Genomic DNA, 44,048 nt, shown 5'->3' with positions numbered 1-44,048 from the left:
GTTTCACCCGTAGGGGCGCACAGCGTGCGCCCGCCCTCGGGCCCACCCCCAACCCTCCGGGCGCACGCTGTGCGCCCCTACGCGCCCAGACGCCGGGGTTCGCTCCCCAGCGGGTCCACCCTCACGATCCGGAAGAGAGCCAGACGAGGGGGGGCAGCGCCCGCATAGGCGCCCTCCTGTGCTCTACGACGGGACCGGTGTTTCGGGATGCTCGGACCCGGGGCGGAAGAGGAGGACCGTGCGGCCGAGCACCTGGGCGACGGCCGCGCGGGTGCCGGCGGCGAGCGCCGCCGCCACTTCGCGGCGGTCGGCACCGCAGCCCTGGGCGATGCGGACCTTCACGAGCTCGTGGGCGGCGAGGTTGGCCTCCAGGGAGTCTACAACGCCGCCGGTGACCCCTTCCTTGCCCACGGTCACCAGGGGTTCGAGGCCGTGGCCGCGGGCCCGCAGGGCCCGGGCCTGTCTGCCCGTGAGGACCGGGAGCCGGGATGGGGCCGCTTCGTCCACGGGGAACCCTTTCAGCCCTGCTGGGGCATGATGCGGATTTCCACCCGGCGGTTGAGCTGGCGCCCCTCGGGGGTGGCGTTGTCGGCCACGGGCTGGGACGGGCCGTAGCCCACGGTGGCAATGCGCCCCGGGGCGACCCCGTGCCCCACCAGGGCGTTCTTCACGGACTCCGCCCGCCGCTCGGAGAGCTTCTGGTTGTAGTCCTCGGCTCCGGTGCTGTCGGTGTGCCCTGCCACGAGCAGGGTCGTCTGGGGGTACTGGTTGAGGACCCCCGCCACCCGGGCCACCTCGGTCTGGGCCCCGGGCTTGAGGGCGGCGGAGTTCAGGTCGAAGCTCACGTCGCCCTTGAAGGTCACCGACAGCACGTCCATCTCGCGGCGGATGCTCGCGGCCTCGGACTGGGCCAGGGCTTCGCGCAGGGCCTTCTCCTGCCGGTCCATGTAGTTGCCCACCGCGGCGCCCGTGAGGCCCCCGGCCGCGGCCCCGATGGCGGCGCCGATCAGGGTGGACTTGGTGTCCTTGCCGATGGCCTGCCCCAGCCCGGCCCCCACGGCGGCCCCGGCGGCGGTGCCCACCACCGCTCCCTGGCCGGTCTTGGTCTCCATGGTGGCGCATCCCGCCATCGTGAACACGAGTGTCACCGCTGCTCCTGTGCCGATCCACCTGTTCATCTCGTTCCTCCCTGACTGAGGCCTCCCCGAAGATCTGCCATCGTAAACCTTGTCGCCCCGCTGCGCCCTATCGGTATCGGTATCGACATCGAACCCGAACCCGATACCGATACCGATTTCGGTCGGGGGTGAGCGAAAGGGGCCCATCTTGCGCCGGCGCGCCGAGGCGACGTCTCGTTTCCCACCGTCCCCGTCAGGGAAGCACCTTGCCCGGGTTCAGGATTCCCCTCGGATCGAGGCTGTGCTTGACCAGGCGCATCAGGTCGAGGCCGGCGCCGTGCTCCCGGGCCAGGAACTTGCGCTTGCCCACGCCGACCCCGTGCTCCCCGGTAGCGGTGCCGCCCAGGGCGAGGGCGGCCTCCACGATCTCGGCGTTGGCCTCGTGCACGGCATCCCGGGCGGCACCCGGCTCCCGGGGTTCCAGGATGAGACAGTGGAGGTTTCCGTCTCCTGCGTGGCCGAAAATGTACCCCGTCAGGCCCCGGCGGTCCACGGCTTCCCGGGCTCGCGCGGCAAGCTCCGGGTACCGGCTGCGGGGCACGGCCGCGTCCACGATGAGGATCGCCCGGCCGGGATGTGCCTCCCGGATGGTGTGGTAGGCCCGGTGGCGCGCGTCCCACAGGCGCGCCCGCTCGTCGGGGCCCACGCCCGCGTCGAAGGTGAGCGCCCCCTCGGCCCGGCACGCCTCCTCCACCAGGCTCACGTCGGCGGCGAGGCCGCTCGAGCTGGAGCCGTGGAACTCGAGAAAGAGGAGGGGGTGGGGCGCAAGCCCCAGCCGGCCTGCCGCCTCTACCGTGCCCACGGTCACCTCGTCGAGGAACTCGCAGGCCGCCGGCCCGAGCCCCGAAGCCATCACCGCGGTGACCGCCCGGGTGGCGGAGCCGGCGTCGGGAAAGGCGGCCAGCGCGGTCATCACCTCGGGGGGCAGGGGGGCGAGCTCCAGGGTGATGCGGGTGAAGACCCCCAGGGTGCCCTCGCTGCCCACGAAGAGCCCCGTCACGTCGTAGCCGGAAGAAGACTTGTGGGCCAGGGTGCCCACCTCGGCCCGCCGCCCGTCGGCCAGGGCCACTTCCAGGCGCTTCACGTACCGGTGGGTCGAGCCGTAGCGCACCGTGCGGATGCCCGAGGCGTTGGTGGCCACCATGCCCCCGAGGCTCGCCGAGGCCCCGGGGTCCGGCGGGAAGAAGAGCCCGGTGTGCAGGCGCTGGAGCTCGGTGTTCAGGTCGGTGTAGAGGACCCCGGGCTCGGCCACCACCAGGAAGTCCTCGGGCCGGATGTCGAGCACCCGGTTCATCCGGGCGAAGTCGAGCACGAGCCCGCCGGCCATGGGGATGGCGCCCCCTTCGACTCCCGTTCCCGCACCCCGGGCCGTCACGGGGATCTCGCGCTCGTAGGCCCACTCCAGGGCGCGGCTCACCTCGCCCGCGTCCACGGGCCAGGCCACGGCCTCGGGCCGTCGGGGCTCGTGAAAGGATTCGTCGCGGCTGTGGAGATCCAGCACGGACGCCCCCCGGGAAAGGCGCTCCCGCGGAAACACCAGCCCCAGGACGCGGAAGTCGGCATCCTTGAGGGGGCGCGACGCCGGCGCTTCGCTTCCGGTCATCCGGGTGCCCGCCGTTTGGGAGACAAGGCCAGGCATGCAAAGAAGAGCGCCGTGGCGGTGAGCACGATGGTGGCGCCCGAGGGCACGTCGAGGGCGTAGGAGAGCACGAGCCCCAGAAAGCACGACAGGTTGCCGAAGAAGACCGAGAGTACGAACAAGGCCCGGTAGTCGTAGGTGAGCTGGTAGGCGGCCGACGCCGGGGTGACGATGAGGGCGAATACCAGCATCACCCCCACGGCATTGAGGGACAGGACGATGGTCAGGCTGATCAGGAGCAGCATCACGAAGGAGAGCTTGGCGGCGGGCAGCCCCAGGGCCTCGGCCATCTCGGCGTCGAAGGACAGGAGCTGGAACTCCTTGAAGAAAAGGGCCACGGTGGCCGCCACCGCCACCGTGAGCGCGGCGATGATGAAGAGATCGGTGCGGGTGACCGAGAGGATGTTCCCGAAGAGGTAGCCATAGAGCCGCGCGTCGTAGCGCTTCATGAGCCCCACGAACAGGATGCCCAGCGCCATGGTGAGGGCGTAGAAGATGCCGATGGAGGCGTCCATCCGGATCTTTCCCGCGTGGCTCGTGGCGTGGATCGCCCCCGAGGTCCCCAGACAAAATCCCACGGCGGTGAGCAGCGGGTTCCACCCCAGGAGGAACCCCAGGGCCACCCCGCCGAAGGCGGCGTGGGAGATGCCCGCCCCGATGAAGGCAAGGCCCCGGAGCACGACGTATACCCCCACCAGGGAGCACGAGGTTCCCACCAGGAGGCTCGCCAGGAGCGCCCGCCGCACGAAGGCGAAGTCGAACATCTCAAGCACGGTGCACGTCTCCCGGGATGACGAAGGGCCGGCCGTGGGCCTCGTGCACGTGGACCGTGACGCCGTACATCTCGTCGAGCACCTCCTTGACCAGTGCTTCCCCCGGGGGGCCGTAGGCGAAGACCCGGCGGTTGACCGCGAGCACGAGGTCCAGGAAGGGGTAGACGAGGTTCACGTCGTGGGTCACCAGGAGCGTGGTGAGCCGCCGCTCCCGATGGGTGCGGTGGATGAGCTCCATTACCGAGGCCTGGCTGCGCACGTCGAGGCCCGTGGAGGGCTCGTCGAGCAGCAGGATCCGGGGATCCCGCACCAGGGCCCGGGCGATGAAGACCCGCTGGAGCTGGCCCCCCGAGAGGTGGCCGATCGGGCGGCGGGCCAGGTCGGCGACCCCCACCGACGCCAGGGCCTCCAGGGACTTCTCCCGTTCCGCCCGGCCGGGCCGGCGCAGGAGGCCCAGCCGGGGGTAGAGCCCCATGAGGACCACGTCGAGAACCTTCGCGGGGAAGAAGCGGTCCACCCGCCCCCCCTGGGGCACGTACCCGATGTCGAGGCGCACCTTGCGCAGCTGGTGGCAGCACAGGTCTCCCACGTGGATGCGGCCCCGGCTGGGGGCGAGGATGCCCAGCACGCCCTTGAGCAGCGACGTCTTGCCCGACCCGTTGGGGCCGATGACCCCCAGGAAGGCGCCCTCGGGCACGTCGAGGGAGACGTCGGCCAGGGCGGGCGTCGCCCCGTAGGAGAGGGTCACCCCTTCGAACCGGATGGCGGTGGGCGCCCCGAAGGGCAGGGGCTTCACCGGGAGGACTCCTGGAGCGCCTGGATCAGGGTGCGGGCGTTGGTCTCGAAGAGCCCCAGGTAGTCCGGCGCCGGGCCCGTGCCCAGGAGGGTCGAGAGGGTTACGACCCGGATTCCGGTCTCCTGGGCCAGGAGGTCCGGGATCTTGGAGGAGAGCTGGGGCTCGGTGACCAGTACCCGGATCTGCTCCTCCCGAATGCGCGAGATCAGGGAGGCCAGGGCCTTGGCCGAGGGCTCCTGGCCGGGCACCCGGGTAACCGCCCCTACCTCCTCGAGGCCGAGACTGCGGGCAAAGTAGGGCCAGGAGGCGTGGTACGAGAGAAAGCGGCGGTCCTCCAGGGTCTGCACTTCCTCCCGGAAGCCCGCCAGCGCAGCCTCAAGGCGCAGCAGGTACGCGCTGAGCCCCTTCTGGTACGCGTCCTGGGCGACGGGGTCGGCCACTTCCAGGGCCCGGGCGATATTGCGGCACATGAGGGCGGCGTTGGCCGGATCGAGCCACACGTGGGGGTTGCCTTGGGGATGCCCGTGGTCGTGCCCACGGCGGTGCCCGTGGTCCTTTTCGTCTTCGTGCCCGGCCTCCTCGTCCCCCAGGACCTTCACCCCCCGGGAGGCTTCCACCACCAGGAGCTCGCTGTTTCGGGCGTTCTCCAGGAGCCCGTCGAGCCACTCCTCGAGGCCGAGCCCCACCTTTACCAACACCCGGGCGCCTGCCAGGGCCTTCACGTCGCCCACCCGGGGCTCGTAGGTGTGGGGGTCTTCGAACCCCTGGAGGAGGCTTCGCACGTCCACCTGGGAGCCTCCAATCTGTCGCACCCAGTCCGCCAGGTCGGGCAGGGTGGTGACGACCCGTACCGCGTTGGATGCCAACGCCGAAGCCGGGACCAGGAGACACCACAGGAAGATGAGCGCGCGCCACATGGCAACCCCCTCGCTTTGCCCGAAATCACAAGGTTTCACGGATTCTAGGGGAGCCCCGCGGGAGCGTCAAGGCGGGGGGCTCCCCACGATCCACCGCCAAATCTTGGGGGCGGGGTCCGGGAGTCCTGGAGCGCAGCCCCATGCCGCCTCGACCGATCCGCGGCAGCGAGGCCGAAACCGGTGAGGCTCGGCGCGCTGGATCCCTCGGCTACGCGGCCTCCGAACATCGCGGATTACGGGGCGGAGCGCAAGGGCTCCCGGGCCCCGCCGGGAGCCCGGCCGAGAACGGCCCACGATCAATTGCGCAGCCCCTGGAGGGGGGCCGGGATGCGGCCGCCGCGGCGGATGAAGGCGGCGCAGGGGGTGGGATTGACGGGCATGACCGGCGCCTCCCCCAGCAGGCCCCCGAAGTGCACCCGGTCCCCGGCGCGCTTGCCCGGCGCGGGGATGATTCGCACCGCGGTGGTCTTTGCGTTGGCGACCCCGATGGCCATTTCGTCGGCGAGGATGGCGGCCAGGGTCTCGGGCGGGGTGTCGCCCGGCACCGCCACCATGTCGAGGCCCACGGAGCACACGCTGGTGAGGGCTTCGAGCTTCTCCAGGGTCAGGGCCCCCTCGGCGGCGGCCCGGATCATGGAAGCATCCTCGCTCACCGGGATGAAGGCCCCCGAGAGGCCGCCCACCGAGGAGGAGGCGAACGCCCCGCCCTTCTTCACCGCGTCGTTGAGGAGCATGAGGGCCGCGGTGGAGCCCGGCGCCCCGGGCCGGGCCAGCCCCATGGCCTCCAGGATCTGGCCCACGCTGTCCCCCTCGGCCGGCGTGGGCGCCAGCGAAAGATCCAGGATGCCGAACTCCACCCCCAGCCGGCGGGCCATCTGGCGCCCCACGAGCTCGCCCATGCGGGTGATCTTGAAGGCGGTCTTCTTGATGGCCTCGGCCACCTGGCCGAGGTCCGCGTCACCCGGCAGCGCCTCCAGCGCCCGGCGCACCGCCCCGGGGCCGCTCACCCCCACGAGGATCGCCGACTCGGGCTCTCCCGGCCCGTAGAACGCCCCGGCCATGAAGGGGTTGTCCTCCACGGCGTTGGCGAAGACCACGAGCTTGGCGCACCCGATGCCGTCACGGTCGGCCGTGCGGGCTGCGGTTTCCTTCAGGATCTCCCCCAGCTTCCGGCAGGCGTCCAGATTGATGCCCGCCCGGGTGGAAGCCACGACCACGGAGGCGCACAGGCGCTCGGTTGTCGAGAGGGCCTGGGGAATGGCCGCCAGCAGCGCCCGGTCCACCGCCGTCGCCCCCTTGGGCACCAGGGCCGTGAAGCCCCCGACGAAGTTCACCCCCACCTCGGCCGCCGCCGCGTCCACCTGCCGGGCCGCCTCCAAGAACGCCTCCTTCTCGGCAGAGGGCACCACCAGGGCCAGGGGCGTCAGGCTCACCCGGGTGTTCACGATAGGGATGCCGTAGGTGCTCTCGATCTCCCGGGCCACCGGGGCGAGCCTCTCCGCCCGGCGCAGGATCTTCTCCCGGATCTTGCGCCCGCAGGCCCTCGAGTCCGGGTCGGAGCAGTCCCACAGGGAGACCCCCAGGGTGACGGTACGGATGTCGAGGTTGTCGTCGGCGATCATCCCGACGGTTTCGAGGATCTCTTCGCTGGTAAACTTCATGGGGCTCCTGTGCGCGGGGAACCAGGCAGACGGGAGAGGCGGTTTGCCACCATGGCGTGCATGTCCCAGCTCCCGCCGACGCGGTCACAAACCCAGAGAAGTTCTCGGCCTTTCTTTGCGCTCCTTGTGTTCTTTCGCGGCCTCAGAGGTTGTGGTCTTGATCTCCCTTCGTGGCCATCCGGAGACGTTGCCCTCGTTTCGTCCTACTGCGCCGGCAGGGGCCACAGGCCCCGCTGCTCCAGAACCCGGCGCAGGGCCTTGAGGCCCTGGTTCATGGCGGGAACGCCTCCGTAGACCGCGGTCTGGAAGACGACCTCGGCCAGCTCCCGGGGCTTCACCCCCACGTTGAGGGCCGCCTGGAGGTGGAGCTCGAGCTCCTCGGTGCGTTCGAGCACGGTCAGCGCCGCGACCGTGACCATCTGGCGCACGGGATGGGGGATGACCTCCCGAGCGTACATCTGCCCCGTGATGAAGACGGAGAGGTCCCGGGCGAGTCCCTTGTCGAAGGAGCGCCACAGCTCGTAGGGGCGCTCGCCCGTTACCCCTTCGAAGTAGAGCCTGGCGGTGTCGGCCGTCTTTTTCGTCAGCTCGTCGGACATGGAAGATCCTTTGCGGGTTGCTGGTTGCACTTTGCAAGTTGCGGGTTGCGTGTTGGGGCTGTCGACCGATCCGACGGATTCGACCGATCGGTCCGATCCGGCTCGTCACCCGTCACGCACCCGTCCCTCGGCTCCCAGCGGTAGCGAGACGGTGAAGCGGGTGCCTTCGCCGGGCTGGCTGGCAACGGCGACCCGGCCGCCGCACAGATCCGCGAGGCGCCTCACGATGTGGAGGCCCAGGCCGGAGCCGGGGGACCCGCGGCTAGCCGAGCCTCGGAAGAAGCGCTCGAAGACGCGCCCGAGCTCCGCCTCGGGGATGCCGGGTCCCGTGTCTTCCACTTCGAGGCGCAGCTCCCCGGGGTCGTGGAGGGCCCGCACCGTGACGCGGCCACCCGGCGGGGTGAACTTGAGGGCGTTGGAGAGGAGGTTCTCGAGGATGTGCCGTACCGCGGTACCGTCGGCCACGTGCAGACCCCGCGCTTCGCCTGCGTTCACCTCCACGCGGACGTTCCGGGCCGCGGCTTCGGCTTGGAAGGCGCAGACCGCCGCATCCAGGGAGGCCCCGACGGTGCCGAGCTCCGCAGACCAGGCTCCCTCGGCGTCGAGCCGTTCGGCCAGGAGGAACTGATCCATGAGGTGGCGAACCCGGCGGCTCGCTTCCACGATGCGCCCCAGGGCCTCCGCCTGCTCGGCGCTGGGTTCTCCGTAGGCACCCGAGGCCATGGCGGTGGCGAACCCCTGGATCACGGTCAGGGGGTTCTTCACGTCGTGGCTGACCATGTGGAGGAACTCGCTGCGCAGCGCCTCGAGGCGCTTGCGGGCGGTGACGTCGCGAATCGAGGCCTGGAACGTGTCCTGCACTGTGGAATGGCGCGAGACGTGGACCTCGGCCCAGCGCTCTTCCCCCGTGGCGTGGAGGTAGCGCACTTCATACTCGGTGGGGGCCTCGCGCCCCGCGAGCCGGTCTTCGAAGTACCGCTTGAGCCGCCCCACCTCCTCCGGGGCGATCACCTCCGAGAAGTGCAGGCTCTCCACCAGGTCGCGGCTGTACCCCGACATCTCCTCCGCCTGGCGGTTGAGCACCCGGATGCGGCCCTCCCGGTCGATGCCGAAGAGGGCGTCGGTAGCCTTGTCGTAGAGCTCGGCGTAGCGGCGCTCCAGGGCCACCAGGCTCGTCACGTCGCGCACCATCCCGAGCACCCCGAGGGGCGCGCCGTCCTCCCCCTCGAGCCGGTGCACGGCGTACTGAAAGAAGAAGGTCTCGCCGCCGATGGCGGTGGGCCGCTCTTCCAGGAAGGGCTCGCCGGTGGCCACCACCCGGCGGATCACCTCCAGGTGCTCGGCCGCGTGCTCCGCAGGGAAGATCTCGGCCACCGACCGGCCCAGGATGTGTTCGGCGGGCCGGCCCAGGTAGCGGGCTGCGGCGCGGTTGATGTCGAGAAACGTACCGGCGGGATCGAGCACGAAGACCGGGTCCGAAGCCTGGTCGAAGAGGTGTGCTCCCAGGGCGTTTCGCAGTTTGTGCGGCATCTCGATGCTCCTCCCCAGCTCTCGAAGGTCCTAGAACCCCGGAACCTGCTCCCCCTCCGGATAGCTTACGGCGTAGCCGAAGAGGATACGGACTTTCTCGTCCGGCGGGTAGGTGCGGCGCCACACCACCACGCCCCGCAGCCCCTCGGGGTCGCGCTCGGTGGGTGGGGTGGAGTCGGGGAGGAGCTCCACCTGGATGCGCTCGTCCTGGGGGACCGGGAGCTGATCCCACACGGCCACGTCCAGGGGGCGGCCGTGGTGGTTGGTCACCTCGATGCGGTAGCGCCGCTCCTCCCTGCGGCGCTTCTCGAAGATCCCCTTGCGCGACCGCTCCCCCGTGTCGAAGGCGTAGGCGATCCGCACCCGGTCGTCTGCGCCGAAGGAGAGCTCCACCTCCTCCCCGGGCCGGGTCAGCGGCAGGGCCACCTTCCCGATGTAGGCGTCTCCCCGAAAGAGGGACACCTGGCCGGGCAGGAGCGCCGCTTCCCCCTCGAAGGTCGCCTTGGCCAGGAGGTAGCCGAGGGGCTCTGCCTTGGGCACGGCCCGCACCGAGATGCGGGCAGGCAGGGCCCGGCTGCCCACCGCGAACTGGTGGGGCTGGCTGTCGGCGGGCACGCTGGCGGGCCCCGGGATGCGGTAGGCGGCGGCGAACTCACCGGCCACCACCTCCGCCTGGGCCCGCTCGGCGCGCAAAGGCGCTGGCGCGGCGGCGGGTGCGGCAAGGGTATCCATCTCCAGGCGCGCGGCGCCCTCGGCAAGCGTGGGCGCGGCCTTGGCACGGGCCAGGGGGCGCACCTGGAGGATGTCGATGTACCAGGGAGGAAGCTCGGGCACCTGGGCCCCCAGGGCGGGCCGGGCGGTGGAGAGGGTCAGGGCCACCCCGGTCCAGTCCTCCCCGGTGCTCTGGCGCACCTGGGCGAGCTGGGCGAGGTGCACCACGCCCTCCTCCGTGGCCAGGCGCGCGTCGTAGGCGGGCCACCAGGCCGCGCCCCCGACCTGGTAGGAGAGGGAGAGGGTGGCCCGGCCGGGGCGCGGGGCGCTCAGGTTGACCCGGGCGCGGACTTCCTCCCGGCGGTCCGTGGCCACCTGGTCGAGCTCCTGCTGTACCTTGCGGATCTTCTCGGCGACTTCCCGCTGGCGCCCCTCGGCCTCCTGGATCGCGGCGTAGGTCTCGGCCGCGCCGGAGCCCACGGCGGTCCAGGCCTCTTTCCAGGAGCCGGGCTCCGCGCGGCCGTGGAGGAGCTCCGCGTCGAGGCGCTCGGGGAGCTTCTTGCCCAGGGCCTGGATGAAGGCGAGCTGGGTCTGGAGGGCCCGCGTCCGGTCGGCCCAGGCGCGCTCTTCGTCCCTGAGGCCTTGCAGTTCGGCGGCGAGGGTCCGCTCCCGGTCCCCCACGAGCTCCTCGGCGAAGACCCGGCGGCTCTCCAGGGAGCCGATCACCAGGGGGACGTCGGCTGCGCCCTCCACCCGCAGGGAGTCCTCCAGGAGCCCGGCCGGAAGGCCCGGAACCGTCACGACCGAGTCCCCCTCCGGCACGTCCACCTCCACCGTCCGGGTCACCAGGGCACGGTCGGGAAAGACCGTGACCGCGGTGATGCGACCGGGGGCCGAGAGGTCGGCGGCATAGGCCTGGGCCGCCCCCAGCAGGAGCCCTACCGCTGCGGCGATTGCCACCTTTGCGCTTGTGTGCACCGGGAGCCTCCTTTGCGTTCTGGTGGACGATGGGACCTATGGGACGTAGGGGACCTATGGGAGGCGTTGGGATCTCGGACCAGGCGCCCCTTACCTCTCCTCCACCCGGGCTGCCGCCTCCCGCGGCTCGCCGTCGCGCAGGTAGCGCACCCGTACCTCGTCGCCGGGGGCCAGGACCTTGAGCGCCCGGGAGTAGTCGGAGAGGGACCCCACGGGGGTCTCCCCCAGGACCAGGATCACGTCGCCGGGGCGCAGGCCCGCCCGCTCCACGGGGGAGCCCGGGGCCACGTCGGAGAGCCGCACTCCCGGTCCCTCGTGTACGAAATCGGGAACGGTGCCCAGGTAGACCTTGCGCCGGCCCTCGGCTTCCCCGAGGGAGCCCCCCGCGCCCCCAACCCCGGGCAGGGTGCTCGTGAGCGGGTCGGCGCGCCCGGCCAGATATTCCAGCACCTCTTTGACGACGGAGGCAACCCGGACCAGGCCGTCCCCGTCGACCCGGTCCGGGGTGTCGGTGGGCCGGTGGTAGTCCAGGTGGGGGCCCGTGAAGAGCTGCACGGCGGGGATGCCCGCTTCGTGAAAGCTCACCTGGTCACTCCCCCCCGGATCCCGGCTCACCACCTCCAGGGGCACGCCGGTGACGAAGCCCGCGCCGTTGAAGATGTGGACCCACTCCCGGGCGGTGCCGGCCCCCAGCACCAGGAGCTTCCCCGAGCCCAGGCGCCCCACGGTATCCAGGTTGACCATGGCCGTGGCCCGGGAGGCCGGGTGCGGGCCCTCGGCCGCCACGTAGTGGCGGGAGCCCAGGCGGCCCGCCTCCTCCCCCGCGAAGGCGGCGAAGACCACGGTGCGCTCGGGGCGCCAGGCCCCGTCCGAACCGGGCCCCAGGGCCCCGGCGAGCTCCAGGAGCACCGCCACCCCGCTGGCGTTGTCGTCCGCCCCGGGGTGGACCCGGCCGCGGTCTTCGGCCCGGCCCGGCGGCCAGCCCCGGCCCAGGTGGTCGTAGTGGGCCCCGAGCACCACGCTCTGGCCGGACCACTCGGCCCGGGTGCCCGGCAGGACCCCGATGACGTTGCGCAGCGCTGCCTCCCCTTCGGGGTCTCCTCCCCGGGCCCGGAAGGACTGGAAGTAGGACCCCCCGTCGCCTCCGGGGGCGAGCCCCGCGGCGCGGAACCGCTCCGCGATGAGCTGGGCGGCCTGCTCCAGGCCGGGGCTCCCGAAGCCCCGGCCCTCCAGGGCCGGGCCGGCCAGGGCCCGGACGGTCTCGCCCATCCGCTCGGCGGAAAAGGCCGGGGGAAGCCGGGCCAGGGGCTCCCGGGGGGGCAGGGAGCCCGCCTCCGGGAGGGGTCCGGGCAGCAGCGCCCCGGTGAGGGGGGAGCCCACCACGGGCCAGCGGCCCTTGTGGGTGTTGTCGGGCTCGTCGCCCTCGAAGGCCAGGTAGCTGTACTTGTGGTAGTGGGGCAGCTTGCGCCCCAGCCCCGGGATGGCCGCGGGGTTTTCGGTAGCCACCAGGCTCACCGTGAGGGATGGGTCCCCGGGGTGGCGCGCCGTGAGGACGACCGAGCCTTGCCCCCGTTCGACCTCGGCGCCGGGCCAGACGGCGCCGCCGGAGCCCACGGTGGCGCCGTAGGGGCGCAGGGCCTCGGCCAGGGCGGGGAGGTGGCGGTTTTCCCAGCCCAGGAGCCACACCGCCCGGTCCGGGGGAAGGGACGCCACGTCCCGGTCCTCGGCGATTTCCCACTGCCCCGCCTGGGACCGCGCCCATCCCCGGGCGAGCTCCCGGTAGGCAGCCAGCAGCGCGGGCGGGCCGGCCGACGGCAGGAGTGCGAGCACCCTCTCGGCCCCGAACCCGCCGCTCAGGGCCGGGGGGAGCTCGGCCGGGTCCAGGCGCCGGAAGAGGTCGAACTCCGGGTCCACGTCGATCCGCAGCGGCCGGGCGGGGAGCGGGATCTCGGCGATCCCGTGCTTGTCGTGGGCCTCCACCACGGTCCTGTGGACCTCGGTCCGTCCCTCCAGGGTCACGGCCACCGGTACCCGGAGCCGATAGGGGGGGGCCTCCTGGATCTGGTCGAGCCGGAGGCGAAGCGTCCACCCGGCATCTGCGGGTGTGGGTGCGGGCGCGGGCTCCGCGGTGGACTCCCCCAGGGCGAGCACCGGCGCCCCGGCCCGGTCCACCCACTGGGCAAACTCGTCCCGGAGGTCCCTGCCCGACGCCACCTCCAGCGCCAGGCGCAGGTCGTCGAAGGTGGCCGCCCGGAACTTGTTCCCGCTGTAGAAACCCCGCAGCCCCCGGACGAAGGCCTCGTCCCCGAGCTGCCGTCGGAGCATGTGGTAGAACAGGAGGCTCTTGCCGTACCCCACCGCCTCGCTGGCCGAGCTGTGGCGGCCCCGGAACTCCCGCAGGGGAAAATCCCGCTCCCGGGCGGCGTAGTCGGCATACTTCTGGAGGGTGGACTGGCGATACTCGGCCCCCTGGCCGCGCCCCTCCTGCACCAGGTGGTCCGCCAGGTAGGCCGTGAGCCCCTCGCTCCAGTTGCCCGAGGCGTAGTCCACGTACACCCCGTTGCCCCACCAGTTGTGGAGGATCTCGTGGGGGTACGAGGAGTGGAGGATGAAGGGGAACCGGATGATCCGGGAGCCCAGCAAGGTGAAGGAGGGCATGCCGTAGCCCGTGTCCCAGAAGTTCTCCACCAGGGCGAACTTGGCGTAGGGGTAAGGGCCCAACAGCCGGGAGTACATGGCCAGGTACTGGCCGCCCACCTCCAGGTACCGGGCCGCCAGGGCCGGGTCGGGGGCCCGGAGGAAGACCTGGACCTCCACCGGCCCGGCGGTGCGGGAGGTTTCGGTAAAGGGTCCGGCGATCAGGTAGATCTCGTCCTGGGGAGCTTCTTCCTCCCAGCGCACCCGGGTGCCGTCGGGGCGGCGCTCGTGGAGGGTTCGCCGGCCCTGGCTCACCGCGTCCCACCCCGGGGGCAGGCGAACCTCGAGGGAAAAGGTGACGAGCTCCGAGCCCACCTGGGGCACCCAGAGGGTGGCTCCCGAGAGGAACGCGCCCTCTTCGGCCACCAGCCCCGAGGTCTGTCGAAACCCCCGGGCGTAATCCTTCTCTTCCGAGAGGGGGTCGTGGATCTTCCCCTCGTAGCGCAGGCCGAAGGTGCGCACCCCGGGGGGAAGGCGGACCCGGTAGGCGGAGCCTGCCCCCACCGGACCGGCAGCGGGCTCCAGCGCCGCCCCGGGGGTCGTGACGGCCACCGCCAGGGCCGGATGGAGGCGAAACACCACAGAACCCCCCTCCGATGCAACCAGGGCCTCGGGGATGGTGACCGTCGCCTCCGCTCGGAGGCGTTGGGCGGCGGGGTCGAGGTCCACGGCCAGCGCGTGGTGCACGGTTGCGGCGGCGCCGGCCGGCGCGGCCCACATCAGGGCCGCCAGGAAAGGGAGTAGGGAAGCCCTTGGCATGGATGCCTCTCGGAGCAAGGGAATCTGCCGCGCCTCAGGCGCCGGAGCGCAGCGCGCGGGCGACGGCGTCGAGAAACTCTTCGGCGGAGAACGGCTTGACGAGGGTCGGGCCGCAGGGAGCCAGGGCCTTGGCCAGGTCCTCCCGGCCCGACACCACGAGCACGGGCACCTCGGGGGTCAGCCCGCGGAGCACGCGGTACACCTGCTCGCCCCTGAGCTCGGGCAGGACGAGGTCGAGAATGACCAGGCCGAAGGCGCCGCGCCGCTCTCGCATCCGTTCCAGCGCCTCGACGCCGGTGGCGGCCTGTACCGTGATGTAGCCCTGTGCCTCCAGGGTCAGGGTCATGAGCCGGGCGACCCCTTCCTCGTCCTCCACCACCAGGAGGGGAGCCGTGGTGAGGGGGTGGGAGCGGCTCTTCGGGCTCTCGCCGCCCCGGTCCCCGCTCCACGCCGGCAGGCGCACCGTGAAGGTGCTCCCCCGGCCGGGGGCCGAGTCCACCCGTATGTCGCCGCCCCAGCCCTGCACCGCCGCCCGGGCCGTGGAGAGCCCCAGGCCCATGCCCTTCCCGATGGCCTTGGTGGTGACGAAGGGTTCGAACAGCCGGTCGCGCAGGTGCTCGGGGATACCGGGGCCCGAGTCGGCGACCTCCAGGTGCACCCACTCCTCGCCACTCTTCTCCTGGCGCCGGCGGGCGCGCATCCGGAGCAGGCCCCCCGCGGGCATGGCATCTCGGGCGTTGAGGGCCAGGCTGAGGAGCACCGCGGTGACCCCGGCGCGGTCTGCCCGCACGGCGGGGAGCCCTTCTTCCGATTCCACCTCCAGCCGGATGTCCCGGGGCAGGGTGCGCTCGAGGAGCTGGCGCACTTCCCCCACCTGACGGCTCACGTCGAGCGCCTCTTCCTGCCCCGGGGGGCGCCGCGCCACCGTGAGGAGCTGCCGCGTCAGCTCGCCCCCCCGCTTGCACAGGGTCTCGATGCGGCCGAGCTCCGCCGCGGCCGACCCCTCCCAGCCCCCTTCCATGCGCGCCACGTACACCGACCCCAGGATGCTTCCCAGGATGTTGTTGAAGTCGTGGGCGACGCCCCCCGCCAGGCGCCCCACCGCCTCCAGGGCGTGGCTGCGGTGGAGCTCCCGCTCCAGGGCCGCCCTCGCCTCCTCCGCGGCCCGGCGCTGGGAGACGTCCTGGCACAGACCCAGGATGCGCGGCCCCTGGGCGGTCTCGAGGGCGCTGGCGTTGATCTCGAGCGGCGTCGGCCGGCCCTGGGCGTCCACGTAGTCCACCGAGAAGTTGCGCAGCTTCCCCTGGGACAGGCACTCGGCGATGGCGGCGGCGTTTCGCTCCCGGTCGTGGGGCGCGGTCCACTCCAGGGCGCTGCGGCCCCGGATCTCGCCGAGGGACCGGTGACCCGCAAGCCGCACGTACTCGGCGTTGGCGTCGAGGATGCGTCCGTCCAGGTCGGCGATGACGAAGCCCGTGCCCGTGGTCTCCAGGAGGGTCCGGTACTTTCGCTCGCTCTCCCGCAAGGCCTCTTCTGCTCGCCGGCGCTCGGTGATGTCCTGGATCTGGCTCACCGTGTGCAGGGGGGCCCCCGCGACGTCTCGAACCAGGGTGACGACCACCGAGCCCCAGCGGGTCTCCCCGCCCCGGGTGAGATACCGCTTCTCGAACCGGTAACTGCCGAGCTCTCCCCCGAGCAGGCGCTCCAGGTGCTCTCGGCTGGCCTCCCGGTCTTCCGGGTGGGTCACGTCGAGCACCGAGACGCCGTCGAGCGCGTCCTCGCAGTATCCCAGCATCTCGCACAGGGCGCGGTTGACCTGGAGGAACCGTCCGTCGGGTGCGCACATCGCCATGCCGATGCCGGCCTCCCGAAACGCGTTCTGGTAGCGCTGCTCGCTCACCCGCAGGGAGGCCTCGGCCCCCTTGCGCGCGGTGATGTCGCGCACACTGGCCACCACCCGCGGCCTGCCCCCCACGTCCACGCGACGCAGGCTGACCTCGGCCCAGAAGCGCCGGCCGTCCCTGTGGCGGGCTACCCACTCGAAGCGTTGCGGCCCGACTTCCGCCGCCCGGCGCACCCAGCCTGCCGCGTCCTCCTGGGTGCAGGGGGGCGCCCCGCTGCTCAGGTCGGCCATGGCGAGGGTGCGAAGCTCCTCCCGCGACCACCCGTAGAGCTCGCACGCAGCTCGGTTCGCTTCGAGGATGTCGCCGGTGGCGGCGTCGTGGACGAAGATGGGGTCGTTCACGGCGTCGAGCACCGCGCGCCACTCCCGGGCATCGAGGGCCGGGAGGGCCTCGCAGCGGGTGCGACGGGGCGCTCTGGCGCAGGGCTGGCGCGTCACGGTGTACCCCAGGGTCGGGTCGGGAGGCTGCTGAAAAAGCAGCCTGCACGCGCTTCATGGTAACAGAAAAGGCCCGGGGTCGCCGGGCCCTTTCGGGAACGCCTGCGCGGGCCTCACAGGCCGGGAGGCGGCGTGAAGACCCGCTGGCCGGCCTCCTGGTCCAGGAGGAGGATTCCCCGGCCGTCTCCCTTCACCATCTTGAGCTTCTTGACGTAGCCCGTGGCGCTCGCCTCCTCTTCCACCTGCTCGGTGACGAACCACTGGAGGAAGATCTGGGCCGCGTGGTTGCTCTCCTTGCGGGCGAGATCCATGAGGTCGTTGATCCGCGAGGTCACGAACTGCTCGTGCTTCAGGGCCGCCTCGAAGGCCTCCAGGGGCGAGTTGTACTCGGCCTTCACGGCGTCGAGCGGCCGCAGCTCGGCCTTGCCGCCCGCCTCGTTGATGAAGTTGAAGAACTTCTCCCCGTGGGAGAGCTCCTCCAGGGTCTGGACCTTGAACCAGGTGGCGAACCCCTTGAGCTCCTCGCCCTCGAAGTACGCCTGCATCCCTTTGTAGAGATAGCCCGAGTAGAACTCGTTCTTCATCTGCTCGTTCAGGGCGTCTTGCAGCTTCTTGCTCAGCATGGGGTCCTCCTGTGCGTCCCGGTGGGGGCCCGGTGAGGGCCGCGTGGGCGACGAATCTAACACCGAATCTCGGCACGTCCAGGGCAGGCGCCGGTTGGCGGTTGCCTGTTGCACGTTGTCCGTTGGGGCCCGTCACCCGCTCGTCCGAAACCGGGAGGAGAGCCTTGTCTTCCAATCCTCGGCGCCAGGGCGGGGCTGGGACCGTTCCCTCCTCGGCTCTTGGCGCCCGGCCCCCGGGCTCTTGAGCGAGAGGGAGATGCGCTTTCGCTCCAGGTCCACGGCGAGGACGCGCGCCTGCACCCGCTGCCCCACGCTCACCACCTCGGCCGGGTCCTTCACGAACCGGTCGGCAAGCTCCGAGACGTGGACCAGACCGTCCTCGTGCACCCCCACGTCCACGAACGCCCCGAAGTGGGTCACGTTGGTGACGACGCCCGGGAGCACCATGCCCTCCGAGAGGTCGCCCATCTCCTGCACCCGCTCGTCGAAGCGCACCGGGGCGAACTCCCGCCGGGGGTCGCGCCCGGGCTTCTTGAGCTCCTCCAGGATGTCGCGCACGGTGGGCAGGCCCAGGTTTCCCGCCACGTACCGGGCCGGGTCCAGGCGTTGCGCCAGGTCCGCATGGCCCACCAGGGCCGAGACCGCCACCCCCAGGTCCCGAGCCATCTGCTCCACCACCGGGTAGCGCTCGGGATGCACGGCCGAGGCGTCGAGGGGGTTCTCGCCCCCCGGAATCCGAAGAAACCCGGCGGCCTGCTCGAAGGCCCTGGGTCCCAGGCGGGGTACCTCCTTCAGGTCGCGACGGGTCCGAAAGGCCCCCCGCTCCTGGCGGTACGCCACGATGTTCCTCGCCAGGCCCTCCCCCACCCCGGCCACGTGGCGCAGGAGGGAGGGGCTGGCGGTGTTGACGTCTACTCCCACGGCGTTCACGCAGGACTCCACCACCCGGTCCAGGGCCCTGCGCAGCCGGGGCTGGCTCACGTCGTGCTGGTACTGCCCCACCCCGATGGACTTGGGGTCGATCTTCACGAGCTCGGCCAGGGGGTCCTGGAACCGGCGTCCGATGCTTACCGCGCCGCGCACCGAGACGTCGAGCTCCGGCAGCTCCTCTCGCGCCACCTCCGAGGCCGAGTACACGCTCGCCCCCGCCTCGGAGACGGTGAGGCAGCGGCAGCCCCACTCCGGGTGCTCCACGAGGAGTGCGGCCACCAGGGCCTCGGTCTCCCGGCCCGCGGTGCCGTTGCCCACCACGGCGAAGGCGGGCCGGTGGCGGCCGATGAGGTCTGCGAGCACGGCGCGCGCCTCCTGTGCTCGGCCTTGGGGGGGATGGGGGTAGATGGGGCGCCACTCCAGCAGGTCCCCGAGCTCGGAGAGGATCACCACCTTGCAGCCGGTACGAAAGCCCGGGTCGATGGCGAGCACGGGCTCTCGCCCGGCCGGGCTCTCCAGGAGCAGGTGGCGCAGGTTCTGGGCGAAGACCTCGATGGCGGCCTCGTCGGCCCGTTCCTTGAGCTCCACCCGCACGTCGATCTCGATGGAGGGGGCGAGCAGGCGCCGGTAGGCGTCTCCCACCGCGGCCAGGAGGTAGTCGCGCCAGACCGAGCGGGGGTTGATGACGGTGCGGCGCGCCAGGCGGCCGAGGATCTCCTCTTCGGGGGCATCGATCCAGACCCGGAGCACCCCCTCCTCCTCGCCCCGGCGCACGGCCAGGACCCGGTGGGAAGGCACCGTGGCCGCGGCTTCGCCGAAGTCGTAGTAGGCCTCGAACTTGGTGCGCTCGCCGACCTTCTCGGGCAGGACCGCGCTGCGCAGCCGTCCCTTCGAGGCGGTCAGCGCGCGCGCCTCGGCTCGGGCCGCGGGATCGTGGGCCACGGTCTCGGCCACGATGTAGGCAGCTTCGGCGAGGCAGTCCTCGGGAGTTTCCAGGCCGGCCTCCCGGTTTACGAACGGTGCGGCGAGCTCCGGCAGGGCTCCCGCCACGTCCTCCTGAGCCAGGGCCCGGAGCGCCAGGGGCTCGAGGCCCTTTTCCCGAGCCGCGTCGGCCCGGGTGCGGCGCTTGGGCCGAAACGGGAGGTAGAGGTCCTCGAGCTCCTGCTTGGTGAGACAGGCGTCGATCCGGGCTCCAAGATCCTCGGTGAGCTTGCCCTGGCCCTGCGCCGCGGCCTTTACCGTTTCCTTGCGGTCCTCCAGCTCCCTGAGGTAGCCGTACCGGTCCCACACCGCGGCGATCTGCACCTCGTCCAGGCTCCCCGTGGCCTCCTTGCGGTAACGGGCCACGAACGGGATGGTGGCGCCGGAGCCCAGGAGCTCGACGACCGCCCGAACCTGGGGGAGGCGCAGTTGCAGCTCCTGGGCGAGGAGGGACGCGAGGTCTCGAGGCACGGGGTCTTCCAGGGTGGGGGAGGAGGGAGGTGGCAGTGTAGCGAAGGGCGGGGTGACCGGGAAGGCCAAACGCGCCGGAGCCCCGCCGCAGGGCGGCAGGGCTCCGGACGCATCCCGGCAGCGAGTCGGCTACCGGCCCAGGTCCACCAGGTACTGGATGGCCGCCGCCGGGCTGTAGTGCTCGGCAAAGCTCCCGGAGAAGCTGGGGCTCGCCGGCAGGGTCTGGATCGCGCTCAAGACGCCGTGGTCCAGGGCGCCGTTGGCTACCCAGTCGATGGTGTCGTAGAGCAGCTGCTTTGCGTAGTACGGGTTGTGCACGTAGGCGCCGGGCTCGTGGCTCAGGAGCGCGAAGTTGAAGGCTGCGCCCAGGGTGTTGCGGCCCGCCTCGTCGTCTTCTCCCCAGTTCGTCCGGGTGAAGTAGGGCCAGTCGTCCTGGACTCCGTACCCCTGGCTCCACAGGAGCTCCTTCAGGACGGCCACGGCCGCCAGGAAGCCGGCGCGCTTGCCCTCGAGGATCTGGGGCGTGAGGCGGAAGTCCCCGAGCCCGGGCACCACCTGGTGGCAGGCCGCGCACGCCTGGCTCTCGATCGCGAAGACGGCGCCGGTGACCGGATCGTGGCGCGCGGCGGCCAGGGTGTGGGGCTCCGCCGAGCTGAAGTGGCAGCCCACGCACGGGCCCTGGCTGCCGGTGGGCGTGTCGACCAGGCCGGGCCGCCCGATCTGGTAGTGCCTTTCCGTGGCGGGCAGCACGTACTCCCTTCCGGGGAACTCGTAGCCGAGCCCGGGCGTCTCGCCCGTGCCCCCGAAGAGCACCCCGCCCGCGAGCAGGTAGTGGGGCAGGACACCGGAGGCCCCTAGGTTGCCCAACCCGGTCTGGGCTCGAATGGCGCGGCCGCTCGCCAGGCCCGTGTGGCAGCCCAGGCACAGGTTGGAGCCGGCCACGTCCGGATAGGCGCCCGCAGGCACTCCCGGATAGGTGAACGGGATCGGGCCGGGGGTGCGCAGGCCCCCCGCGCTGTCGGAGTGGCATCCCCAGCAGTACAGGATCTCCTGCTGGGCGCCCGCCAAGTAGGAATAATCGTTCCGGGCTGCCGAGTAGCGCGACGGATCCGTCGCGAAGTTCGCAAAGCCCGTGGCCGTGTGGCAGCGCTGGCAGGGCTTGAGGTCCATGGCCCATGGGCCCACCCCGTCCTTCCAGGGATAGCCCGTCCAGGGGTACGCGTTCGCCTTGGAGAGCCCGGCGGTCCGAATGGCCACGTCGGCGCCTTCGCCCTGGTTTTCGGCCCTTGCTGCGGCCTTGACGGCTCCGATCCTTCCCCCGTGCCCCGACCGGGCCCACTGACGGTGGATGGTGGGGTCTGCGGCGTGTACGTCGTGGCAGTCCCGGCAGGTGCGCGCGCTCGCGGCCTTCAGGTTGTAGCCCTCGATCTCGGGCGTGGCCGGGTCGTCGAAGTGGGTGTCGTAGATGATGCGGTCGGGGTTGAAGGTGCCCACCCCGACGGTGCCGCCCGACCACATGCCGGGGTTCATCTCACCCGAGTTGGCGTTTTCCGGCGGGTGGCAGTGGCTGCACGTGCGGTACTCGGCCGAGGCCACCACGGCCCCCGCCTGGTTCTCCTCCGCGTCCACCAGGAGCTGCCCGGGATTGTGGGCGTCGTGGCAGGTGCGGCACTGGATGACGCTGGGGCTCTCCAGCGGCGGCGCCGCTGCGAGCGTGGCGGCCTCGGGGAACGTGCCTCCCACGTTGCGGTAGAGCTTGGTCCCCTCGTCCGTGTGGCACCGGGCGCACCGGGCCTGCACCAGGGAGGCGGAGCCCGGCACGTTGTGCCGCTCGGGGTTCAGGGACCGGGCGTGGGGCGAGGCCTGGTAGGCGCCCCAGATCCGCATACCCTCCGGGTGGTCCGCCGCGTGGAGCCCCGAGAGGTTGTCGTGGCAGCGCCCGCACACGCCGGCGCCGGGCCTCGGGTCGGGCAGGGGCCCCCGGCCGAAATGGCCGGCGCCGCCCCCGTGGCAGGCTTCGCAACCCACGGCGGCGAGCCCCGCGGCGGGCACGGGGCCTTCCAGGTCGGGCCGGTCTTCGAGGAAGGCTCCGTCGCCCACGGGGTCGTGGCAGGCGAGCCGGCAGCTCGCCGTCTCGGCAGACGCGTCCATGCGCCCGGCGCCGTGGGCGTGCCGGCTCTCCAGATAGGCTGCGACAGCCTCCGGCCAAAGCTGGTGCTGCGGGTGGCACGAGCTGCACGCGGCCGCCTCGTCCAGGTGGCACCCCAGGCACAGGTCCGCCCCCACGTACGCGGCGCCGCTGGCGTCGGAGCCCAGCTCGCGGCCCGCCGCCTCGGCGGCGGTGCGGCCCCGGTGGGGCGACTCCTTGCCGCCTTCTCCGCAGCCGGTGGCCAGAAGGGCCAGGCCGGCGAGAAGGATCGCCGGCGTCATCCACTGTGCGCTCTTCATCTCTTCCTCCTCGGGCAGGTCTGCTGCGTCGCCAGCCGTGGGCGGGGCCGAAAGGGGGCCAGACCGGGGTCCGGCACCGCGACCCACGGGGACAACCGATCGGATATCCGCTGCGCAAACTTGAGATGATCGGGAAGACATTGTGCTCCCGGGGAGATGTTTCACCTTTCGTGCGTTCTCGCCTAAACCTCGGCAGCGTCTTCGCCGATAGATGCTCACTGAGCCGTCGGGCATCGGGGCGGCCCCGCGGGGCCCACGGCAGACGCCGGCCTTCTCCCTCTCCCAGAGGAGCGATGAGATGAAGAAGCGAGGACGCGCCACCGTTCGCCTGGTCCTGGTCCTCGGGGCGGCGGTTCCCCTGTTTGCGGCGTGCGCCGCCTTGCGGCAGGGCCACCCCATCTTCTCCCAGCAGGAGTACGAGAGGATGCTGGTGGGACCGATCGAAGCCGACTACGTGGGCCAGACCAACTGCCTGGCGGCCTGCCACGTGCACGACGGACTCGCCGCGTACCTGGAGCGCAGCGTCCACGGCCAGCAGCTCTCCCAGGACAGGAACCTGCCGCTCTTCGACTGCGAGACCTGCCACGGGGCGGGAAGCCTGGCCATCGAGAACGCCGCCCAGGACAAGGCCTGCGACACCACCCAGTTCGTGAGGCTGTCCGAGCTGCCCGCGGGTGCCCGCTCCCTGCAATGCCTCAAGTGCCACACCGCCATGAGCGAGACCGCGCTCCAGGGCTGGGCCGGCGGGGCCCACGCGGCGGCGGGGGTCAGCTGCCCCGACTGCCACAAGCTCCACCAGGGCATCGAGCAGAAGCCTTCCGGGAAGCAGATCGCAGAGACGTGCTTTGCCTGCCACGCCGACGTGGAGGCCGAGACGGCCTACTTCTCCCGCCACCCCATCCGGGAAGGAAAGCTCACCTGCGTCACCTGCCACGAGCCCCACGGGAGTGCCTCGGACGCCATGCTGGTAACGACCGACGCCGAGACCCTGTGCTTCAAGTGCCACGCGGCCCAGGCGGCGCCCGCCCTCTTCGAGCACGGCGGCGGGACCAACGGCTGCACCACCTGTCATCGGCCCCACGGGTCGCCTTTCCGGGATCTGCTCACGCTCCAGGACCCGTTCCTCTGCCTCCAGTGCCACGCGGGCCACGCCTCTCCCCAGGACGGCACGGCCCGCAAGGCGGCCTTCTTCACCCGGTGCACCACATGCCACTCCCAGATTCACGGAACGGATATCCAGTCCACCCTTCCGGGCAGCGCGTTCCTCAAGTAGTGCTCGGACCTTGGCCATCGTCAGGAGGACCCGATGAAACGCCATCGCCATCCCTCGCCGGCCGCGCTCGTGCCCGCCGCCCTCGCCCTGGCCCTCGCCCTGTGGGCGGTCCCCGCGGCTGCCCAGGTCCGGACGGACTACCGGGGCACCCTGTCGGTCGAGGAGTTCGTGGAGATCCACGGGACCACCGACCGCTACGAGCTCCTGGCCCAGGAGATCAAGGGAGACTGCACCCAGTGTCACAAGCAGCGCGCCGAGACCGAGGCGGCCGTGGGGGCCGGGTACCTGTACCGCCAGGAGGACGGCGGCGGGCAGACCCTGCGGCCCTACGAGAAGCTGGAGTCGCACCCGGAGGGGTACTTCGACCTCTACCACCGCGACCCGGGTTGGGGCCGCCTCCACGCCACGGGCGAGTACCTGGGGGGAACCGACCACGGGGCCCGGGTGGACGTGCGCTACAAGAACCTGGTGATGGGCTCCGTTACCTCCCAGGGGTTTCCCCACAACGAGGAGAACGTGGCGCTGCCCCCCTCCACGGGCGAGGCGCCGCCGCTCTTCTTCGCCGACGACCAAAACCCCCGGGGAGACTACCGCAAGGAGGTGAGCGAGCAGACGGTCAACCTGCGGGTGGGGCCGGGCGTGTACCCGGCCCACGTGCGGGTCACGGCCCGCCGGTTCGCGGTGGAGGGGGATTCCCAGCTGACCTTCCTGGACGAGAACTGCACCACCAACTGCCACAACATCTCCCGCAAGCGCGAGCTCGACCACACCACGGCCGAGATCGAGGGGGGTGTCGACGCCCACGCGGGCTACGGCATGGCGTCCTATGCGTACAACTTCACCCAGTTCCGCAACGACGAGGCGGACCCGGAGCACGTGTTCGGGCCCATCACCGGAGTGACGCCGGGAGGGATCTCGGCCCACAACACCTACCCCGACGCCCGGGCTTGGGAGCACCGGGTGCGGGTGAGCACCACCCAGACCGGGCAGGTGACCGCGTCGGCCGGCCTCCACATGGGCCGCGTGACCAACGAGGACGTGGACGTGGCCCGCAACTACTACCGGGGCGACGCAGACCTGGGGTGGGCCCCCTGGTCCTGGCTGAGCGCGGCGCTGAAGTTTCGCCGCACCCACAAGGCCGACGACGTGGGGAGCGCCGACGCCCAGGCCCTGCGCGCCGGCGCCGGGCTCCCGGTGGAGTACGAGCTCGAGGAAAACCGCTACGCGGCCCAGGTGAGCGTGCGGCCCCTCTCTCGCCTCACCCTCCGGGGAGACGCGGTCCGCACCGAGCAGGTGCGCACCCAGGGGGACGGCTTCGGGCTTCCCGCCGACTCCCGAAAGACCGAGTGGAAGGCGAGCGCCCACTACCGGCCCGTGCGCGGCGTGACCCTGCGCGGTTCCTACGGCATGCTCCGGACCGACGACGAGCAGGGGCTCCCCACGGCGCCCACCGAGGCCCGCACGTGGCAGGCGTGGGCCAGCGTACAGCCCTGGTGGTTCCTCAACTTCAACGGCAGTTGGCTCGACGTGCGCGCCGAGAACGACGACTTCGACCGGGACGAGGACCGCACCGTGGCCCAGGCGAGCCTCACGGTCACCCCGGTGGCCGCCTTCTCGGTGGGAGGGTTCGTGGCCCGGTTCCGCAACGAGGTCAAGGCCCCGGTGGACGCGAGCGCCGGGGGCGTCACCCTGCAGGTGGACCGCAGCGCCCCCTACGAGGCGGTGGGGACCCAGTACGGGGTGTTCGCCGATTGGGAACCGGTGGAGCGGCTGACCCTGCGGGCCCAGCTCGCCATCCTGCGGGCGGAGGGCTCCTTCGAGACGTCCTCGGCGGGCTTCGGGGATCTTGGGGCGTTCTCGCAGTTCGACGCGCGCCAGTGGGACCTGGGGGTAGACCTGGGGTATGAGTGGCAGAGCGGGTGGGGGCTCGCCAGCCGCTTCGCCCGCAGCGCCTATCGCCAGGACGGAGCCTTTCCCGAGGACGACGAGGACGTGATCGAGGGCAGACTCATCCTGAGCAAGAGGTGGTGACGCCATGTCTCCCGTCTCGAAGGCCGTAGGTGCCGTCCTCCTCCTGGCTGCCGCCCTGGTGGGCGCTTCCTTCCTGCCGGCAAAGGACGCGGGGGCGTCGGCGAGCGTCGGGCTCGTGGTCTTCAAGGGCAGCGGGTTCGGCCGGGAGGTGCGAGACCCCTTTGCGGCGCGACTCAAGGCGCACGGTTCGTCCGCCGAGGTGCACGTGCTCACCCCCACGTGCGACAAGGTCTCCCGGATCAACAGCGTACGGAAGCTCCTGGCCCACGGCGTGGGAGTGCTCGTGGTCTTCGGCACGTGCGCCGCCCAGGACGCGGCGGAGGCAACCAACAAGGTGCCCATCGTCCTCCTGGCGGGGTACGACCCCACCGGCGGGCGCCCGGACCGGCCGGCCTGGATGGGGAACAACGTCACGGGGCTCTCCTGCCGGACCTCCGTGCCCCTGCTCTACGAGAACATGCACAAGACGGCACCCCTGGAGACGGTGGGGTTCCTCCAGTGCTCCGACGACGACGACGGCGCGGCCCAACTGCGAGACGTCCAGGCCGTGGCCAGCAGCCGCGACTTCCAGCTCATCGTCGCCAACGCGTCCGGGGCATCCGCGGGCCAGCTGGCCCGGACCTTCTCCCCCGCCCAGTTCGTCCACGTGGGCTGGGGGTGCGATCCCCAGGTGCTGGGGTTCGACCTGGAGCGCCTGGGCAGGCCCCTGGTCACCCAGTCGCCCGGCCTGAAGGGAAGCGGGATCGTCCTGTCCCTGGCGGCCAACGCCGAGGCCATGATCGACGACGGCGCCGCCCTGGCCGCACGGCTCCTCAAGGGAGAGCGGGCGGCGAACATCCCGATTGCCGAGGCAAAGAAGGTGGACTTCCTCGTCGATCTCCAGGAGGCCCTGGCCCTGGGACTTCGGATTCCCTTCGAGGTGCTCCAGGCCAACCGCTGACGCGGCGGTCTCCGGCGGACGTTGGGTTCGTGAAACGAGAGAGGCCCCCTGTTGGGGCCTCTCTCGATTGGGGGGGCCGGATTCGGGCTCCGGGGTCCGAGTCGGGGTCGATAGCGATCCCGATACCGATATCGAAATCGGTATCGATGGGGACCGGGAGACCCCTGCCTTGCCCCTGATTCCTGCCGCGGCCTCTGCGCGTCGCGCCGGACTGTCGAGTCCCAGGGCTCGCGTGTCCGGCTGGCTTACCCGTAGGGGCGCACAGCCGTGCCCCCCTATGCCTCCCGCCCCCCTGTGTCGTGCCGCAGCGGTGGGGTGGGCACCGCCCTCCGGTTTCCGGTCGTGGCCGTGGTTGCGGTGGGCGGTGTCACGGGTCTTCGCGAAGTTCCCGGCCTCCCGGCCTCCCGGTCCCCATCGCCATCGGTATCGGGATCGGGATCGGGATCGGGATCGAAATCGAAATCGAAATCAACCCCGATTGCGATACCGATACCGATAGCGATCGGAACGAACGGGGGGGCCTATCCGGCTTCCCGCCGGGAGGAGGGCTCAGAGCCTGTGAAATAATCTGCTGCGCGACCGGATTGCTTCGTTGCGCACTCGCTCACTCCTCGCCTATCTACTTGATATGTCTTGTCGTTCGCTCATGCGCGCCTCGCACTCCGGTCTGCTCGCGACGATTCTTTCACAGGCTCTCAGGGGCCCTGTACGTCCAGGTGGACGGGGGGGCTGGAGGCGTGGTTGGCGCGGTCGGCCTTGTCGTAGGCGGCAAAGCTCGCCAGCAGGCTGGCGCCGGGGACCAGGGGGACGTCGTCGGGGTGCCCCGTGTCGAGGGCCCGGCGGAAGGTCACGGTCCACCGCCCGTCGCTCCACGACCCCAAGGCCGCCACGTCTCCCCGGCTTCCCTTGGGGCGAGCGGCCCGGTAGCTCGGGACCGTGTCGGCGCTACGTCCCACCGGGATGAAGAGGGACCACCCGGGCGTGCCTTCGTCCCAATCCTGGCGAATCCAGACCTGTCCCTGTCCGGAGCGGACCGGGTACGGGTTGGCCTGGGGGATGCGGTTGCGGCTCACCCGCAGACGGCCGTCGTCCGCCAGGGACGAGAGGCCGCCCCATGCGGCGCGCCAGAGCCACAGATCGGCGTCCACCTCCTGACCCTCCAGCATGCAGGCGCTCGACGCAGACCCCTCCCGGTACAGGAGCACCGAGAAGGCATCGTCGAGCTGCCCGGTCTGGTGGTAGTTGGCGGCCGCCGGGTCCCAGAGCCAGGGCCGGTAGGCGTCGTCGCGGCTCGGGTCGGCCCACTCGGCCAGCAGGTAGACCGACGTTCCGTCGTGAACCGCTCTCAGGCGAACCTTCCGGGGGTTGCCGGCGGGCCCCTGCAGCGGGATCTCGATCGCCTGGGCCGAGTGCCAGGCGGCGTCCTGGGGCGACGCCGCCAGCTCCGGTCCCGCCGCCACCCGGCGCACGGCAAGGCGCAGGGGCGGGGGTGGGGTGGGCTCCGGGGCTGGCTCGGGCACGGGTTGCTGGACAGGGTCGGGGGCCGCGGCCGCGGCGCTGGCGGCGGCCGCCCTCTGGGCGGCGGCCCTCTCGGCGGCGGCTCTCTCGGCTGCCTCGATCCCGGCCCTGGCCTCCTGGGTTCGAGGGCCGTTGGGCCAGCGGGAAAGGAAGGCCCGGTAAGCCTCTGGGGTCCCGGCTGTCCGGGCTGCCAGGAAATCCGCGTCCATGCGGGCGCTTTGGAGTTGGGCGACGCGCTCTCGCGCCTCCCGGGCGTGGCGGCCCTGAGGGCGCTCGGCGAGGTAGCGCTCCAGGGCCTGCTCGGAGGAGCGCGCCCGGGCAAAGGCCTCGTCGTCGGCTTCCAGCTCCTTGAGGCGCTTTTCTACCTGCTGCACTTCCGGGGTCCCCGGGTAGGTGGCCACGAAGATGCGGTACCCCTCCGGAGCGTCGAGGCGCCGAACCTCGTCGAAGGCACGGCGGCGCTGCTCGTGTTGCGCCTGTTGGGCGCTCTGCGCCGCGGCGCTCGCCTTGCGCTCGATCTCGGCCTTCTGGTGCTCGGCTTCCAGCGCCTGGATGCGCGCCTGCACCTCTGCACGCCGCCCGGAAGAGGGGAAGATGGCGAGAAACCCTTGGTAGGCGTTCACCGTGTTCTTCTCCACGGCGAGCCGGAAAGCGGCCTCTTCCCGCAGCTCCTCGATGCGCTGCGCGGCGGCCGCCCGCTGGGGCGCGTCGGGGAAGGCGGCCACGAACTGCGACAGGGCCTCGAGGGTGCCCTGGGCCAGGGCGGCGCGGTAGGGCCCTTCGGCGCGCTCCTCGGCCGAGGGGAGGGAGGGCGCAGGGGGTTCCGGGGGGGCGGGGGCCTGCGCAGCGGGCGGCGCGCTCGCGGCGGCAGGCGCCGGAGCGGAGGCGAACGGGCCGGTGGGCCCCTGTACCTGGAGGCGGACCTCCCGGCCGGTGCCGCCGACCCGGGTGCCGCTTCCCCAGAGGGCCATGAAGGCCTGGATGGCTTCCGGGTCTCCGGATGCCAGCGCCGCCTCGTACTCCGCCTGCATGCGCGAGGTCCGCAGGGCTTGCAGCTCCTGCTCCGCTGCGGCCGCGTGGCTTCCCCCCGGGAAGCTCTCCAGGTAGGTCTCCAGGGCCTTCTCGTTGCCCCGCGCGGCCTCGTAGACGGCCGCGCCCGCCCCTCCGTTGCGGCGGCCCGGATCGCGGGCGGCCGGCTGCGGGGGCCGGGGGGCCTCGATCTTCCGCACCCGGTATCCCAGGGTCAGGGTCAGCTGCTGGGCGGACCGCCGGGCCTGCGCGAACCGGATCTCCGGGTCCAGCGCGCTCAGGCGGGAGAAGACGTCGGCGGGGTTCTCCGCCATGGCCAGGAGGAGGAAGTCGCGCCGGGTGCCGGCGAGGTAGAGCCGCGGGGGAGCGCCGTGTTCCCGCGGCACGAAGGTCAGGGTCAGCCGGTCCCCCTGGCGCCCCACCTCCAGGTCCTGGAGCCCCGGGTTCTGATTGAGGATCTCGCTGCGGGCCGCCTCGCTCTCGGGGGTGCGGGACTCGGAGACGAGCCGCTGCAGCAGCTCCGCGGACATCTGGAGCTCCAAGGCGCGCTCTTGGCCGAGCGCGCCCCCGGGCAACAGCCCCGGAGCCAGCATGCAGAAGGCGGCGAGGACCCAGCGGCGGACCATGGCTCTCGCGAAGACGGTGGCGGAGGCACGGCCCGGAGCCGTGCCTCCGCGGTCACAGGGGACGCGGAAACGGGCGCCGCCCCCCTAGGGCGCCCAAACCTTCTTCCGTCCATATCGGACGATATACCGGGAGCATTAGGCGAAACGGGACACAATCGGAAGAACCCCCCCGGAAGGCGCCCGGTTCCGGGGGAGGGCCGGCGCTCGGGCGGGGGCGAAGCCCCCCGAGGGCAGACGCGAGGGAGGGTGTGGCTACCGGTGCTGGGCGAGAAAGGCCCTCATGGAGCGGTCATAGGTGCGTTCGGCTTCCGGGGTGAAGTAGCACGCCACCATCTCGTTGCGGGACCGGTGGTAGGCCACGCACTGGCAGCAGGCGCCCCGCTTGCTGCACGACGTGTAGGTGCACGGGCAGTTGGCGGCATTGGCTTTCTGGGTGCAGTCCATGGATGGCCCTCCGGAGGGGGGTGTTGGGGGGGAAAGGATACGGAAGAGCGGCCCGGCTGGGCAAGCCCGCCGGAACGCGAGTCCGCCGGAGACGGCCCACCCGTCGCGCCCGACGGTCAGCCCAGTCAGAACTCCCGGCGCACTCCGGCGACCCAGAAGTCCGAGCCCCCGTGCATGCCGTCGAAGATTCCGAAGATGCCCGAGCGGTGGTGCTGGCGCAGCGAGAGGCTCCACCGCTCTGCCCCGGGCAGGGCCACGGTGATCTCGAAGAGCAGGTAGTTGAGAAGGCGGGTCGAGCGCCCCTGTCGCCGGATCTCCACCTCGGGCTCCCGGGTGCAGTAGGAGAGGCCGTCACCCACCGCCAGGCTGGTGGGCAGGTACCTGCCCCACGGGAAGGCGCGCCAGCGCAGGAGCACCAGGCCCACGCCCTCCAGGTGGGTTTGCATGCCCATGTGCTTGACTGCCTGCACCTCCGCCTCCCAGCGCGCCCACTCCCCGTGCCGGGCCACGGTGCGGGCGAGGGCGACGCCCGCAAGGTAGCTCTCGAAGGCCCCGGCTTTGAAGCCCGTCGTCTGCCAGATGTCGCCCTTGGAGGCCATGCCCCCGAAGACCGTGAGGTACGTCTCGGCGCCCGTCGCACCGGCGGGGGTGGCCGCCGCCAGGGCAAGCCAGAGCACCCAGGCCCTCCATCCCCGGAGGGAACGCGTGCGCCGCCGGGGTGTGGGGGGGCCCATCGTCGCGGGGTGGCTGGGGGGGCGGCTCATTCCTCGAACAGGGCCTCCAGGTCCTCGGGAGAGAGAGTTTCCGCCCAGGCCCGCTCGGAGCGGACCAGATCGTCGGTGAGGCGGCGTTTGCGCTCCTGGAGGGCGAGCACCTTCTCTTCCACCGTGCCCTTCGTGATGAGCTTGTAGGCGAAGACCTTTCGGGTCTGGCCGATGCGGTGGGTGCGGTCGGTGGCCTGGGTCTCCACGGCCGGGTTCCACCAGGGATCGGCCAGGATGACGTAGTCGGCGCCGGTGAGGTTGAGCCCCGTGCCCCCGGCCTTGAGGCTCACGAGGAATACCTTGACGGAGTCGTCCTCCTGGAACCGGCGCACCCGCTCTTCCCGGTCCCGGGTGTGGCCGTCCATGTACAGGTGGGCGATTCCCGCTTCCTCGAGCCACTGGCGCAGCACGCCCAGAACCTTGACGAATTGGCTGAACAGGAGGACCCGATGGCCTTCCTCCACCACCTCGGCGACGAACTCGCGCAGGAGGTCGAGCTTGGCCGAGGGGATTCCCTCGCCGACGCCCCCCGGCAGAATGGCGGGCACGCTGCACGCCTGACGCAGGCGCAGGAGCGCCTCCAGCACGGAGAAGCGAGCCCTGGAGATGCCCTGCTCCCGCACCTCCCGGAGCACCCGGTCGCGACTGGCCCGGAGCAGGGTGCGGTAGAGCCTCTCCTGCTCCTCCCCCATCTCGCACAGGAGCACGCTCTCCACCTTTTCGGGGAGGTCCCGGGCCACCTCGGACTTGAGGCGCCGGAGCAGAAAGGGCCGGATGCGGTGCCGCAGCGCTTCTCGGGCAGCTTCGTCGCCCCGGAGGATCGGCCGGGCAAAGCGCCGCGCGAACGCCCTCTCGGTGCCCAGCAGGCCCGGAGCCAGGAAGTGGAAGTGGCTCCACAGCTCTCCCAGGTGGTTCTCCAGGGGGGTGCCGGTCAGCGCCAGCCGGCACCGGCTCCCGAGGGCTTCCGCGGCCCTCGCCGTCTGGGTGGCGGCGTTCTTGATGGCCTGGGCCTCGTCGAGGATCACGTAGTTCCAAGCGATCTGCCCGAGTTGCGCCCCATCGCGGCGCAGGATGGCGTAGCTCGTGACCGCCAGGTCGCACGCCCCCAGGTCCGCCGCGCGCTCCCGGCGCTCGGCCCCGTGGTAGCGCACCACCCGGAGCGACGGGGCAAACCGGGCGGCCTCGGCCTCCCAGTTGGGCACCACCGAAGTGGGCGCAACCACCAGGGTCGGCCCCCGGCCCTGTTCGGCTTCGGCCAGCAGCAGGGCCAGGGCCTGTACGGTCTTTCCCAGCCCCATGTCGTCGGCCAGGATGCTTCCGAGCCCCAGCCGCCCGAGGCGCCGCAGCCACCGGTACCCCTCCACCTGGTAGGGGCGCAGGGTGGCGCGAAGGCCCGCCGGTACGGGGTCGGGGGGTGCGCCCCCGGGTTCGCCGTCCCCTCCTGCCAGGGCAGCGGTCACCTGCTCCCAAGCCGGCCGCCCCACCACCTCCCAGCCGTCGGCCCCCTCGAGGAGTTCCTGGACCACGGGGGCCAGGTGCAGGGGGAGCCGCCGGCCCCGGGTCCCCAGGGTCTCCAGGGCGGAGCCCACCCGGCGCCCCCAGTCTTCGGGGAGCAGGGCGTGGGCGCCGTTGCCCAGGCGCACGTATCGGCCGCCCCGCTTCAGGGCGCGCAGCAGGTCCTGGCTCGGCAGGGTCTCCCCGCCCGCTTCGGCCTCCAGGTCCAGATCCAGCCAGTCCACCCCCGCCGAGAGGCGAATCCGCAGGGCCGGGCCTGCCGGGGTGACCCGGTGGCGCTTGAGACCGTCGCGGCCGAAGACCGCCCACTCGCGGCTCAGGTCTTCCAGGTCCCGGTGGACGAAGTCCAGGGCCGCGTCGCCTGCGATCTCGAACCGCCCGGGCTCCACGGCCGCGAATCCCAGGGTACGCAACCGCACCGCACACCGGAACTCGGCCTCCAGGTCGCGCCGCAGCAGGGTGCGCTCACCGCCCGTGCCCACCCGGAGCACGGGCTCGGGGTTCTCGGCCGCCACCTCGAAGTCCCCGTAACCAAACCGCAGGGTCGCCACCAGGGCTCCGCCCTCTTCCGAGAGGTAGAGCCGGGGAGCCGCGGCCTCTCGGACCAGAAAGGACCGATCCCCCAGGTCCGGGGAGTCCACGACCACGCCCCGGCTCTCGAGCTCGGGCACCGTGCTCCCGAAGAAGACCGGGAAGTCCGCCTCGGGCACGTGGAGACGCCGCTCGGCCAGCGAGGCCAACGCCTCGGAGTCCTCGGGACCGAGGACCGGCCGTACCTCTCCTGCATCCTCCACCCAGGGGGGCACGGAGGCCACGACCCGCAGATGGGCGGGTTCCCAGGCAGCACCGTCCAGCTCGCGCCACCCCAGGCGCAGTTCCAGGCCGGTGCCCGTGGGTTCCAGCCCCAGGGCGAGGGTCACCGGCCGCGTGGAGACGGCGGCGGGCGCGCCGTCCGCGACCCAGCGCACCTCGCCGGCCCGGCTCAGGGCCCGCAGGACCCGGTCCGCCCGGTCCGGCCCCACCTCTACCGCGCCCTGGGCCGGCGGGCGCAGCGGGTCTGGGGCAACCCCAGGGCTCCCCAGGGCGGCCACCACCGCCTCGTCTTCCCGGGTTAGGCAGGCCGGGGGGGCCTGGGTGAGCCGGTCCCGGGTCAGGATGCGCCCCCGGCCGATGCCGCGGCTCGTGAATCGATGGAGCCGCCAGGAGAGCACCAGGGTCCACGAAGCCCCTCCCTCGCGCCGCAGGTCGAGCCAGTGGATCACCACGTCCTGGCCTGGCAGCGGCAGGCGCAGGGCACGGGTGGGCGCGAGCGCTTGGAGGAGGGGCCGCCACTGCCGGCTACGGGCCCGGAGGGCACCTTCGCCCTCGGCCCAGTTTCGGACCAGGGCGAGCACGTGGGCGCAGGGCCAGCCGCTTCCGGAGCAGTCGCAGCGGGCCTCGAGCCGGGTCGGGAGCACCGAGACCGAGACCCGGTGCATTGTTCCCCCGCTGTCGGCTACCGTGCCCGTCAGGTGCAGGCGCCCCGTCATCCTCCCTTCGTCGGTGAGGCGGACGCGGCGTTCCTGCCAGAGGGCGGCCCCCCGGCTGCGCTCCTCCGCCGGGGCGGTGCGCTCGAAGGACGCCAGGATGTCGCGGGGATGGGTCCAGGTGGGTTCCATGGTGCCCTGGGAACTGGGGAGCGGGTCGGGCCAACCGCCCATGATAGGGGAGGAGGGGTCCGGGAACAACCGTCCGCAAGGTCCTGTGACTCGCCTTCTGTGCGGTGCCAGAAGGCGCCACGTCCCACCGGTCGGGTCGTCCAGGCACCGGAAGGACCCGTCGCGCGCCGCACCGCCGTGCGCGGGGTCAGGATCGGTCAGGCGAGGAAGACCGCGAGAATTCCCGTGAGGAAGACCCCGTCGAAGGTGCCGGCTCCACCGATGGAGGCCACCGGGGCCCCCAGAATGGGGATCTGCCGCAGATGCAGGAGGTCGGCCCCCAGCAGGCACCCCAGGGTGCCCGCCACATAGGCCGCCGCGGCCGATTCACCGGGCGCCAGGAGTAGCGCCGCCGCAGCGGCGGCCAGCGGCGGGATGAACAGGGGGACCGCGATGCCGAACCCGGGGACGGGGCGGGCGAGCCGGTGCACCACCCAGGTTACGGCGGCGGTCGCGAGCAGGTAGCCCACGGGGTTCAGGGCGTGGCCGAGGAGGTACAGGGACAGGAGAGAAGGGATGACTGCTCCCCCCAGGTTTACGGCGAGCAGGGTTTGGGTGCGGCACCCCGGGTCCCGCAGGCGGAACCGGGAGGGCAGGCCCAGCAGGTGCCCCTGAACCGGCCGGCAGGGGCCGGCGAGCCGCCGCACCGGGATGTTGATCCCGCTTCCCAGGAGGCTCGCCAGGAGCACCAGGGGGACGACCCCCGGAGCGAGCCCCAGCCGCTCGAAGGCGGCGCCCAGGAGCCCCACCTGCACCAGGGCGAACGCGAAGGCGAGGAGCCCGGCCAGGACCAGGGAGAAGGCCAGGGCGAAAGGAAAGTGGATCATGGGGAAGTCTCCTCCCCGAAGCAGCGGTACCACAGGCGTGCGAGGGCGTCCGCGAGGGCTTCGGGCGCTTCCAGGAGCGGCATGTGTCCGCAGCCCGGGATGCGGGTGAGCTGGGCTCCGGGGATCTTGGCGGCCAACTCCTGGGAGAGGGGGAGCGGGGTGAGCACGTCGATGTCGCCGCATACCACCTCGGCCGGCACCCCGATGCCCGCCAGCTCCCGGTCCGAGAGCCCGTAGTTGGCGCAGGCCACGAAGTCGCCGTGCACCACCTCCGGTCCGGGAGCGGCCATGGTGCGGGCCGCCTCGCGCAGCAGCTCCTCGGCGGTGCCCCGGGCGAAGCAGAACCGAGCCAGGTTCTCCACGGTGCACGAAAACGCGGCGAGCGTCCCCTTGAGGATCCTGGGGTCCACGGGGAGGCGGGCGCCGGTGGAGACCGCCGCGATCCCCCGTAGACCAGGGGGCTCTCGCACCGCAAGGGTCAGGGCGACGGCTCCTCCCAGGGAGTGCCCGGCCACTGCGTACTCGCCGATCCCCCCCTGGCCCAGGGCGGTCTCCAGGAAGTCCGCATAGGCACCCACCGAGTCGCGCCCCGGCCCCGGCGCCCGGCCGTGGCCGGGCAGATCGAGGGCCAGGCTCGGGATTCCCGCGGCGCGCAATCGGCGGTCCACGGTTCCCCACAGCTTCCGGTCGCCCCCGGCCCCGTGGACCAGCACCAGGGCGCGCCCTTGCGGGTTGCCGGATTCCCGAGCCTGGGGGTGCTGTTGCTCGCCCACTCGATCCTCCTTTCGCGTCGAGATCCCTTCGTGTGCCCGGGCGACGAGGGGATAGGATACCAGGGGCCGCCCGAAGAGGACCACCCGCGGCCCGGACCGCGGCCCCGGGTGGTCCGAAGAAAGCGGGTGGTTCCTGGACGCACGCCTTCCTTGTGGTGCGGTGTGCCGTGTGGTAGACACGCGGCTTGCCCTTGCAGGCGGGAAAGGAGGGACCCATGGCCCCGGACGCGGGGGAGGTGTGGGTGGTCTGCCGCGTGCCGGTGCCGGACCTCGTGCGCCTGCGCTACACGCTGGAAGCCTACGAGGGGCTTTGTGTCGCCACGACCCTTCCGGGCGGTCTGGGCCGGGTGCGCCTTCTGACGAGCGCCGGGCTGCGCAGCGAGCTGGAAGGAGTCCTCGGCGCCCTCGCCGCCGAGATGCCCCTGGTGACGGAGCGCTGGGGGGAGGGCCTTCCGTGAACGCCGTGCGGGCGCGGGTGATGGTGGACGGACTCGTCCAGGGGGTGTGGTTTCGGGCGTCCACTCGGGACGTCGCCCGAGGCCTGGGGCTTGCCGGGTGGGTCCGCAACCTGGTGGACGGGGGGGTGGAGGCGGTGTTCGAGGGGCCCCGGGAGCGGGTCGAGGAGGCCGTTGCCTGGTGCCGCACCGGCCCGCCGGGAGCCCGGGTGGATCACTGCGACGTCATCTGGGAGGAGCCCGTGGGGGAGGGCGCCTTTTCCATCCGCTACGACCGATGAGGAGCGCCTTCCTGGTGGCGGCGCCCCACTCGGGCGCAGGCAAGACCACCGTGACGCTGGCGCTGCTGGCGGCCCTGGGGCGCCGCGGGCTCGCGGTGCAGCCCTTCAAGGTAGGCCCCGACTACCTCGATCCATCCCACCACCGCAGGCTGTGCGGCCGGCCGTCCCACAACCTGGACACGTGGATGATCCCCCCGGAAGCCAACCGGAGCATCTTCGCCCGGGCCGCCTGCACGGCCGACGTGGCCGTGGTGGAGGGGGTCATGGGACTCTTCGACGGCGTGGACGGCCGCCGGCCCGACGGTTCCAGCGCCGACCTGGCTGCCCTGCTGGGCCTCCCGGTCGTGCTGGTGGTGGACGCTCGGGCCATGGCCCGGAGCGCGGCCGCTCTGGTCCACGGGTTTGCCAGCTTCGACCCTCGGGTACGCCTGGCCGGGGTGATCTGGAACCGGGTGGGGAGCCCTTCCCACCGCCGCATCCTCGACGACGCCCTGGAGGACCGGGGCCTGCCCCGCTCCTTCGGGGCGGTGCCCCGGGAGGAGTCCGCTGCGCTGCCCGAGAGGCACCTGGGCCTCGTGACCCCCGAGGACGCCGACCTCCCCCCGGACATGGAGGCGCGCCTGGCCCGCCTCGCGGAGGACCACCTGGACCTCGGGGCGCTCCTCGACGCCACGGGGGCAACGTGCGCGCCCCAGGTCGGCGAACGCCCGGCTCCACGCCCCCGACCCCGGGCTCCCAGGCGGATCGGGGTGGCCCGGGACGCCGCATTTTGCTTCTACTATGAGGAGAACCTCGCCCTCCTGGCCGATGGGGGGGCGGAGCTGGTGTGGTTTCGGCCCGCCGAAGGCGACGGCGTGCCCCCGGGTCTCGACGGGCTCTACCTGGGGGGCGGGTACCCGGAGCTCCGGGCGAAGGCCCTGGGCGGCAACGAGGCGTTTCGGAGCGGGGCACGGGAGCTCCACTGTCGGGGGGTCCCCATCTACGCCGAGTGCGGGGGCTTCATGGCCCTGTGCGAGGGATTGGTGGATCTGGAGGGACGGCGCCATCCCATGGCGGGGATCTTCCCGACCGTGGCCCGGATGCGGGGCGAGCGCTTCCGCCTGGGATATCGGGAGATCGAGGTGCGAGGCGTTCCTGCACTGGAGGGGCAGCGGGCCCGGGGCCACGAGTTTCACTACTCCCACGTGGAGGACATGCCCGCCGCAGTTCCCCGGGTCTACCTGGTGCGGACTGCCCGGGGGGAAGAGCTGCCCCCCGAGGGGTACGCCCTGGGGGCGACCCTGGGCGGGTACGTGCACCTGCACTTCGCCTCGAACCCCGAGTTTGCGCTGCGCCTGTTTGGGTTGAGGTGAAGCGTGACGGGTGACGAGTGAAGGGTGACGGGGTTTTTCCCATAGGTCCCATGCGTCCCATAGGTCCCAGTGTTTTCGCACAGCGGCATGAACCAGAACACCACACCAAGCGTGAGGCGTGAAGCGGGAGGCGAAATGCCGCTGCCGAGCCTTCCTTGCCCTCCCGGGGGCGTGCGCTACCCTGGCGCGAACCCCATTCCTTTCGGAGGTCGCCATGAGACGCCTGGTGTGTGCCGCCCTGCTGACCCTGCTCGCCGTTCCCGCCCTCTCCGCCCTGGTCGCCGCCCCCGTGGAGTACCGGCACGGGGACGAGGTGCTCGAAGGTTATCTGGCCTACGATGACGCGCTGGCCGGCAAGCGCCCGGGCATTCTCGTGGTCCACGAGTGGTACGGCCTCAACGACTACACCCGCTCGCGCACCGAGCAGCTCGCCCGCATGGGCTACGTGGCGTTCGCCGCCGATATCTACGGCAAGGGCAAGCGGGCCGACGACGCCCAGGGGGCCCAGCACCTGGCAGGGGTGTTCTGGCAGGACCAGACCCTGCTGCGAGCCCGGGCCCAGGCGGGGCTCGACCAGCTGCGGGCCCATGCCCTGGTGGACCGGGATCGGGTCGTCGCGGTGGGGTACTGCTTCGGGGGAACCACCGTGCTGGAGCTCGCCCGGATCAGCGCGCCCGTCAAGGGGGTGGTGAGCTTCCACGGTGGGCTCAAGACGGCCCAGCCCGAGGCTACGGCGGGGGTGAAGCCCAAGGTGCTCGTGCTCCACGGGGCCGACGACCCCTTCATCCCGGCGGCCGACATCGCGGCGTTCCAGGAAGAGATGCGCCGGGGAGGCGCCGACTGGCAGATGGTCTTCTACGGGGGGGCCCAGCACAGTTTCTCCAACCCGGCCGCCGACGGCACCCTGCCGGGTGCGGTCTACGAGGAAAAGGCCGACCGGAGATCCTGGGAGCACATGAAGGTGTTCCTCTCGGAGCTCTTCCGCCCATAGCGGCCCCCCTACCTTGAATCCCCTCTCCCCCCGGCAGACGGGTCTGGGGAGAGGGCGCCCGCGTGGTCGGTCCTGTTTCGATCCGTGTGGGTTGGCGTCGCTCCTGCCCGTCGAGCCCAAGCACGCGGCGGTACGGTTGCGTCACCCGTAGGGGCGCACAGCCGTGCGCCTGCCATGGGGGCGGCCGTCGTCCTCCGTCGGGGCGGGCGCACGCTGTGCGCCCCTGCGCCCCCGGCCCCGCCGTATACCGGCCCCCATCCCACCCCCAATCCCAAACGGGAAGGGGGGTCAAGAGCCCTCCACCAGGTGCCCCAGCCCGGCGTCGCGCAGGGGGCCGGCGACCCGGTCCCGGATCCACTTGCCGTCCCACCACTCCACCGGCGTGACGGGCTGGCCGTGGAGGAGCACCTCGTAGTGGAGGTGGTCCCCCACGGCGAGGCCGGTGGTGCCGGTGCGGCCCAGCACCTGCGCCTTCTGCACCCGGCTCCCCTCCTGGACGTCGATGGACGAGAGGTGGCCATACAGGGTCTGGAGCCCCAGGCCGTGGTCGAGCACCACAGTGTTGCCGTAGATCGTGAGGGGACCGGTGAAGACCACCGTTCCCCCGTTGGCGGCGGGCACCGGGGCGCGCTGTACCGACGCCAGGTCGTAGCCCAGGTGGACCTGCCGGTCCACCTCCTTGCCCCCCCAACGGTACAGGCGCGTCTCCGCGAAGTTGGCGAAGACCTTGGTGTTGGGCGGCTGCAGGAAAGCGCCGCTCCACAGGGCTGCGGCCTGGGTCGAGCGTCCCAGTCGGCCGGTGGCCTCGGCGGCCTGGCGCCGCAGGTCCCGGTTCACCACGAGGAACGCCTCCAGGAGCTCCTCCTGGGTCGAGACGTTGCGCTGGGGCAGGAGCTCGGCCACCGCCCGAGACATGAAGTCGGCCCGAAGCTCGATGGTGTCGGTGGGGAAGCGTTTGGGGCGGATCTCGGCCGCGATGGCCCGGGTCGCGGTGTTGCCGGCTTCGTCCCGGGCGACCGCGGTCAGCGGGAAGGGGGCCGGTTGGTTCCAGGGTAGGGCGAAGAGCGCCACCAGCACGCCGGGCGGGGCTCCTTCCACGGGGAAGGCCGGCTGCTCCAGGCCGCCCGCGGCCACACCCGCCCATGAAGCATCCGGCGCGCGCAGCACCGCCACGCCGCTCCCTCCCTGGTCCAGGTACCGCGTAAAGGAGAGCACCTCCAGGGGGGGCGGAGTCGTGTCCACCGTGACCGGCTGGGCGAGGGCGAGCCCGTCCCGGGCCAGGGGCCTCCAGAAGGCATCCCACGCGAACACTCGGAGGACCGCCTCTCCTTCCTTGAGCCCGAGGGCGGCGGGCTCCACGCGAAACTCCACCCGCTGATCGAAGGGCGCTCCCGGGAAGGTTCGGGAGAAGACGACCGCGTCGGCTCCGCCCTGGACGATCCGTACCTCAACGCCTGCCAGACCGCCGCGGGCCGCCCGGAGCTCCAGCGCCAGGGGGGTCGCCTTGCCCAGGTACCGCGGCACAGGGAGGAAGTGCGCCGCGGGCCCCGGGGCCTTCTGGCGCCACGCGAGATACCCCCCAGCGCCGGCCGCCGCGAGAAAGAAGACGAGGAACAGGGGCCAGATCCGAAAGCCGCTTCGCGCCATGCCGTCACACGTCTCCGAAAACGAGGTCGTGAAAAACCAAGGACCGAAAACCCGTCGCCTACAGCTTCAGGCGGCTCCCCGCCTCGCGGCCAGGGATGACGATACGGGTCATCTCCTGGCGCCGCAGCTCCTCCGCGGCCGACAGCATCTCCTCCACGGCGCGGCTCAGGGCTTGGGGAAACCGGTCGATGGCCTCCTCCAGGGTCGCGGCTTCGATCGGGCACTGGATGGGAATCGGCCCGGCGGGCGACATGAGCTGGCTTTCCCCCAAGAACGCCGCCTTGCGGCCCAGGTCCGGGGAGCCGTCGGGGAGTACCGGCGTGAGCCGCCGAATCGACGCAACCTTGAGGTCGGTAAAGGTCTCTTCGCGAAACAGGTTGCCGCGATCCACCCGAATCTCGAGCTGCTCTGGCTGGTCCTCTGCGCCCATGGGGCTCTCCTTTCTCTGCACCGCGCGTCAGGGACGCTGCGGCGGGTTGTCTTCGACGAGGGTCCACACCTGTTCGCCGGCGAGCTCTCCCTGCATCTCCAGGGCCTGCACGACGGCATCCAGGGCTCTTCGATGGTGCTCCAACAGATCCCGAACCACGAGAAAGGCGTCGCGGGCCAGCTCATACCGGCCGATCGACCGCAGGCACCGCTCCGCGCGTCGCCAGTCCTCCTGGGAGTGGGGCCCGGGCTGGAGCCGCTCTCCGAAGAGGAGATCCTCCGCCGCGCTGCCGCCGAACCACACCAGGGACTCCCGCCAGGGGTTGGGCTTCCTGCCGGGCAGGGCCAGGGCGGCGGGGGGCTCGGCCAGGCGCACCCGGGGAGGACGGACCCCCCGTTCCCGGCACTCCTCGGCGAAGACCAGGCAGAACGTCAACGCCCTCCCGGCCTCGCGGCAGGCCGCCCGGCGCCGGCAAAGCCCCTGCTCGGCCGGGGAAGGGTGCACTCTCCCGCAGGGACACCGTCCGCCGTTCTTCATGGGAACCTCCCTCGTGGGAGTCGCTGGCATACTAACCGATCCGAGCTCCCGGTTCGACCCCCCTCGCGGCGCCGCCGCACCGGAACCGGCGGGAGTCCGGCTCGGGGATCCTCGGGGACCCGGGATCCTGAACCAGGAGTCCGGTGTGCAGATGGTACTCCGAGGGACGGCAAGGGGCCCCGGGGTGCAGCACGCACAGTCCACATCGAAATCGGTATCGCTATCGGTATCGGTATCGAAATCGCCCCCGCCTTCGAACGCGATTTCGATCTCGATCGGCGGACAGCGAAAGGGATGGTCCCGTCTCGGTGGTCCGAGGCGCAAGCCTCGCTGGGAACAGGGCGGCGGGCCAGGGCACGCAAGGGGCTCTTGCCCTCGCCTCCGGCCCCGCCGTACCCTGGGCCCATGGAAGGACCTGCCGCCACCGTGGGGATGACTCCCGTACCCTTCCGGGGGGCGGGGGATCTGGCGCGGCCCTTGTATGCTCTCGGGTTCGTGGGGCTCGATGGGTTTCATGCGTAGGAGGCCCGCCGGGTGGGTGCCCCCCGGCCCCGTTCCCCCGGGGGCCGGCGATGCCGGGGCCGTGCCGGGTCCCGGCGAGACCCTGGACTGCCTGAGCGGGCACTGGCGGATCTTCCAGCTTCGAAGCGGACACCGCTACTCTACCGACGACCTCCTCACGGCCTGGTACGCCGCGCGCGCGGTGCTCCGAGGGCACAAGCCGCCCCAGGCCGGTCTGGACCTGGGGTGCGGGGTCGGCTCGGTGGGGCTGCTGCTGCTCTGGCGCTTCCCCGGCCTGCGTCTGGTGGGGGTGGAGGCCCAGGAGGAGAGCGCTGCCCTGGCCCGGCGCAGCCTGCGGTACAACGGAGTCCAGGATCGGGCCGAGGTGCGCCAGGGGGATCTTCGCTGCCCTGGCATCCTGGGCCCCGGGGAGCGGTTCGAGCTCGTCACCGGGAGCCCGCCCTACCTGGCCCCGGGGGAAGGGCGGCGCAGCAGCGCGGCCCAGCGGGGCCCCTGCCGGTTCGAGGACCGGGGTGGGGTGCGCGACTACCTCCGGGTCGCCGAGGGGCACCTGGCCGCGGACGGACTCGTGGTGTGGGTTCACGCCACCCGCTACCGGGAGACCAGCCTGGAGGCGGCTCGCGCCGCGGGGCTTTCCCGGCTGCGGTACCGCCCGGTGGCGTTTCGCGAAGGCAGGGAAAGCCTGATCACGTTGTTCTGCGCCGCGCGGGGCGCAGGCGCCTCCACTGTGGAAGAAGCCCCCCTGGTGGTGCGTACCGCCTCCGGCGACTACTCGGCAGACTACGCCGCCGTGCGCCGGGAGATGGGTTTCCCCGCGTGAGGGGTTGGCGGGTCGGGAGTGGTCTCAGGCGGCCTGGCTGCGAGACAGGGTCTTGACTTCCCGCCACAGCCGCCGCTTTGCGTCGGGCCCGAAACCCTGCCGGTCGGCCCAGGCGTCGAAGGCCAGTCTCTTCTCCACCGACTGCACTCGGTAGTCGCGCAGAAACTTCTCGGCCAGGTAGGCGGTGTACTCGCGGGTCATGGTGCTTCCTCCGGTCTGACCACATGTGAGATAGTGAAAAAGAATACGAGTACATGGTAGGCGTTCTGAATTGCGTCGTCAAGGCAAACCGGCACCCGCATCTTTCCCCGTTTTCCAGTGCGGCACGCGCCCCGACGATTTGCCTCGGCCGGGGCCCCGTGAGAGAATCCTTCGCTCGGGCCCCTTCGTCATGGCCCTTGTGCAAATCGCAGGAACCCCGCAGGCGGCCGTGCCGCCTGCGGGGGGAAGACGCACGGCAAGGGGGCACCAATGGATGACCGAGGGACGAGGCGTGGGGGCAGGGCGACGGGCCATTCAGCCGTCTCCCGGCTGCGGTTCTTTGCCGTGCTCGCTTGCGCGGGGGCCCTTCTGGCGCTCCTGGGAGCAGTGCGCGCTGCGGACGAGGCTCCCGGGCCGCCCCCCGAGAGCTCTGCCCAGGAAACTCCTGCCCGGGCAGCCAGGCGGCCGGTCGTCTACGTCGCGCCCGTGGAAGGCGTCATCGACCTGGGTCTGGCGCCCTTCCTGAACCGGGTCCTGGCCCAAGCCGGGGCAGAAGACGCGTCGGCGGTCATCCTCGAGATCAACACCTTCGGCGGCCGGCTCGACGCCGCGGTGCTGATCCGCGACGCGCTCCTGGAGGCGCGTCTGCCCACCGTGGCGTTCATCAACCACCGGGCCATCTCGGCCGGCGCCCTCATTGCTCTAGCGACCGAGAAGATCGCCATGGCCGGGGGGTCGACCATCGGCGCCGCGACCCCGGTGGCGGTAGGGGCCCCGGGGGCAGAGGCCCCGCCGGTGGCGGAGAAGACCGTATCGTACGTGCGCAAGGAGTTTCGCGCCACGGCCGAGAGCCGGGGCAGGCCGCCCCTCATCGCCGAGGCCATGGTGGACGCCGACGTGGAGGTGCCCGAGCTCGTGGAGAAGGGCAAGCTCCTGACCCTCACCACCGAGGAGGCGCTCGCCCACGGCGTGGCGGATTTTCGGGTGGACTCCCTGGCCGATCTTCTCGCCCGGCTGGACCTTTCGGGCGCCGAAGTGCGCCGGCCCTCGCCCACCTGGGCCGAGAACCTGGTTCGGTTTCTCACACACCCCACGGTGAGCTCGCTCCTCATGAGCCTGGGGATACTGGGAATCCTCCTGGAGATCCGCACCCCCGGGTTCGGGGTGCCGGGTACCATCGGGATCGCGAGTCTTGCCCTCTTCTTCTGGGGCCACTGGCTGGTGCAGCTGGCCGGGTGGGAGGAGCTTCTCCTGGCGGTCGCCGGCATCGTGCTCCTGGCGGTGGAGGTCTTCATCCTCCCGGGTTTCGGGATCGCGGGGGTGCTGGGGGTCGTCGCGCTGGT

The 44,048-nt window shown here is 71.8% G+C and carries 34 protein-coding genes; 9 read left to right on the top strand and 25 right to left on the bottom strand.

Annotated features, from left to right (window positions below; translation table 11 throughout):
- Positions 1-183: 183 nt before the first annotated feature.
- From yhbY to AB1578_03600, 15 genes are all read right to left on the bottom strand, one after another.
- The gene (gene yhbY, locus AB1578_03670) at positions 184-507 is read right to left on the bottom strand and encodes a ribosome assembly RNA-binding protein YhbY (protein MEW6486999.1); all 324 of its coding nucleotides are present in this window, start codon (positions 505-507) and stop codon (positions 184-186) included.
- An 11-nt stretch (positions 508-518) separates the two neighbouring features.
- The gene (locus AB1578_03665) at positions 519-1,148 is read right to left on the bottom strand and encodes an OmpA family protein (protein ID MEW6486998.1); all 630 of its coding nucleotides are present in this window, start codon (positions 1,146-1,148) and stop codon (positions 519-521) included.
- Positions 1,149-1,371: 223 nt separating this feature from the next.
- A complete protein-coding gene (locus AB1578_03660; protein ID MEW6486997.1) occupies positions 1,372-2,781 on the bottom strand; it encodes an FAD-binding oxidoreductase in 1,410 nt (469 codons plus the stop codon).
- Positions 2,778-3,581 (bottom strand): metal ABC transporter permease, encoded by an 804-nt coding sequence (locus AB1578_03655; GenBank protein ID MEW6486996.1) that lies wholly within the window; start codon positions 3,579-3,581, stop codon positions 2,778-2,780. Before AB1578_03655 ends, AB1578_03660 begins: the two co-directional genes overlap by 4 nt.
- A gap of 1 nt (position 3,582) precedes the next feature.
- The gene (locus AB1578_03650; protein MEW6486995.1) at positions 3,583-4,386 is read right to left on the bottom strand and encodes a metal ABC transporter ATP-binding protein; all 804 of its coding nucleotides are present in this window, start codon (positions 4,384-4,386) and stop codon (positions 3,583-3,585) included.
- Positions 4,383-5,303 carry a metal ABC transporter substrate-binding protein gene (locus AB1578_03645; GenBank protein ID MEW6486994.1) on the bottom strand — a complete coding sequence of 307 codons (921 nt, stop codon included), beginning with the start codon at positions 5,301-5,303 and terminating at the stop codon, positions 4,383-4,385. The genes AB1578_03650 and AB1578_03645 overlap by 4 nt, the downstream gene beginning before the upstream one ends.
- A 296-nt stretch (positions 5,304-5,599) precedes the next feature.
- A complete protein-coding gene (locus tag AB1578_03640; protein ID MEW6486993.1) occupies positions 5,600-6,964 on the bottom strand; it encodes a PFL family protein in 1,365 nt (454 codons plus the stop codon).
- Positions 6,965-7,167: 203 nt separating this feature from the next.
- Positions 7,168-7,563 (bottom strand): carboxymuconolactone decarboxylase family protein, encoded by a 396-nt coding sequence (locus AB1578_03635; protein MEW6486992.1) that lies wholly within the window; start codon positions 7,561-7,563, stop codon positions 7,168-7,170.
- A gap of 105 nt (positions 7,564-7,668) precedes the next feature.
- A complete protein-coding gene (locus tag AB1578_03630) occupies positions 7,669-9,093 on the bottom strand; it encodes a PAS domain S-box protein (protein MEW6486991.1) in 1,425 nt (474 codons plus the stop codon).
- Positions 9,094-9,123: 30 nt separating this feature from the next.
- Positions 9,124-10,782: a mucoidy inhibitor MuiA family protein gene (locus tag AB1578_03625; protein ID MEW6486990.1), complete on the bottom strand. Its 1,659-nt coding sequence runs from the start codon at positions 10,780-10,782 to the stop codon at positions 9,124-9,126.
- A gap of 90 nt (positions 10,783-10,872) precedes the next feature.
- Positions 10,873-14,238: a M20/M25/M40 family metallo-hydrolase gene (locus AB1578_03620; GenBank protein MEW6486989.1), complete on the bottom strand. Its 3,366-nt coding sequence runs from the start codon at positions 14,236-14,238 to the stop codon at positions 10,873-10,875.
- 34 nt (positions 14,239-14,272) lie between these two features.
- Entirely contained in the window at positions 14,273-16,579 is a 2,307-nt protein-coding gene (locus AB1578_03615) for a PAS domain S-box protein (GenBank protein ID MEW6486988.1), read from the bottom strand.
- A gap of 113 nt (positions 16,580-16,692) precedes the next feature.
- On the bottom strand, positions 16,693-17,202 hold the full coding sequence (locus tag AB1578_03610) for a ferritin (protein MEW6486987.1): 510 nt from the start codon (positions 17,200-17,202) through the stop codon (positions 16,693-16,695).
- 132 nt (positions 17,203-17,334) lie between these two features.
- A complete protein-coding gene (locus AB1578_03605; GenBank protein ID MEW6486986.1) occupies positions 17,335-19,584 on the bottom strand; it encodes a Tex family protein in 2,250 nt (749 codons plus the stop codon).
- A gap of 129 nt (positions 19,585-19,713) precedes the next feature.
- The gene (locus AB1578_03600) at positions 19,714-22,032 is read right to left on the bottom strand and encodes a hypothetical protein (GenBank protein MEW6486985.1); all 2,319 of its coding nucleotides are present in this window, start codon (positions 22,030-22,032) and stop codon (positions 19,714-19,716) included.
- Positions 22,033-22,330: 298 nt separating this feature from the next.
- Here AB1578_03600 and AB1578_03595 point away from each other — a divergent pair, with 298 nt between their 5' ends.
- The 3 genes from AB1578_03595 to AB1578_03585 are packed head-to-tail and all read left to right on the top strand — an operon-like array spanning position 22,331 to position 26,276.
- Complete coding sequence (locus AB1578_03595; protein ID MEW6486984.1) at positions 22,331-23,305, top strand: DmsE family decaheme c-type cytochrome; 975 nt, start codon at positions 22,331-22,333, stop codon at positions 23,303-23,305.
- Positions 23,306-23,338: 33 nt separating this feature from the next.
- Positions 23,339-25,336, top strand: a complete 1,998-nt coding sequence (locus tag AB1578_03590; protein MEW6486983.1) for a hypothetical protein — start codon at positions 23,339-23,341, stop codon at positions 25,334-25,336.
- 4 nt (positions 25,337-25,340) lie between these two features.
- Entirely contained in the window at positions 25,341-26,276 is a 936-nt protein-coding gene (locus tag AB1578_03585; protein MEW6486982.1) for an ABC transporter substrate binding protein, read from the top strand.
- Positions 26,277-26,971: 695 nt separating this feature from the next.
- Here the strand turns inward: AB1578_03585 and AB1578_03580 are convergent.
- From AB1578_03580 to AB1578_03555, 6 genes are all read right to left on the bottom strand, one after another.
- Positions 26,972-29,449 (bottom strand): ethylbenzene dehydrogenase-related protein, encoded by a 2,478-nt coding sequence (locus tag AB1578_03580; protein MEW6486981.1) that lies wholly within the window; start codon positions 29,447-29,449, stop codon positions 26,972-26,974.
- A gap of 252 nt (positions 29,450-29,701) precedes the next feature.
- Positions 29,702-29,893, bottom strand: coding sequence for a DUF6485 family protein (locus AB1578_03575; protein ID MEW6486980.1), 192 nt, complete (start codon positions 29,891-29,893; stop codon positions 29,702-29,704).
- Between the two features lie 125 nt (positions 29,894-30,018).
- On the bottom strand, positions 30,019-30,570 hold the full coding sequence (locus AB1578_03570; protein MEW6486979.1) for a hypothetical protein: 552 nt from the start codon (positions 30,568-30,570) through the stop codon (positions 30,019-30,021).
- Positions 30,571-30,653: 83 nt separating this feature from the next.
- The gene (locus AB1578_03565; protein MEW6486978.1) at positions 30,654-33,830 is read right to left on the bottom strand and encodes an SNF2-related protein; all 3,177 of its coding nucleotides are present in this window, start codon (positions 33,828-33,830) and stop codon (positions 30,654-30,656) included.
- A gap of 197 nt (positions 33,831-34,027) precedes the next feature.
- Positions 34,028-34,696 (bottom strand): DUF1614 domain-containing protein, encoded by a 669-nt coding sequence (locus AB1578_03560; protein MEW6486977.1) that lies wholly within the window; start codon positions 34,694-34,696, stop codon positions 34,028-34,030.
- Positions 34,693-35,469 carry an alpha/beta hydrolase gene (locus tag AB1578_03555; protein MEW6486976.1) on the bottom strand — a complete coding sequence of 259 codons (777 nt, stop codon included), beginning with the start codon at positions 35,467-35,469 and terminating at the stop codon, positions 34,693-34,695. Before AB1578_03555 ends, AB1578_03560 begins: the two co-directional genes overlap by 4 nt.
- Before the next feature lie 215 nt (positions 35,470-35,684).
- On the opposite strand from AB1578_03555, the gene AB1578_03550 reads away from it, so the two are divergent.
- The 4 genes from AB1578_03550 to AB1578_03535 all read left to right on the top strand — a co-directional run bounded on the left by AB1578_03550 (position 35,685) and on the right by AB1578_03535 (position 38,548).
- Positions 35,685-35,927: a DUF4911 domain-containing protein gene (locus tag AB1578_03550; protein ID MEW6486975.1), complete on the top strand. Its 243-nt coding sequence runs from the start codon at positions 35,685-35,687 to the stop codon at positions 35,925-35,927.
- Entirely contained in the window at positions 35,924-36,205 is a 282-nt protein-coding gene (locus AB1578_03545; protein MEW6486974.1) for an acylphosphatase, read from the top strand. The genes AB1578_03550 and AB1578_03545 overlap by 4 nt, the downstream gene beginning before the upstream one ends.
- Positions 36,206-36,219: 14 nt before the next feature.
- Positions 36,220-37,557: a cobyrinate a,c-diamide synthase gene (locus AB1578_03540; protein ID MEW6486973.1), complete on the top strand. Its 1,338-nt coding sequence runs from the start codon at positions 36,220-36,222 to the stop codon at positions 37,555-37,557.
- Between the two features lie 214 nt (positions 37,558-37,771).
- Entirely contained in the window at positions 37,772-38,548 is a 777-nt protein-coding gene (locus tag AB1578_03535) for a dienelactone hydrolase family protein (GenBank protein MEW6486972.1), read from the top strand.
- A 288-nt stretch (positions 38,549-38,836) separates the two neighbouring features.
- Here the strand turns inward: AB1578_03535 and AB1578_03530 are convergent, their stop codons facing one another.
- The 3 genes from AB1578_03530 to AB1578_03520 are packed head-to-tail and all read right to left on the bottom strand — an operon-like array spanning position 38,837 to position 41,162.
- A complete protein-coding gene (locus AB1578_03530) occupies positions 38,837-40,195 on the bottom strand; it encodes a M23 family metallopeptidase (protein MEW6486971.1) in 1,359 nt (452 codons plus the stop codon).
- Positions 40,196-40,253: 58 nt separating this feature from the next.
- On the bottom strand, positions 40,254-40,625 hold the full coding sequence (locus AB1578_03525; protein MEW6486970.1) for a hypothetical protein: 372 nt from the start codon (positions 40,623-40,625) through the stop codon (positions 40,254-40,256).
- 27 nt (positions 40,626-40,652) lie between these two features.
- Positions 40,653-41,162 carry a hypothetical protein gene (locus AB1578_03520; GenBank protein ID MEW6486969.1) on the bottom strand — a complete coding sequence of 170 codons (510 nt, stop codon included), beginning with the start codon at positions 41,160-41,162 and terminating at the stop codon, positions 40,653-40,655.
- A 538-nt stretch (positions 41,163-41,700) separates the two neighbouring features.
- Between AB1578_03520 and AB1578_03515 the strand changes: the two genes are divergently transcribed.
- Positions 41,701-42,504, top strand: coding sequence for a methyltransferase (locus AB1578_03515; GenBank protein MEW6486968.1), 804 nt, complete (start codon positions 41,701-41,703; stop codon positions 42,502-42,504).
- 24 nt (positions 42,505-42,528) lie between these two features.
- Here AB1578_03515 and AB1578_03510 read toward each other — a convergent pair whose 3' ends face one another.
- The gene (locus AB1578_03510) at positions 42,529-42,705 is read right to left on the bottom strand and encodes a hypothetical protein (protein MEW6486967.1); all 177 of its coding nucleotides are present in this window, start codon (positions 42,703-42,705) and stop codon (positions 42,529-42,531) included.
- 270 nt (positions 42,706-42,975) lie between these two features.
- Between AB1578_03510 and AB1578_03505 the strand changes: the two genes are divergently transcribed.
- On the top strand, positions 42,976-44,048 hold a 1,073-nt coding region (locus AB1578_03505; GenBank protein MEW6486966.1), incomplete at its 3' end, for a nodulation protein NfeD.

It is taken from the genome of Thermodesulfobacteriota bacterium, from assembly GCA_040756475.1.
In the GTDB taxonomy this organism is placed as follows: Bacteria; Desulfobacterota; Deferrisomatia; order Deferrisomatales; family JACRMM01; genus JBFLZB01.
This window is presented reverse-complemented; position numbering and strand designations above follow the sequence as displayed.

Excerpts from the sequence above, each read along its gene's own strand:
- AB1578_03660 (MEW6486997.1), bottom strand. The coding sequence starts at position 2,781 with ATGACCGGAAGCGAAGCGCCGGCGTCGCGCCCCCTCAAGGATGCCGAC.
- AB1578_03655 (MEW6486996.1), bottom strand. The coding sequence starts at position 3,581 with ATGTTCGACTTCGCCTTCGTGCGGCGGGCGCTCCTGGCGAGCCTCCTG.
- AB1578_03645 (MEW6486994.1), bottom strand. The coding sequence starts at position 5,303 with ATGTGGCGCGCGCTCATCTTCCTGTGGTGTCTCCTGGTCCCGGCTTCG.
- AB1578_03640 (MEW6486993.1), bottom strand. The coding sequence starts at position 6,964 with ATGAAGTTTACCAGCGAAGAGATCCTCGAAACCGTCGGGATGATCGCC.
- AB1578_03635 (MEW6486992.1), bottom strand. The coding sequence starts at position 7,563 with ATGTCCGACGAGCTGACGAAAAAGACGGCCGACACCGCCAGGCTCTAC.
- AB1578_03630 (MEW6486991.1), bottom strand. The coding sequence starts at position 9,093 with ATGCCGCACAAACTGCGAAACGCCCTGGGAGCACACCTCTTCGACCAG.
- AB1578_03620 (MEW6486989.1), bottom strand. The coding sequence starts at position 14,238 with ATGCCAAGGGCTTCCCTACTCCCTTTCCTGGCGGCCCTGATGTGGGCC.
- AB1578_03610 (MEW6486987.1), bottom strand. The coding sequence starts at position 17,202 with ATGCTGAGCAAGAAGCTGCAAGACGCCCTGAACGAGCAGATGAAGAAC.
- AB1578_03600 (MEW6486985.1), bottom strand. The coding sequence starts at position 22,032 with ATGAAGAGCGCACAGTGGATGACGCCGGCGATCCTTCTCGCCGGCCTG.
- AB1578_03595 (MEW6486984.1), top strand. The coding sequence starts at position 22,331 with ATGAAGAAGCGAGGACGCGCCACCGTTCGCCTGGTCCTGGTCCTCGGG.
- AB1578_03590 (MEW6486983.1), top strand. The coding sequence starts at position 23,339 with ATGAAACGCCATCGCCATCCCTCGCCGGCCGCGCTCGTGCCCGCCGCC.
- AB1578_03585 (MEW6486982.1), top strand. The coding sequence starts at position 25,341 with ATGTCTCCCGTCTCGAAGGCCGTAGGTGCCGTCCTCCTCCTGGCTGCC.
- AB1578_03580 (MEW6486981.1), bottom strand. The coding sequence starts at position 29,449 with ATGGTCCGCCGCTGGGTCCTCGCCGCCTTCTGCATGCTGGCTCCGGGG.
- AB1578_03575 (MEW6486980.1), bottom strand. The coding sequence starts at position 29,893 with ATGGACTGCACCCAGAAAGCCAATGCCGCCAACTGCCCGTGCACCTAC.
- AB1578_03565 (MEW6486978.1), bottom strand. The coding sequence starts at position 33,830 with ATGGAACCCACCTGGACCCATCCCCGCGACATCCTGGCGTCCTTCGAG.
- AB1578_03560 (MEW6486977.1), bottom strand. The coding sequence starts at position 34,696 with ATGATCCACTTTCCTTTCGCCCTGGCCTTCTCCCTGGTCCTGGCCGGG.
- AB1578_03550 (MEW6486975.1), top strand. The coding sequence starts at position 35,685 with ATGGCCCCGGACGCGGGGGAGGTGTGGGTGGTCTGCCGCGTGCCGGTG.
- AB1578_03535 (MEW6486972.1), top strand. The coding sequence starts at position 37,772 with ATGAGACGCCTGGTGTGTGCCGCCCTGCTGACCCTGCTCGCCGTTCCC.
- AB1578_03530 (MEW6486971.1), bottom strand. The coding sequence starts at position 40,195 with ATGGCGCGAAGCGGCTTTCGGATCTGGCCCCTGTTCCTCGTCTTCTTT.
- AB1578_03525 (MEW6486970.1), bottom strand. The coding sequence starts at position 40,625 with ATGGGCGCAGAGGACCAGCCAGAGCAGCTCGAGATTCGGGTGGATCGC.
- AB1578_03520 (MEW6486969.1), bottom strand. The coding sequence starts at position 41,162 with ATGAAGAACGGCGGACGGTGTCCCTGCGGGAGAGTGCACCCTTCCCCG.
- AB1578_03510 (MEW6486967.1), bottom strand. The coding sequence starts at position 42,705 with ATGACCCGCGAGTACACCGCCTACCTGGCCGAGAAGTTTCTGCGCGAC.